This window comes from Brucella ciceri (assembly GCF_041930145.1).
Taxonomy (GTDB): domain Bacteria; phylum Pseudomonadota; class Alphaproteobacteria; order Rhizobiales; family Rhizobiaceae; genus Brucella; species Brucella intermedia.
This window is the reverse complement of sequence record NZ_JBHEEV010000005.1, coordinates 350,313-405,955: the sequence shown is the minus strand read 5'-3', so window position 1 is coordinate 405,955 and position 55,643 is coordinate 350,313. Positions and strand designations below refer to the sequence as shown.

The following is a 55,643-nucleotide window of genomic DNA, read 5'->3' as shown; positions in this document are numbered from 1 at the left end:
GATGAGTATCCTTCAGTCACAATATCTCTGTCGTCTACGACAACGATCATCGGCCCGCCTTCCGAATCAATATGTTAGCCCAAGCACGCTAGCAATAACTGGCGAGAGGAATCAGCAACAATGGCAATTAGTTGCCCGCAACAAATTGGGAGGCATTTTAGTAGATGCTAAAATAGAGGGAATCGCATTGATTGCAACGCGCCTCATCCTTTAGGCGCACAAACCTTAACCGAATATTAACGGCTCACGAACATTTACGATTCTTTACAAGGGCTTAAAATTTCGGTCGCTTTAACAGCACTTGCCGAAGACTGCAACCGGCAATTGAACAGGCGCAACATGGGTGCACCTGACACTCTGTTACAACCTGTTAAAATTGGCAGGAATCGGGTTTACCCGAAGCAGAAGTTTCGCGCCTGCGGCGTCCAGTTTCCGAAGCCGGTGGCGACCATATTCGTCATCACGCGGCAGACGTAACGCTTCTGGGCGGGGTCGTTGTTCGGCCCGGCGTGATAGCGCGCGACGGCCATCGTCCAGTTGCCTTCGCGCTGGCGGAGCTGCTTCAGGAATCGGGCCGCGTAATCGACATTGAGGCTCGGCATCAGCATCGCGGCAACCGACGGAAATTCTTTGCCGTGATAGTGAAAGTTGATCTGCATGCAGCCGAGGTCGATCAGCTTTGCGCCTTCGGCCCTGACCTCGTTGAAACGCCTCACCGCCGCCGTCTGCGACGGCATGAATTCGGCGCGCCCTTCGATGTTCATCGCATAGGGTTGCAGGGAGTTCTTGCGGCCGGTTTCCGTCAGCCCGACCGCGTAGAGAATGCCGAGCGGGACATCGTAGCGGGCCGATGCCCGGTGCATTTCGCGCTCACAGATATTCTCGGCTCTGGCCGGGCGGCTGTCAGACAACCAGGCCGCGATTGCGGTCGTTATTGCGAACAATACCGTTCCCGCCATCCTGCGCGCCCTGCATGTCCGAACGCTCGCGTCCTGCCTGACCGGATTCATCATTCCGCCTGCCCTCGCCGCCCATGAGACCCGCCTGGGTCTCGCTGCCGTTTCGCCCGTCAAAACCCTGCTGCATGCTGAAAGCCTGCTGCTGGCCCGATTGCTGGCCGCTGGCCTGCTGTTGCCCGGCATTATGCGATGCCTGCGCCTGCTGCACCGCGCCCGCCGCGTTGCGATCGGTGACGGTCACGGAAATTTTCGCATCGTCCGCGACGCCTGCCGCCTTCAGGGCTTTCTCGATCATGGAGCGGTCGGCGGCGAGCGTTTCTGCCGCATGGGTCTTTTCGGCGACGAGATGCACCTCGACCCCTTCCGATCCCACGCGGATGCGCGCCGTCACCGTCCCGAGTTCTGCCGGATCGAGCCTAATCTGCAAGGTCTTGACCGTGCCGAAGCTGCGTTCGGAAACCACCTGAATGTCGGCGATCCGCGCCGCGCCCTGCGACGGCGTGGTGGCTGCCTTGCTTTCTCCCGGCACACTGCTTTTGGGCGCCGGTTGCTGTGGCTGGAGATCGGCCCTGTCGGGCGTCTGGCCCGACTGCCGCGTCTGCCCCTTGTCCGCGTTCGCGGGGCTGGCGAGATCGTCCACAGCGTTCTCGCTCGGATTGCCGCCGGTCTCCTTCGATGCGTCAGGAGCGATAAACTGCTCCGCCCTGGCGCTGGCCGAAGGCGTCGCCGGGGCTTGCCCCTTCTTCGGATCGACATGCGCATCAGGCAGTTCGCCAACCTGCTTCTCTCCCCCTTCCGGACCTGCTTCCTTAATTAAGGCAGAGAGCGGATCAGAGGGGTTTTTGTCGTTTTTGGCGATATTTCCTGTGGCAAAATTGTGATTTGGTCCCTTCAAATCAGGCGAAGAAGTGGCCAAAGAGAGGAGATTTTGCGGCAGAACGAAAATTGCAGCCTGTTTCGCCCCGTCTTCATCCCTCGTTTCAGCCTCATCCATTTTGGCTGCGTCGTCCTTTTCATCCTTCCTTTCGACCTTGCCCTGCGGTCGTTCCAGAAGCGAACTGAACAATTTCGCCGGGTCGGCCTGCCCCTCGCTTTCCGCCTCCGCCTTTGCCTGCGACGGACCGGAATTTCGGGCGAGCGAAGCAAGTCGGCTGGTCGAATTCAGCAAAATATCAACGCTCATTGAACGGTCTTTCCTAGCAAGGCATCGATTTCGGCAAGCTTGCGCCGCGCATCTTCCATCGTTTTCTGCAAATCGTCTTCCGGCTGGTTTTTGACAGGCTTCAGGCTGACGGCCATCGGAGCTGCCGCAGGGTTCGCAACCGGCTTTTCCGCCCGGTTTTCCGGCGGATTCGCTGTTGCCATCGGCGGCACATCCCTTTCGGTCAGGGCCGGTTTTGCGGGCGGCGAGGCATCCGGCGTGCGGGTGACGACCGTGCCGACCGCTTCGGCGGCCTTCAGCAGCTTGCGATCCGGTTCCTGCAGCTTGTCGGGCGAAATCTGCGACAGTTCCCGCAGCGCGCTGCCTGCCGAATCCGAGGCAACATCGCTTGCCGCCGCATAGAGATTTGCACGGGTGGGGTCGGTTTTCAGTTTGTCGGCAAGCTTTTTCGCCTCTGCCGACATGAAACGCGCCCGCTCTGTCTGACCATCGACAAGCGCTCCGCGCGCGATTTGCAGATAGAGCGAATATTGCATCACCGGATCAGCCGAACCGATCAACCTTGCCAGTTCCGCATTGCCGATACGGTCGTTGAGCTTCACGGCCGCATCGACAAATTGCGCCATGAAATCACGCATATAGGGCGAACGGGGAAAGCGCTGGAGATAATTTCGCGCCAGAAGCCTGATCTTGTCGGCATCGCCAAGCCGGGCTGCAATCGGCATCGAACGGCGGATCGCCGCTTCCTCGAACAGGGTGCCCGGCGCATCGAGCCGCACCTGATCGAGCCGCATCAGGGCCGTCGCCGGATCGAAGGCCGTCATCTGGCTGGCGGTGACGAGCACGATGGAGGCCTTCAGTTCCGACGGGACATCGGGCGCCAGCGGAACAGAGAAAAGCTTCACCACTTCAATCGTCTGGCCGGAAGCATAGGCAAGCGCTCCCTTGACCAGTTCCGGCGGCACGGCATCCGTCTTGAGGTCGGCAAGTACCTTGCGCACCGCTTCCGGATTGCCGCCATTGAAGAGATAGATGATCGCCGCATAGACATTTTCCGGATTGTGCCAGACGTCGCCCGACGCCCGCCCCATATCCGTGCTGACGAAGCCCAGAAGCTTGTTGAGCATGACCACCGCTTCCGGCTTTCCGGCGACGATCTGGTCCTGCAACATGCGCAGCGAACGCACGAGCTTGTAGGGTTCCAGCACCGGCAGCGTGCGGGTCTCGGCCACCGCCTGCGCCTGGGCTTGAGCAAAGGCCGGAGAGGCCGCTCCCGCCAGGGAAAGGCCTGCCACACATGCCAGGAGTGAGCGCGTGGCGAACCGCTTCATGGCGCGGACTTGAGGAAAATATCGATGCGGCGGTTTTCAGCCGCATTCGGATCATTGGCGTTCTTCGGCTGGCGGTCGGCATAGCCTTCCACGCGCAGCACGCGCTTTTCATCAAGCCCGCCGCGAACCAGCATGTAATAGGCCATCTGCGCGCGCGCCGAAGAGAGACGCCAGTTGTCATAGGTCGCGCTCTTGAACGGACGCGCATCGGTATGCCCGCTGATGATGACTTCGCCCGGCTGGCGGGAAATCACCTGGGCGATGCGCTCCAGCATCTGCACCACGCGGGCGTCCGGCTTGGCGGAGCCGATGGTGAACATGCCGTAGTCTATCTTGTCGGTAAGCTGGATCATCACGCCGCCATCGACGGGAACGACCGTCACATCGGGCATCGGCTCGGCTTTCTTTGCGGCCGTACCTTCCTTCGCGGTTTCGCCCTCAGCCGCCTTTTTCAGATCGGCAATGAGCTGCTCCTGCTTTTCTGCTGGCGTGTCTGCTGGCGCTTCCGCAGGCTTTGCAGCTTCCTCCGGTTTCGGCTGGGCCGCTTCCGGCCTGGGCGGCGTGGCCGGTGCCGCATCCGGCGGGGTCAGGTCCTCGACAGCCTTGCTCGACCAGTAATCGGGGCTGAACGGATCACGATAGGCTTCGCCGCCATCGGCGCCTGTTGCGGGGCCGGATTTCGACGTGCCGCCATCGCCCTTGGCAGACTGGTTCTGCAGAACGCCGGTTTCGTGGGCCAGTTCCGACAGCACCGCATAGGGTTCGCGGAAAAGCTGGCGCTCTTCCTGTTCGCTTGGCGGCGCGACGGTCGTATCGTTGATGACCTTGGTGCTGTTTTCGATCTTCTGGTCGCTTTCATAGCGAACCTTGCCGTCTTTCTCCTCGACATCCTGCACGCCCTTCGGGCTTGAATGCCGGTCCATCAGCTTGACGGGATTGAAATAGCTGGCAACCGCCGCCTTGGTTTCCTCATTGGCGGCATTGATGAGCCACATGACGAGGAAGAAGGCCATCATGGCGGTCATGAAGTCGGCATAGGCGATCTTCCACACGCCGCCATGATGGCTGTCATGGTCGTCATGCCCGCCGCGGCGCACAATGATGATCTCGCGCTTGGTTTCGGGATCGATGTTCATTGCACCGCAGCCTTCAATTCTTCAAGAAGCGGCGCGATGCGCGTTTCAAGCACCCGGTCGCCAAAGGAAAAGGAAAGTTCGTCCGCGCCGGTTTCCGAGAACCTGCAGCCGGACGGCAGCAGGGCGGCGTGATCGCGGAGCGGCGCAACCAGCCGCGCCGGGCCGGAAATTTCCGGCGCTTCGCCGTCGAGCGCCAGCGCCGCAATGCGGCGCGCAAATTCCGCAACCGCCTCGCGCTCCATCTTTTGCGCCAGCAATGGCATCAGGATTTCCGCGATCTGGCCGGAAAAACTGCGCTCCAGCGCGGCCAGCGCTTCGGTGAGGCTTCCTGCCAGAAGCAGGGCCTGCTCACGCGAGAATGCAGCGCGCAACGTTTCGATTTCGGCCTCATGCTCCCGCAGAAGCCGCGTCTTCTCCGCCTCGTAGAGCGCCTCGGCTTCGCGGTGTCCATCTTCCCGCCCGGCTTCAAAGGCAGCGCGCCTTTCTTCCTCGCCGGCGATGATGGCCGCAACTTCCGCCTGCTCGGCGGCAGCGGATTTTTCGGCAGAAGCCGCACGCTTCGGCGCCTCGCTTCCAGCTTGCGGCGCGGGCGTTTCCTTCAGCGGTTTCGGCGGCAAAGGCGCGGCAATGATCTCGACCGCCTCATCCTCTATGTGATGGGTCGAGAAATCGGGAAGATAACGGCTGAGGGAAAGCGCGCTCATCGTCAGGCCGCCTCAAGCTCCGGCATGACCGAAGCCTTTGCGGTCGATTCCCTCAATGGCTGGCCCTCGCGGCTGGCGGCGGTTTCGTGAATCCACTGCTTGAGAACGGCTGCGACGCGCTCTTCGTCCATGTCGATCATCTGTTCCAGTCGCAGCTTTGCGGGCATGCGCATGCGCTGGCGAAGATCGCTGAGGCTTGTCTTCATCTGGTCGGCATAGGCTTCCGGCCCACCGATGACGGCCTGTACGCCCTGCGCCCCTTGTACGCCTTCGCCTGCCGCCTGACCGCCGACGAAATCGGGTGCAGCCACGTCGCTTGTCTCGCGGATGGCGACTTCCGTGCCGGCAGTCCTGGCATTCTGGTCACGCAGCAGCGGACGCAGGCCGAACCAGATCAGCAGACCGACAGCGGCAAGGATCGCAAGCGCATTGACATAGGAGCCGCTCTGGCGAAGCACCGTGTCGGTCCACGGCGTGGAGACCGGTTCCATATCGGCACCGGCAGGATCGAGGAAGTTGACGGCGGTCACGTTGATGACGTCGCCGCGATCCGCGTTGAGGCCGGCGGCGGTTGCCACGAGGTCGCGGATCTTGGCGATCTGCTGGTCGACGAAATTGGCGGGCGGCGGCGTGGTGCCTGCGGTTTCCAGAAGCCGCGCCTGATCGATGACCACGGCGATGGACAGGCGCTTGACGGTATAGCCGTCGCTGACGGTGGAAACCGTCTTGCTGTTCATTTCGTAATTGGTCAGTTCCTCGCGGCGGTCGGTCTTTTCCGACGAGCTTTCGCCGTTGCGATTCTGGATTTCTTCCTGCGGAATGTTCTGTTCGACGCCGGTTGCGTTGTCGTTGCGATTGTTGCGGGAATCGCCGCTTTCACGGACAACGCGCACCGAACGCTCGACACGGGATTCGGGATCGAAGATGGTTTCGTTGGTCTGGCGGCGGTCCGTATCGAGCACTGCCTGAACGCTCGTCTGGAAATGCCCCATGCCGAGATAGGGCGCCAGCGCCTTGCGGATGCTGTCGTCCACATTGCCTGCGACCTGCTGCTCCAGCGAGGCGGTCATCAGCGCTGCGCCATTGGCGGCTTCGCCAGCCGAGGCCAGGAGGCGGCCATTGGTGTCGAGGACGGTCACGGCGGAAGCATCGAGCGAGGGAACGGCGGCGGCGACCAGCTGGCGGATGGACTGGGCAGATTCGGCGGCAAAGCCGCCTTCGGCGCGGATGACGACCGAGGCCGACGGCTTCTGGTCGCCACGGCGGAACGAACCCTTTTCGGCGAGCACGATGTGGACGCGGGCGGCCTTCACGCCGCGAATGGCCTGAATGGTGCGGGCGATTTCGCCTTCCAGCGCGCGCACGCGGGTGATTTCCTGCATGAACGAGGTCAGGCCGAGCGAACCCATATTGTCGAAGAGTTCATAACCGGCATTGTTCGAGGTCGGCAGGCCCTTTTCGGCCAGATACATGCGGGCGTTTTCCGCCTTGCCGATGGGCACGAGGATGGACGAGCCATCGGCCTTCACATCGAAAGGAATGCCTGCCTCGCCAAGCGCCAGACCCATGCGGTTCACATCGTCACGCGAAAGACCGACATAGAGCGTCTCATAGGAGGGGCGGCTCAGATAGATGCTCGTATAGAGGATCGCGGCCATGAGCGCGGCGCCCACAAGTCCGAGCGCCACGAGTTTTCGCGCGCCAAGCTTGCCGAGCGTACCCTTGAGCTGTTCGATCAATTGCTGGAAATTCTGCTGCATCCACACCACCGCCATAATGATGGATGCAACCTAGCCCGCGAAGCTTGCGCGAAAGTGGCGGCTGATGAAGCAAGTGCTTCCGGAAACTGGAAATGAGCGCAAAGAATTGGGGCGCGGAATGAATCCCGCGCCCCGTTTTCCGCCCAAAGACATCCGATCCGATCAGGTCGGTTCGGATGCGAACCCCTGATTTGCCTGAGAACTCGCGAGCGCCGGCAACCCGGCGCCCGTTGCAGAAGCGCGTCTCATTTCGGGACGCGCTTCCATGCTGGCTCAGTTATGATTAGCCGCGGAACAGCGACAGGATCGACTGGCTCGACGAGTTGGCGATCGAGAGAGCCTGAACGCCGAGCTGCTGCTGAACCTGGAGAGCCGACAGACGAGCCGATTCCTTGTTCATGTCAGCGTCAACTAGCGTGCCGACGCCCTTTTCGATGGAGTCGGACAGACCGGACAGGAAGCTTTTCTGGCTGTCGATCTGCGACTTCGCAGCACCAAGCGATGCAGCGCCGGTGGTCAGGCTCTTCAAAGCCGTTTCAACCTTGACCATCGCAGCATTGATTTCGGTGTCGGTCAGAGATGCGTTAGCAGGAACCTGGAAGAAATCAGCGGCAACAACAGCGGCAGCAGCGCCCGTCGCATAATCAACGGTGCCATCTGCGGCTTTGCCAAATACCTGCGTTTCAGAGGCCTTAACATCAATGGTGTCGACCTTCACGGTCGTGTCGGTACGATTGTACGAAGCGACAACCTTAAGATCAGTCGTGCCGTCGTTAACAAGCAGATTCGAACCTGCATAATTAGCGTTGCTGGCAGCTGATTTGATGTTGTTTTGAATCGCAGTGATCTGCGTTGCGATCTTATCCTGGTCTTCCTTGCTGGCGCCTTGCGCGCTAACAAGGAGCTTCTTCATTTCGTCGACCTGATCCTTGATCTTGTTCATCGACGTGTAAGCGGTATCGACCTTGCCAGCGCCGAGGCCAAGAGCGTCCTGGACAGCCGAGTTGGCCTTGTTGTCGGACTTCATCGAGGTCGCGATGGACCAGTACGAAGCATTGTCCGAAGCTTCGGAAATACGAAGACCGGTCGAAATACGGTTCTGGGTAGCTTCCAGCGACTTGTTCGTCGAAGCAAGCGTCTGGAGAGCGGTCAGAGCCGAAGAGTTTGTAAGAATGCTAGCCATAGTTTTTTGCCCCTTGGGAAAAACAATCTGAGGGACAGGCCGGGTTTCAGATTACCGGCATGGTGGAGCGGCATCATGCCTGTTGCCGCGTAACGCGCGGAAACCCACCATGAGCCGACAGTTAGAACCCAAACATTAAAGAAAGGCTAATTTATTCCGTCAAAATTTAACCGATTCGCAAATTCCCATTCGGAATTTTGCTTGGTGCGGTTTGAAGCGTACCAAAACGGGTCAGGAGAACGAACGTATCAGGCTTCCGACCAGTATGTTCCAGCCGTCGATCAGCACGAAGAACAGAATCTTGAACGGCAGCGAGATCACCGTCGGCGGCAGCATCATCATGCCCATGGACATGGTGAGCGTGGCCACGACGAGATCGATCACCAGAAAGGGCAGCACGATCAGGAAGCCGATTTCAAACCCGCGCCGCAGTTCAGAAATCATGAAGGCGGGGACCAGAACGCGGAAATCGACGATGCCGTCATCGCCGGTGCGGAAGGATGGATCGGCGAGGTCTTCAAAGAGCCGCAGATCCTTGTCGCGCACCTGTCCCAGCATGAATTCGCGGAAAGGCTGGGAAATTTCGGTGAAAGCCGCCTGCTGGGTGATTTCATTGCGCATCAGCGGCTGCACGCCGTTGTTCCAGGCCCGGTCGAAGGCGGGTGCCATGACATAGAACGTCATGAACAGGGCGAGCGAAATCATCACCATGCTGGCGGGCGCGGTCTGGAGGCCGAGGCCCGAACGCAAAAGCGAAAAGGCGATGGCGAAGCGCGTGAAGCTCGTCACCATGATGAGAATGCCCGGCGCGATGGAAAGCACCGTCAGCAGCCCGAACAATTGCACGATCTGGCCGCTCGCCGCGCCGCTGCCTGCTGGAAGCAGGTTGTCGAGCGTCAGCGCCTGCTGCGCCTGAGCGGACACCGTGAGGGCGAGCGTCAGGATGACGCCGAGGCCAAGGAGCTTCTTCATTCTACCACCAGCGCCGAGATGAAGACGCGGTCGACCGCGCCTTCCGAACGCAGGCGAGCGCGTTCTTCCAGATCGGCGCGCAGATAGGCAAGCCCCGCCGCGCCCTGCAATTGCATGAGATTGACGCTGCGCAGGAAGCTCAGGAAATCGTCGCCGACGCTTGCCGCCAGCGCCGCCGGAATTTCATGTCCGGGCTTTGCCACCAGCGACGCTTCGAGGCGCACCCAAGTATCCTGCGGAATGCCGAGATTGGTCACGATCGGCTGCAAGGGCACGACCGTGCCGATGGAGCGCGATTCGACGTCGCCCTTTTTCGGCTTGTCTTCCTTGCCGGAGACCTTTGCCGACGCCAACTGATCGGCGGAAATCATGCCGCCCAGATACCAGCCGCCGCCACCGGCGATGACGGTCAGGACCGCGACAGCCGCAAGCAGCGTCGTCAGCGAGCTTTTCGCCTTGCCGTCCGTTTCCGTTGTCGTCGTGTCGCTCATATCCGGCATGCCTCAGAAGGGAGAAACCTGATCGAGAATCTGCTGGCCGTAAGGGGGCTGCTGAATCTCGCTCAGTCGTCCGCGCCCGCCATAGGAAATGCGGGCTTCGGCGATCTTGTCGTAGGAAATCGTGTTGTTGCCGGAAATATCGCGCGGGCGCACGACACCGGCGACGTTCAGCACGCGCAGTTCATTGTTGACGCGCACTTCCTGCGACCCGCGGATGATCATGTTTCCGTTCGGCAGCGTGTCGGTGACGATGGCCGCGACCTGCAGGCGGATGTCTTCGCTGCGCTCGATGGTGCCCTTGCCCTTCGACTTGCTGTCGGAATGGGTGTTGACCGAAGCGTCCATGTCGCCGCCGGCGCCAGCGCCTGTGCTGCTGCTGGTCGCAAAGGAACCGCCCGCGCCGTAAATGCCCTTCGACACGCGCTCGCGGTCGGTCTTGTTATCCAGATTGGCGCGGTCGTTGATGGAGATGATAACCGTCAACACATCGCCGGGCGTCGCCGCGCGCGGGTCCTTGAAGAAATTGGTCGAACGCTGGTCCCAGAGCGAATAGGACGCCTTGCTCGGGCGCGCCGGATAGCCGTTGAACTGCGGATTGTTCTGCATGCCGAGATTGGCCGCGACAGGGGACAGGTCGGGCGCGCGGCCGATTTCCTCCGGCTTGGTCGCGCAACCGGCAAGAAGGACCAGGGTTGCTGCTGCAAGGATGGCTTTGTTCATGCTGTTCTTCATTGCACCGTATTCCCGGTCTGCGCTGCGGCGCGCTGGTCGCTGACAGGCTGCGGCGCGGTCGAGGTGCGCTGCGAGCCGACGATGACGCGGGCGAGCTTGGCCGCCTTTTCCGGCGACATTTCATTGAGGATGATGCTGGAGACGCGTGGATTAAGCTTGAGGATCAGGGCTGCCGCCGCTTCATCGCCGATCAGCGTCATCTGCGCCGCCGCCGCCTCCGGCTTCATCTTCGAGATGATATCCACCAGCGAATCCTGCGCCTTGCTGACGAACTCGTCGCGGCGCTTCAGCCACATTTCATATTCCCGGCGCTTTTCCTCAAGCGCCCGCATCCGCTCCTCGACATCGGCCTTCAGCTCGGTCAATTGTCTGGCCTGAAGCGCATAGCGGGCATCCGCCGCCTGATCGTCGATATTGCCGCAGAACTTGCGGATTTCATCGAGATTGCCGAGTGATGGCGGATCGGCGAAAGCGGGAACGGACGCCGCCAGAAACAGCGCCACCGCCGAACCATACCGGATCATTCTACGAGCCTTGGTCATTGCACCACCAGTTCCGCATGAAGCGCGCCGGATGTCTTGATGGCCTGCAATATCGCGATGATGCCGGTCGGCTTCACGCCGATCTGGTTCAGGCCCTTCACCAGATTTTCAAGGTTGGCGCCGGTCAGGATGCCGATCTTGGCGTTCTGCTGATTGACGGCGATATCGGTATTCGGCTCAACCGCCGTCACGCCGTCGCTGAACGGCTCAGGCTGGACGACCATTGGCGTTTCCGTCACGCGGACCGTCAGGCTGCCGTGGCTGATCGCGACTTTGGAAATGCGCACCTTCTCACCGATGACAACGGTTCCCGTCCGCTCATCCACCACCACACGCGCCACTTCGTCGGTCGTGATCGGCAGACCCTCGAGTTCGGCCAGAAAACGCGCCGCAGGCACGTTCTTCGGACGCGACAGGCGGATCGTCTTGGCATCGCGCGCAATGGCCACGCCGCGACCATAACGGCGCTTGGCGAAGACATTGATCGTATCGGCAGCGCGCACGGCAGTGGTGAAATCGGGATCGCGCAGCTCGACGATCATTTCGCTTTCCTTGCCGAAATTGCCGGCCACTTCGCGCTCGACCAGCGCGCCGTTGGGAATGCGCCCGGAGGTCGGCACGCCCTGCGTCACGCTTGCAGCTTCACCTTCCGCTGAAAAGCCGGACACGATCATGTTGCCCTGCGCGACGGCATAGATCTGGTTGTCGGCACCCATGAGCTGGGTCATGACGAGTGTACCGCCTTGCAGCGAGGTCGCATCGCCGAGCGACGATACCGTGACGTCGATGCGCGAACCGGCACCGGCAAAGGCGGGCAGGTTGGCGGTCACGATGACCGCGGCCGTGTTCTTGGAACGGGTGGAATTGCGCGGCGCGCTGATGCCGAGATTATCCAGCATGGCGCGCATGGACTGTTCGGTGAAGGGCGAATTGCGCAGGCTGTCGCCCGTGCCCTTGAGGCCGATGACGAGACCATAACCCACGAGCTGGTTTTCGCGCACGCCCTGAATGGTGGCGATGTCCTTCAGGCGCGCAACCGCGCTGCCGCGACCAAGCTCCGCATAAGCCATTTTGGACGGATCGCCGCCGGAGCCGAGCCAATCGGCATCGGCATCCACTGCGGAACCGAATTCCCGCGCATTCTTGGACGACTCGTCCGCAAGGCTTGCGGCGGGCTGGGAAACAAGCGCCAGGACGGCGAGCAGGATGGCGAAAGTCTTTCTCACTGCATCCCCACCTGAATACGCCCATCTGCCAGCACCGTGCCGGACACGATGATGCCGCTATCGACGTTGCGAACCTTGATGAAATCGCCAGCCGCACCGGATTCGAGCGGCGTTCCCATGGCGGTGATTGTCAGCGTACCGGCGGTAAACACCAGCGGCGCCGGAACCCCGCGCGTGACCAGCGACGGCTCGCCCAGGGCCGAAACGAGGATCGGCTTGCCCGGAAGCAGCGTCTTGCGCGCCACCTTGCCCGCCGCCTGATCGAGCGACAGCACATATTGGCTTGCTGCGGGCGCATTGATGAAGAACTGCTTTTCCAGAAGGGCCGTGTCGCTCACGATCTGGCCGGGATAGACGGTGGCCGAAGGCACGACAAAAGCGATGCGATCGGCAGCATTCGCACCGGCTGTTGCCGCGAGCAGCAATCCGCCTGCAAGCGCCAGCCCTGTTTTCCGGAAGATTGCTTTCGCCAGCCCCATCGCCATCACCGTCAGCGCAGGTTCTTCGACACGGTTGCCGCCATTTCGTCGGCAGCCTGAATGACCTTGGAATTCATTTCATAGGCGCGCTGCGCCGTGATGAGATCGGTGATTTCCTTCACCGGATCGACATTGGACGCTTCGAGATAGCCTTGCTTGATCGAGCCGTAGCCGGGATCGCCCGGAACGCCGACCAATGGGCCGCCGGATGCTTCCGTTTCGCGGTAGAGATTGCCGCCGAGCGGCTCCAGACCCGCTTCATTGGTGAAGTTCGCAAGGGTGAGCTGGCCGAGATCGACCTGATTGATCTGGTCCTGCAATTTCGCGAAAACCTGGCCCGTATCGGTGATCGTCACTTCAATGGCATCCGGCGGAATGGTGATCGCCGGTTCGACCGGATTGCCGTCGAGCGTCACGAGCTGGCCGTCAGGGTTCTTGTTGAACGCACCGGCGCGCGTGTAAAGCGTCTCGCCGGTCGGGCTCTGGATCTGGAACCAGCCGCGCCCGGTCAGCGCCACGTCGTAGGGATTGCCGGTCTGGTTGAAACTGCCCTGAATGTGGAGGTTGCGCACCGCCGCCGTCTGCACGCCAAGGCCGACCAGCGCGCCCTCCGGCACGATGGACTGGTTTGCCTGATTGGGCACGCCTGCCGTCCGCTCGGACTGGTAGAGAAGATCGGAAAATTCCGCACGTGCGCGCTTGAAGCCGGTCGTGTTGATATTGGCGATGTTGTTGGCGATCACTTCCAGATTGAGCTGCTGGGCGTTCATGCCTGTTGCGGCAATCGTCAGGGCTTTCATGGCGCGTCCTTAATCTCTCGTCTGGACAGAAGTCTGAATCATAAGTCGCCATGCGGGTTGCAAACGGCGACTTCCGGATCAGACGCTAGATGGGCATGCGGCTGATTTCGAGATAGGCCTGCACGATCTTGTCGCGGATCGCGATGGCGGTCTGAAGCGACTGCTCGGCTTCCATGACGGAGCTGACCACGTCGCGCACCGGCGCATCGCCCTTGATACCCTGGATGGAGGTTGCTTCGGCGGCCTCCAGCTTCTGGCCGACGGAATCCGTCATCTGCGACAGGACCTCGCCGAAGGAAGCGCCCGGCGTCGCCGGAACGGCCTGCGGCGCGGAAGCCGAGCCCACGCCCTTTTCGACGACGGTTTCGGAAAGGCGCGACAGGGCATTGCGCGCCGAAATACTCATGATCGAGTCGTACATTATGTGCTCCTCAAGAGATCGATGGTCATGGAAATCAGCTCACGGGCTTGTTTCACGACCTGCAAATTGGCTTCGTAGGAACGATTGGCTTCGCGCATGTCCGCCATTTCAACGACCATGTTGACGTTGGGATAGCGGACATAGCCGCGCTCATCCGCTGCGGGATGGCTCGGCTCGTATTGTTCGATGAAGGGCGACGTGTCCTTGCCGACTTCAGCAATGCGGACTTCGGCGGCGCCGGTGCCCTGCTCCAGCTCGGTGCGGAAGGAAACCGTCTTGCGGCGATAGGGATCGGCATCGGCGGTCTTGGCAGTCGACTGCGCATTGGCGATGTTTTCGGAAACAATGCGCAGACGCGTCGATTGGGCCGAAAGGCCCGACGCTGCGATCTTCAATGTGCTCTGCAAGGCATCGGAAGACATGACTATCCCTTCGCTACCGACAGCATCATGCGGTGGAACGCCTTCACGATGCTTGTGTTGAGCGAATATTCGCGGGCGATCTCACCGGCCTTCATCATTTCCTGTTCGACATCGACCGTGTTGCCGGAATGGGTCTGCTCGGTGATGTCGTCGGGGCGCAGGCGCGCGCCGGCGATCCCGTCGGCTTCGGCTTCCAGGTGCAAAGGGCTGGTGGCAGCCATGGTGAGCTGCGTCTTGTCCAGCACATCCGCAAAGGGCTGCACGTCACGCGCGCGAAAATCCGGCGTATTCGCATTGGCGACATTGCCCGCAACCGTGGCCTGCCTTACCGACAGCCACTGCGCCTGCCTTGCGGCCAGATCGAAGAGATGAATCGGCCCCATATCTATTACCCGCCATCCTTATTCACTGTTCGTTAACCTACAGGGCGAATCTTGTGCGAGACTTGCGTGATGCTGGGAAACCGGCTAACTGCCAGCCATCGTCAACGCGAACCGGGAGGTGCGACATGCTGAACAAGACAGAATTTGCCGCGCTCGCTGGTTTCGGATCGCGCGGAGGCGCGACCGTTTAAGGCGTTTCCGACGTTTCCTGTCGGCCAGCGGGCATTCTTCATCGAAACCCGGAGCGTCGTGCATCCACCGGATGCATGAAATCGCTTCATGGCGCGCACATGCGCCTTACAGGAACCCACTGTCATGAAACAGAATGGACAGCCTCGCGCTGCAGACGATACCGCCGTGACCCTCGAACCGGTCAGGCAGACGGACTACCAGCAGGTGATTGCCCTCAATCCCCATCCGCATCAGCAGGGCTTCGTGGCCAGCAATGAGGAATCGCTTGAAGATGCCGGGGAGAATCCGGCCTGTGTTCCGCTCCTTGTCAGGGCTGGAGGCGAGCCGGTCGGCTTTGCCATGTATGCCCTTGATGAGGACGATGGAAACTACTGGATTTATCGCCTCGTGATCGATGCGCGCCATCAGGGCAAGGGCTATGGGCGCGCAGCCCTCAGGCAATTGCTGGGCCTGCTGTCGGAACTGCCGGATTGCCCTTTCGTCATCCTCGGCCTTCAGCCGGGAAACGATGGTGCCCGGAGGCTCTATGAGCAGACAGGCTTCCGGATGACGGGAGAGGTCATCGGCGGCGAACTCATCATGAAATATGAGTTCTGACCAGAGCGGTTCCTGTTCTGACAGAAAGCCGGAACCGCTCTAACTATTTGTTTTGTCGCATTATCCAGCGCATCGAAGCGGGATAGAAATCAGTCCAGTGAACTGATTTCCCCGCCTAGACGTTTCACACTTTTGCTGGAAATGCTTTAGCTGCCCCGCCCTCTGGGGGCGGGGACCTGAAAAATGGCTTACGGCGCCTTCTGGATCACATCGCCCGATGACGTCGTAAGCTGCCATGTTCCTGCACCGCGACCGATGGAAACGAGGCGGCTGCCATCAGGCAGCAGCGAGCCTTTTTCAACGAACCAGTAGCCGGACGTATCCTCGATCATCGCCATGCCGCCGACAACCTCGCGCAATGCGAAAACCGGCTTGGGCATGGCCTGCCCGTCGCCGCCATTGCCGTCGCCGCCGCCAGCCCCCGTTCCCGGAAGACCCTTGCCGTTCGACATGACGGAACCCGTCATCGTATCGTCCACATCCGCATTCGGCGCGACCTGTTCGGAAGGGCGGAAGGACGGGAAGCGGCGCACCGTCTTCTGTTCGGAACGGTCGAGCGGATCGATGATCTTGCGCTCGGCCTTTTCCGGCGCGCCCAGATCGGCCCGCTGCAAATAGGTGATGAAGGGCAGCATCGCACTTCCGGCAGCAAGCGTGATTGCCGCGATCTTCAGATAGCGGTCCACCTTGCTCTGCGGCTTCTTCATGCCCTCGAGCCGTGCGGCGGCTTCCACCTCCGCCGTAAGCTGGGCAAGGTTCTTGTCTTCTTTCGACTTTTGAAAGCCCGTCATCATGCGTGTTGCGCCTGTCTGTCGCCGCGCAGTGCCGCGGCAAGGTCGTTATAGGGATCGTCCGATAGGCCGGTTTCCGGCGATTGCTGCAAGGCGTCATATATGCGCGGCACGAGATCGACCGCCTGGTCCAGAAGGCCGTCATGGCCTTTCTGATAGGCGCCGATGGCCCTCAGATCGCGCGTTTCCTCGAAACGGGCAACCATGCCGCGCAGCTGGCTGACGAGCTTGCGCTGCTCCGGCGTCCAGTTGTGCTTTGCAAGGCGCGAAACCGAGCCCGGAATATCGACCGCCGGAAAGCGCCCCTGCGCCGCAATTGCGCGGTCGAGCACGATGTGGCCATCCAGCGTGCCGCGAATGGTGTCGGAAACCGGATCGTTATGATCATCGCCATCGACCAGCACGGAATAAATCCCTGTGATGCTGCCGCCGGCTTCTGTAATGCCCGGTCCCGCCCGCTCCAGAAGGCGCGGAAGCTGGCTGAAGACGCTCGGCGGATAGCCGCGCGAAACCGGCGGCTCTTCCGCCGCTATCGCCACCTCGCGCGCGGCATGGGCAAAGCGCGTGACGGAATCGACGATCAGCAGCACATTATGGCCAAGGTCCCGGAAATATTCGGCAATCGCCGTCGCGGTGTTGGGCGCGAGGCGGCGCATCATCGGGCTTTCGTCGCCCGTCGCGACGATGGTGATGGTCTTGTCGAGATGGCCAGCCATGGTTTCTTCCAGCATCTCGCGCACTTCGCGTCCGCGTTCGCCCGTCAAGGCCAGCACCACCGTGTCGAAATCCGCCGCACGCGTCATCATGGCAAGCAGGGTCGACTTGCCGACACCCGAACCCGCAAAGATGCCGATACGCTGGCCGAAGCAGAGCGGCGTGAAAATATCGATGACATTGACGCCAGTGCGCAAACCCCGATCCACCCGCGCACGGCGCAAGGCGGCGGGTGCAAGGCTCTCGGACGCCATGGGCCGGGTCCCGGGCTGCAATGCGCCCTTGCCGTCAATCGCCTGTCCCAGCGCATTGATGACCCGGCCGCGCCATTCCGGCGCGGGGCGGATCTGCAGCGGGCCTTCCTCGAAAACCGCAGCGCCGAGCGAGGGAATGATGCGGTCGTCAAAGGGTTTCACCAGCACCTGTGCGTCCGCTACCCGGATGATCTCGGCAAGGCATTGGCTGCCCTGCGCGTGGATCGCCACCGCATCGCCCAGCCGCGCATCCCGCGAAAGCCCGCGCACCGCAATCGCCGAACGCGACACGTCGCTCACCGTTCCGCCGATACCGGTGAGCGACTTCGGCGCTACCGATTGCCGGCGGGCAAAGGCGGCCACGCGGGAGAGCGGCAGATCAGGCGTCATCCGTTTCTGGAGCCCAGGATCTTGATGGCTTCGGAGACGGTCGTCTCCTGCTGCGCCAGCAGGTTGTTGACCTGCTCGAAGGCGCGGCTGACGCTGATGAGGCGCGTCATCTCCGTCATGGCATCGACATTCGATCCCTCGATCATGCCCTGCACGACGCCCACGCTGTTGTCATCGGCCACTGGCTGGGCGGGCTTGTTGGGGATTACGCCGGATGTACCGGCATAGGTCAGCTCCGCATCGGCGGGGATGGTGAAAAGACCGATCGCGCCGATCTGCGCGCCGTTCTGGTAGATCGCGCCATCGCTTGAAATCTTCGGTGCGCCGCCTGCCGGGTTGAGCACGATCGGCGCGCCGCCGACATCCAGCACCGGATGACCGGTGACGGTGACGAGATCGCCCGTCGGCAGCATGTTCATGCGCCCGTCACGCGTATAGATCTGGCCCTGCGGCGTGGAGACAGACATCCACACATCGCCCTTGACCGCAACATCCAGCGGATTGTCGGTCTTGATCATCGGGCCCGCCTCGGTGCGGATGAAGCTCTTGCCCGCGGTCGCGAAGCTCACATCGTCGCTGGCCTTGTCCGAAACAATCGAGCTGAACTTGGTACCCTCGCCCCGGAAGCCGACCGTGGAGACATTGGCCACATTATGGGCAATGGCATCCATCCGCCGTTCCAGCGTGATGAGCGAGGAAAGCCCGACATAGATAGAATTGTTCTGCATCGCTTAGCGCCCGCCCGGCTTGAAGTTCTGCAAGGTGCTCAGAATATCCATCGAAATGCCGACGGAAGAAGTGCCGCCCAGAAGCAGGGACGCAATCGACGCCGGGCTGCTCGCGGTCGGGTTGTTCATCTCATACATAGCGGTAAAGCGCGAAATGAGCTTCGAGACGTAATCGGGGTCCGACATTTTGGTGAAGTCGATCTTGTCCTCGATCATCTTCGCCTGCTTGTCGATATCGGCATTGGATATGGTGGATGGCCAGCCGAAGGTCGTCTGGATCATCGACACCAGCGCCTTGTCGCCCAGAATTTCATAGGCATTGGTCAGCGTCGGGGCCTTGCGCTGGAAATAGAGCGCCAGCCGCACGCCTTCATTCTGGCTTCCGGCTTCCGTCTCCAGTGTTTGGCGGAGATATTTGTCGACCACGCCCTGCTGCGCCGCCGTGCTCTGGGTCGCCTCCGCGCCCTTGCCCTCGAAATCGAAGACCGTCGCAAATTCCTTGTATCGCTTGTCGGTCAGCTTGTTGGCCATGGCATCATCGCTTTTGATGCCTTCGGTCAATATCTTGCGCACGAACGCCTTGGCGAAGGCCATGTCTTCCAGACCGAACGCCTTCAGCGCATAATTATAAAGGCGGCTGTCGGCCATGAAATCATCGACGGATTTCACCTTGCCGATATTCTCCTTGTAGTAGGCGGTTTCCCGCTCCACCATCGGTTCCTTCGAAACACGCTGCAACGACCGCGCCATATCCGACGCGATCAGGCGATAGCTCGTCATCGTATCGACCATGCGCATGACCCCCTGACTCTATTTCGATCCTTATGCAGGACCAAGCTTGTCCGAAGCTGATTTTATCTGCGCGCTGCAGACAAGGTTCGCGCAAGGCGCAGCACTTAGGTTCCCGGCAAACAGAATGTAGGCGGGAGTCTCGAGCTTTGGGCATTATTGTCGGTCTTGTCATCACACTGGGCTGTATGCTGGGCGGCTTTATCGCCATGGGCGGACATGTGAGCGTGCTTATCCAGCCCTGGGAGTTCGTCATCATTCTGGGTGCCGCACTCGGCACCTTCTTCATCGCCAACCCCTTTTCGCTCGTGAAGGACACGGGCCGCGCCTGCATGGAGGCATTCAGCAATGCCGTCCCAAAGCAGCGCGATTATCTGGACGTTCTGGGCGTGCTCTACAGCCTGATGCGCGAACTGCGCGCCAAGTCGCGCAATGAAGTTGAAGTGCATATCGACAATCCGAAGGAATCGCCGATCTTTCAGGCCTATCCAAGCGTATTGAAGAAAGAGGACCTCACCAATTTCATCTGCGACTATTGCCGCCTCATCATCGTCGGCAATGTGCGCTCGCATGAGATCGAGGCGCTGATGGACGAGGAAATCCACACCATCGCCCGCGACAAGCTCAAGCCCTACCATGCCATGGTCAGCATTTCCGAAGCGCTTCCGGCGCTCGGCATCGTTGCCGCCGTCCTCGGCGTGATCAAGGCCATGGGCGCGCTGGATCAGTCGCCGGAAGTGCTGGGCCACCTGATCGGCGCGGCCCTCGTCGGCACCTTTGCCGGTATCTTCTTCTCCTATGGCGTGGTCGGCCCGATCGCAGCCAAGATCAAATCGACCCGCGAAAAGAACAATCGCCTCTATATCGTCGTGAAGCAGACGCTCCTCGCCTATATGAACGGCTCCCTGCCGCAGATCGCCGTGGAATATGGCCGCAAGACCATCTCCGCCTATGATCGCCCGACCATCGATGTGGTCGAGCAGGAAACCATGGCGAGCGCGCCGACACAGCAGGCCGCATAAGATGACCACCGCCGAAACCGCCACATTGGGACAAAACCGCAAAACCGATGTTCTGGCCGAGAATGTGCTGCGCGCAGCCGGTCTTTCGGGCGACGACCTGAAATCGCTTGCCCATGTGTTCAAGGATGCCTCGACGCATTTCTGCGACCGGCTGAAACATGGCTGCGCCGCCGCGTTCGACATTGATGCGGGTCAGGTGGAAAGCACCGACGAAGCCGCCTTTGCCGACATTCTCGACAAGGCTGCGATCATCGCGCCGCTGAAGGCCGAGCGCTGGGGCTGCACGCTTTATCTGACCGCCGATGCAACCCTCGTCTTCTCCGTGATCGAGGCGATGTTCGGTGCGCAAGGCAATATCGGGGGCAATGTCGGTTCCGTCGATGAGGACCGTCCCTTCGGCATGCTGGAGCAGAAGATTTCCGCACTTCTGGCCGGTCATCTTGCCAAATCGCTCGATCAGGTGTTCGCCGGAAACGGCCAGACGCTTTTTGCTGCCGGTGAATGCATCGATACCGCCGAATTCGATCGGGAGAATTTCGAGCGCTCGCGCCTTTTCGCCTGCCGCATCGATGTTACCGCCGCAGGCAAGACCGGTCGGGTGCACCTGCTGCTGCCGCGCAGCACGCACAAGCCGATGCAGGATGCCGTGGCCGCCTTTTTACGCCGCCCGATGAATCAGGCCGATCCGAGCTGGGCGAAGAAGATGCGGCACGAGGTCAGTCGCGCGCGCATCGAGCTTGAGGCATTCATCCAGCAGGGATCGATGACGCTGGACGCATTGTCGATGCTGGAAATCGGCCAGGTTCTGAAACTGCCCGCCGACGCCATGGAGCAGGTGCGCCTGCGCGCCGGCGATCAGCAGCTTTTCAAGTGCACGCTCGGCAAATCGGGCATTCATTTCACAGTCAAGGTCGGCGACCCGGTCAATCAGGAAGAGGATTTCATCGATGAGCTTGTTGCTGGCTAACGTGCTTTCCACATTGATGGCTCTCGCCTCGCTTGCGGCCCTGATCGTGGTTGGCCGCAAGGCTAATGAGACGATCAAGCTCGGCAAGCTGCTGGCGCTGCGCGTCGCAGCCGCCTCCAACGGGCTGGAGCGCGCCGTCAAGGCCATCCAGAGCGAGCGCACCGATCTTGGCACTGCCCTGGCTGACGAAAACACCAGGCTTGAAGCCCGCCTTGCCGAAACGCAGCGCGTGCGCCGCGAAATGGAAGAGGCGATCGAGGAGTTGAACCGGCTGCGCAAGGCGCTGACCCGCGACATCCGCCATGCGCGCAATGTCGCCGACAGCGCACGGCGCACCGACGACCGGACCGCCGCCGCCGAACAATCGCTCCCGAAGGAAAAGAACGCACTGCCGGTCTTCGTGCGCCGCACGGTCAGGAAGGCAACGGTCGAACTCGCAGGCCAGGCATGAGCAAGGAAACCGAGGACAAGAACATGCAGCAGGAACTGGACGAAGCCATTGAGGAACTGCGCGAGGAAAAGCCGCGCAGCGCGCAGAAGGGGCCATCCAAGCCGAATCTCGAACTCATCATGGGCATTCCCGTCGATGTGCAGGTTGTCCTTGGCGGCACGACCATGCCGGTTGCCAATCTGATGAAGCTCGGTCGCGGTGCGGTCATCACGCTCGACAAGCAGATCGGCGATCCGGTCGATATCGTGGTCAATGGCCGCGTCATCGCCCGTGGCGAAGTGATCGTCCTTGAAGACGATTCCTCGCGTTTCGGTGTCAGCCTCACCGAAATCATCGGCAAGTAACGGACGTGACCATGGCCGACAATGAACAGCAAGCCCTCGCGGAAGACCTTGAAGGGACCGCCAGCGGCCTCGTCGATACGCTGACCGGCCCGCAAAAGGCGGCGGCGATCCTCGTTGCCATCGGTCGCCCTGCGGCCGCGCGTCTTCTCAAGCATTTCAATGCCGAGGACCTGCGCAAGCTTGCCGGTCATGCCCGCACGCTGGAGCCGATTTCACCGCTCGATTTCGAACATCTGGTCAAGCAGTTCGAGGATTCCTTTGCCGAAGGCGCGCCGGTTTCGGAAGCTGCCCAGCGGTTCGAGGGCCTGCTGCGCGAAACGCTGCCGCAGGAAGAGGTCGATGCGGTTCTGGAAGAGCGCGTCCAGCCGCAACTCGTTCAGGAATCCGTCTGGGTGCAGCTCGGCCGCCTGCCGGTGGAAAGCCTGCAGGCCTATCTGACGGACCAGCATCCGCAGATCATCGCCTATATCGTGTCGAAGCTGCCGTCCGACCTCGCGGCCCGGCTGTTCGTGGTATTGCCGCCGCAGTTGCGCAACGCCGTCGTGCAGCGCTCGCTCCATATCGGCAATGTCGCACCGGCTGCGGCGGAACTTCTCGAAGACGTGCTGCGGCGCGATCTTCTGGGCCGCAGCGATTCCGGACCGGTAAAGGCGCATCACGGCCAGATCGCCAATATCTTCAACCAGCTCGACAGAAGCGAGATGGAAGAACTGATGGCGAGCCTTGAAGACCTCAACCGCGACGATCTCAACCGCATCAAGGCCAAGCTCTTCACCTTTGAAGACATCGAGCGCCTGTCGCAGCGCGCGCGCCTGCTGCTCTTCGATGAAGTGCAGACGGAACAGATCGCAACGGCGCTGCGCGGAGCGGACACAAGGCTTCAGGAACTCGTTCTCTCCTCGCTCTCGACCCGTGGCCGCCGCATGGTGGAAACCGAGCTTGGCGCCGAGCAGGGCAACATAACCGCGCAGAACATTGCCGATGCGCGCCGCACGATAGCCCGTATCGCCATCGATCTTTCCGAACGCGGCATCATCACCCTCGACGCTGGCGAAGCTTCGTCCTGATTGCGGTGACCCATGGCAGATGATGCTGACAAGGAAAGCAAAACAGAAGAAGCCACCGAACAGAAGATCCGCGACGCCTTGGAAAAGGGCAACATGCCCTTTTCCCGCGAAACGCCGATCCTCGCTGGCATCGCTTCCTTTCTGATCATCGCAGTCTTTGTCGCTGGACCTGCCACAACGAAGCTTGCCGTCTTCCTGCGGGAACTGATCGACCGTCCCGAAGACTGGCTCCTCAACAGCGCCGAGGATGCGAGCCGTCTGTTCGGCGTTCTGGCGCTCGCCGTCGGCGCGGCCCTCGTGCCGGTATTCATCATCATTCCGCTTGCCGGCATTGCGGCCTCCGCGTTCCAGAATGCGCCGCGTTTCGTTGGCGAGCGCATCCGCCCGCAGGCCTCGCGCATATCGCCTCTCAAGGGGTGGCAGCGTATTTTCGGGCGCAGCGGTCAGGTCGAGTTTCTCAAGTCGCTGGCCAAATTTCTGGCGGCGAGCGTCATCGTCTTCGTCGTCTTTTTCAGCGGCAACAGCCTTTTCACCGATGCGGTCGCCTCGGACCCCAGCGCCTTGCCCGAATTCCTGCGTGAGAACATGGTGCGCCTGCTGGTCGCCAATGTTCTGGCCATCACGGCAATTGCCGGTTTCGACCTTGCCTGGTCGCGCATTCACTGGCGGCAGGAACTGCGCATGACCCGGCAGGAGGTGAAGGACGAACTGAAGCAGTCGGAAGGCGACCCGCTGGTCAAGTCTCGCCTGCGATCGCTCGGTCGCGACCGTGCGCGCCGCCGCATGATCAACACCGTTCCGACGGCAACGCTCATCGTCGCAAATCCGACTCATTTTTCCGTAGCACTGCGCTACAAGCCCGATCAGGATGCGGCCCCGGTCGTCGTGGCAAAGGGGCAGGATCTGATCGCTCTCAAGATAAGAGAGATCGCCGCGCAGCATTCCATCCCGATATTCGAGGACGTTCCGCTGGCGCGCGCGCTCTATAAACAGGTCAATGTCGACCAGATGATCGCACCGGAATTCTACAAGGCCGTGGCCGAGCTGATCCGGGTCATCAATACGCGGCATGCATTACATTAGAGCATGTCTCAAAGGTGGGAACTGGGAGTGAGACATGCATAAGAACAATTGGATAATCATGATATTTATATGTTCCGGAACAGTGACGGCCTGTTCCCCAGATTGGCGGTGAAACCATGAAGAGCCTGCAATTCTCCAACGAGCGCGAGGCGATCATTGCCGGGAACCTGCGCGAAGTCGCAACCGATCTTCGTCTGGTCGATCCGGCCGACTACATCGCCTTCATACGCTGCGAGCTTTTTGCCAATATCGCCGATATCGTCAGTTCGGCGACCGAGCTTTATTTCTTTCCCGGCACGCTGGAACTCGGACATGGCGGGGAATATCGCTGCGACTGGCAGTCGCCACCGGCCATCGTGCTCGACATGGAGTTTCGCAATCAGGGCGTCTACGCCTATTTTCGGCTGACGCTGACCGACAAGACGGCGGGGATTGAGCTGAACCACATCGCCTTCGAGGACGCTAACGAAGACCCGGCCAGGAACACGGCGCGGCTTGCCAACGCCTTCGACGCCGCCCGCCTGCCGCTCAGAAAAAGGGCCTGAAAGCACAAAACACCGGATGCCTGAAACATCCGGTGTTCTTGTCTCTGCAAGTCCGCTGGCATCAGTTCAGATGATGGACTTCCGGCATTTCGATGATGCCGAGCGACAGCGCCGTCGCCACGGCTGAAGTGCGGTTGGAGCAGTTGAGCTTGATCTTGGCGTTCTGGAGATAAGTCACCACCGTCCAACGCGCGATGTTCAGGATTTCCGCGATCTCGCCATCCGTCTTGCCATTTGCGGCCCAGCGCAGGCAGTCGACTTCGCGCGGGGTCAGAAGACTGGACACCGTCGCCACATCCTTGCAGCCGCACAGCGCCGAATGGATGATGCCCGACAGGCTCAACAGGCGCGGGCGAAGCTTCGCCACGAACTGTTCACGGTCCTCGTCCGGGCTGATCTCGAAGCTGAACAGCGAACAGCCGACCGCACCTTTCTGGCCGCGGGCCGAGACGGCGATGAAAATATTGCCCAGCCCGTGCTTTTCCGCATCCTGCAGCATGTCGGCGACAGCCGGACACTGGTCTGCGTCTTCCTGGAGATTGCGAACGATGCCGCTTACATCGTCTTTGAAATAGGGCGCATCTTCCTGAAAGATCGGGTCGACAACGAAATAGTTCTTGGTGGAGTAGCGGGCGGCCCAGTTGGCGGGCACAGTCATCACGACCGTCAGGTCGGAAGAACTGGTTTTCGAGCAATCGCCCATCCGTCCACGATAAGTGTGCAAGATGTGACGACAACCGATCTCGTCGCGAATTCGTGTCAGCAGAGCAAGCGTATCGCTCTGGAAGGAAGTGCCAAAAAATGTCTTCTTAAAATTCGGAAAATGAATCAGATCGAGTGTCATTAATATAATGTCCTTAATGCTGGCAGGCGATTATTACCGTGTCCAAAAAGGGGGCCGAATCGGGGCCTGAAGCCATTCAATCTTTTGTATAAGTGACAAAAAAAACAGGGGGTCTGACAACCTTCAATTAATCGATAGCAAAGAATTGCACACAAAAGCGGTGCCGAAATAAGGCCTAAATGAGAAGTTAATTGGTGTGGCGGTAAACTTTTTTTGAGAATCAAGCAATGCCATGCTCAACTTGTTCTATTTCAGAACAGTTTCATTCTCATTTCCGTAAGCTCTGTAGAAGAAATCCACTGCCAGCTCGACATTGCTGCGAATCGTTTCCGCTGATGGCGGCTCCGACAAGGCCCCGAAAAGCCGCGGCCTGTAGAGGCCCGACAGGAAAAGATCGGAAAGCTGATAGGCCATCCGGTCGGCATCGAAAGGCTTGAGCTTGCCGCTTTCGATCATCCGCCTGAGATAGTCGGCCATCACCACGAGGCTGCGCTTCGGGCCACGCTCATAGAACCGCGCGGCAAGCTCCGGCTTGCGCTCGCTCACGCCCAGCACGATCCGCTGGGCGCGGATGGCGGTGGAGGAAGTGATGAGCGTCACCAGCGCCACGCCGAAATCGGTCAACTCCTGACGGTTCCCGAAACCGCTGTCTAGAGTGGCGATCAATTCGCTGAACATCGTGTGGCGATAGTGTTCGCACAATGCGACGAACAGGTCTTCCTTGCTGTTGAAGTAGACGTAGATCGTGCCCTTCGACACGCCAGCTTCACGCGTGATGTCGTTCATGCTGGCTGCATCGAAACCCATGCGCAGGAACACGTCCTGAGCGCCTTCGAGAATCTGGCGGCGTTTTGCAGGGTCCTGACCGGCACCCAGCCGCGTGCGACCGCATTCCGTTTCGGAGCAGGACGACTTGCTTTGACCCATAATGCCGACATCTTTCCCATCATGCCGGTTCCGGTCATGCATCATCGTATCCGTTGTTCCTTTGGTCTTGCGATCAGGCTTCATTTTAGAGACTCTTGAATTTTTTCGAACCAAGCGGTTCGATATGCTCTTGATATGCGCATCTTATTGATCTATGTCAACATCGAACCGAGCGGTTCAATCCCAAGGATGTCCAGAGAGTTTCCCTATGTCCGCCCCGAAGTCCGTTGATAAGGCCGATATTCATCCGTTTCCCAACGCCAAGAACTTCGCCTCGGCAACCCAGCCGGCGACGAATGAGGCGCCGCTGAGCGAGAGATCGCAGCCCCATACCGCGCCGAACCCGCAGGAAGCCGCACCCAGGGAAACCGGGGAAACCGCCAAGGGCGGCAAGAAGAAGGGCTTCGGCAAACGCGTACTTTTGCCCGGCATTCTGACGGTCGCGGTCGCAGGCGGCCTCTGGTTCGCCTATGACTGGTGGACGGTCGGACGGTTCATGGTTTCGACCGACGACGCCTATGTGCAGGGCGACATTGCGTCCATCGCGCCGAAAGTTACCGGCTATATCGAAAACATCCCCGTGGCCGCCAACCAGCAGGTCAAGGCTGGCGATGTGATCTTCCAGCTCGATGCAGGCGACTACCAGATCGCGCTCGATGAAGCCGAAGCCAAGCTCGCGACCCAGAAACAGACCCTCGTTCGCATCAAGGCCCAGACCGACGCCGCGCAGGCAACCCTGCAACAGGCCGATGCCGACAAGCAGGCCGCAACGGCTGTTCTGACCAATGCGCAGAACACGATCGCGCGCGTGCAGAAGCTGCACGACACGCGTTTCGTCGCGCAGGCCGAACTCGACACGGCCCAGTCCTCGCTGGACCAGGCGCGCGCCAAGGTTGCCGGCAGCGATGCGCAGATCGCTTCTGCCAAGGCCAATATCGAAGTGCTCAACGCCCAATATAGCGAAGCCGAAAGCACGGTAAAATCGCTGGAACTTGCCCGCGACAAAGCCGCACGCGACCTGTCCTTCACGACGCTGCGCGCGCCCTTCGACGGGGTGGTGGGCAATCTTTCCGGCAAGAAGGGCGATCTCGTTTCGCCGGGCCAGAAGATTGCGGCGCTTGTCCCGGTCAATGAGCTTTATATCGACGCGAACTTCAAGGAAACGCAGCTCGCAAAGATCAAGACCGGCGAAACCGCGCATATCTATGTCGACGCTATCGACGGCACGAAGTTCGACGGCAAGGTCGCGTCCATCGCTCCGGCTTCGGGCGCCGTGTTCTCGCTGCTGCCGCCGGAAAACGCGACCGGCAACTTCACCAAGATCGTGCAGCGCGTTCCCGTGCGCATCATGATCCCGAAGGAAGCGCTGGAATCCGGCAAGATCCGCGCGGGCCTCAGCGTCGTGGTCGATATCGACACGCGCACGGCCCCCGAGCAAAAGGCCGACTGATCGAGCCCTTTGGCTCACTTGAAATAACAGATGGCGGCGCGGCGAAACGGATTTCGCGCCGCCTTTCTCTTCCATTCCGGAGTGCGCCGTCATGGCCGCAGACACGACAATGGGGCCGATAGCCCCGGCAGAAGACCGCATCGACCCCAAGAAGGCCATCGGCTTTCTGGCCATGGTGTTCGGCATGTTCATGGCGATCCTGGACATTCAGATCGTCTCGGCTTCGCTGGCTGAAATCCAGGCGGGTCTCAGCGCCAGTTCCGACGAAATCTCCTGGGTCCAGACGTCCTACCTGATTGCGGAAGTCATCATGATTCCGCTGTCGGGCTTCCTTGGACGCCTTTTGTCGACGCGCGTGCTCTTCACCGTTTCTGCGGCAGGCTTCACGCTGGCCAGCATGCTTTGCGCGACGGCGACGAACATCGAGCAGATGATCGTCTACCGCGCAATTCAGGGCTTCATCGGCGGCGGCATGATCCCGAGCGTGTTCGCAGCCGCCTTCACCATCTTCCCGCCTTCCAAGCGTTCCATCGTTTCGCCGATGATCGGTCTGGTCGCAACGCTTGCGCCAACCATCGGCCCGACGATCGGCGGCTATCTGAGCCACGCCTTCTCATGGCACTGGCTGTTTCTGGTCAATGTCGGCCCCGGCATCCTCGTTACCATCGCCGCATGGAACCTCATCGACTTCGACGAAGGCGACAGCTCCCTTCTGAGCAAGTTCGACTGGTGGGGCCTTCTCGGCATGGCCGCATTCCTCGGCTCGATGGAATATGTTCTGGAAGAAGGCCCGCGCAATGACTGGCTTCAGGATGAAGCCATCTTCGTCCTGACCGGCGTTATGATCGTCGGCGGCATTCTCTTCTTCTTCAGGGCCTTTACCGCAGAAGAGCCTATCGTGGACTTGCGAGCCTTCAGGAATGTCAATTTCGCATTCGGCTCGGTGTTCTCCTTCGTGATGGGCGTCGGTCTTTATGGCCTCACATATCTATATCCGCTCTATCTGAGCACTGTTCGCGGCTATGATGCCCTGATGATCGGCGAAGCGCTGTTCGTCAGCGGTCTCGCCATGTTCTTCACCGCGCCGGTGGCGGGTTTCCTTTCCAACAGGATGGACCCGCGCCTGATGATGATGATCGGCTTCCTCGGCTTTGCGGCAGGCACATGGATGGTGACGGGTCTGACGGCCGACTGGGATTTCCACGAATTGCTGTTGCCGCAGATTCTGCGTGGCTGCTCGCTGATGCTGTGCATGGTGCCGATCAACAATCTGGCGCTCGGCACGCTTCCGCCTTCCCTGCTGAAAAACGCATCGGGCCTCTTCAACCTGACGCGCAACCTGGGCGGCGCCGTCGGCCTTGCCGTCATCAATACGATCCTCACCCGGCGCGGCGACATGCATTATGAGCGGCTGGCCGAACATGTTCGCTGGGGCAATGCCGAAGCGGAAAGGATGATCGCCAACCTGACCGCCAAATATAATGCGGCAGGCATGGACGGCGCGACGATTGCCATCGCCAAGCTTTCCGGCATGGTGCGCCAGCAGGCCACTCTTCTGTCCTTCATCGACGTGTTTTTCATCCTCACGATGATGTTCTGCTCGCTTGCCGTCTGCGCCATCATGCTGCGCAAACCCAAGCAGGTCGGCGGTGGCGGTGGAGGGCATTAGCTCTCCGCCTCCCAATTTCATACGAAACCTATTAGGGTTCGATCATCTTTCAGAAATTTTCGTTTATCGCAGAAATTCGACCGTGATGCCGCGCGGAGACAAACCCCTGTCGCGCAGGGAAAAGCCTCTTGCAGAATTATGACAACGACGAATTTACTGTCACATTTCCTGTCATAAAAATGCTGCTCCCGCAAACGGATGAATTGCTAAGTCTCTGAAAACGTGTTTCACTTTCCACCGCTGGCAGTTTGTGACAAGCCACAAACTGTCATCCAACCGTCATATAGGGCGGGTATCGGGAATGCGCGAGCACCGGAATCGACCGGGGGCGTTCGCCGGACCTTAAACAGGGGAGTCAAACAATGCTTGCTTACACAGCGCGTCTGCTGTCGCTTTCGACGGCAATCGCCGTTGCCGGGGTTTCCATCGCCGCTGCCGAACCGTCAGCCGAACTGATCGCCGCTGCCAAGGCGGAAGGCGAACTGACCACCATCGCACTCCCGCATGACTGGTGCGGCTATGGCGAAATCATCAAGAGCTTCAAGGACAAGTACGGCCTCAAGGTCAACGAACTGAACCCGGACGCCGGTTCGGGCGATGAAATCGAAGCCATCAAGGCCAACAAGGACAACAAGGGCCCACAGGCTCCTGACGTCATCGACGTCGGCTTCGCCTTCGGCGCTTCGGCCAAGAAGGACGGCCTGATCCAGCCTTACAAGGTCGCGACCTGGGACGAAATACCAGACAGCGCCAAGGACCCTGAAGGCCACTGGTATGGCGACTATTACGGCGTGCTCGCCTTCGAAGTGAACAAGGACATCGTCAAGGACATCCCGCAGGATTGGGAAGACCTGCTCAAGAGCGACTACGCAAATTCCGTTGCGCTTGCAGGCGATCCGCGCGTTTCCGCACAGGCCATTCTCGGCGTTCATGCCGCCGGCATCGCCCGTGGCGGCGAGCCGGGCGAAGCCGCAGGCAAGAAGGGCCTCGAGTTCTACAAGGAACTGAACGCCAACGGCAATTTCGTTCCGGTCATCGGCAAGGCCGCTTCGCTGGCGCAGGGCTCGACCCCTATCGTCATCCGCTGGGACTATAACGCGCTCGCCGACCGCGACACGCTCAAGGGCAATCCGGAAATCGAAACCGTCATCCCGAAGACGGGTGTCATCGCCGGTGTCTACGTGCAGGCGATCAGCGCCTACGCTCCGCATCCGAACGCTGCGAAGCTGTGGATGGAGCACATCTATTCGGATGAAGGCCAGCTCGGCTACCTGAAGGGCTACTGTCATCCGATCCGCTTCAACGCGATGGCGAAGGCTGGCAAGATCCCGCAGGAACTGCTCGACAAGCTGCCGCCAGCAGCAGCCTATGAAAAGGCTATCTTCCCGACCCTGGAACAGATCGAGGCAGCACAGGCCACGATCACCAAGGAATGGGACAGCGTCGTGGGCGCAAACGTCCAGTAAGCGCTTCTGTCGCATCGAACACATGTCGCGTCGGCCCCAAACGGTCGGCGCGACATCAAACTGGTTTCATTTGCCCTCCCGTCCTCTTTTCCAAACAGCGCCGCGCTCTTTGGCAAACAGGATGGGCAGACTGCAAAGATGCAATGTAATTGCCCCAGGGGCGAATGACCGCCCTGCCGATCGCAAGATATAAACAAGAAGTCGGAACGGTTCTGTCAGTTTCCGTTCTGCCGGGAACCGGTCCAAAGAAAGAACCTATGAGTTCAATTGCCGAAACATCAGCCCCCAGCGGAGTGCGCAAGCGCCGGCTTCCGTTGTCCTGGCTTGGCGTGACGCCGTTTTTCATCTTCGCCATCCTGTTTCTGATCTGGCCGACGATGTACCTCATCATCGGCGCCTTTCAGGACCCGGCTGGAAACTTCACGCTCCAGAACATCCATGATCTCTTTCAGCCGCAGATCATGAGCGCCTACTGGATTTCCATCAAGGTCAGTCTGGCCTCGGCCATCGGCGGCGCGATCATCGGCTTCTTTCTGGCCTGGGCGGTTGTCCTCGGCAACCTGCCCTCCTGGCTGCGGCCGACGGTGCTGACCTTTTCGGGCGTTGCCTCGAACTTCGCAGGCGTGCCGCTTGCCTTCGCCTTTCTTGCGACGCTGGGGCGAACCGGCTTCGTGACGATCCTTCTCAAGGAATGGTTCGGCTTCAACCTCTATGCGACAGGTTTCAACCTGCTCTCCTTCTTCGGCCTGACGCTGACCTATCTGTTCTTCCAGATACCGCTGATGGTGCTGATCCTGACGCCCGCCCTCGACGGACTGAAAAAAGAGTGGCGCGAGGCATCTTCCATTCTGGGTGCGACCACCGCGCAATATTGGCGCATGGTGGCCTTTCCGATCCTGTGGCCGAGCCTGCTCGGCACGACGCTTCTCCTGTTCGCCAACGCCTTCGGCGCCATCGCCACCGCCTACGCCTTGACGGGTTCCTCGCTCAACATCGTGCCGATCCTGCTCTTTGCCCAGATCCGTGGCGACGTTCTGCATAACCAGAACCTCGGCTATGCGTTGGCCCTTGGCATGATCGTCATCACAGGTATCTCCAACCTCATCTATATCTGGCTGCGCATTCGCGCCGAGAGGTGGCAGCGATGAAAAAGAAAGGCATAAATGCCCAGAAAATCGGTGCCTGGATCGCCTTCCTGATTGGCGCGATCTATTTCCTCGTGCCGCTCATCGGCACGTTCGAATTCTCGCTGCGCATGCGGCGCGGCGAATATTCCTTCGATGCCTATCGCGTCGTGTTCTCCGACCCGAATTTCCAGGCGACCTTCGGCTATTCCATCCTGCTTGGCCTGTTGACCATCATCTTCGGCGTGCTTCTGGTCGTGCCGACCGCCTACTGGGTGCGCCTGCGCCTGCCGCAATTGCGCCCGGTGATGGAATTCATCACGCTGTTGCCGCTGGTCATTCCGGCCATCGTCATCGTGTTCGGATATCTGCGCATCTACAACTCGTCATCCTGGCTGCCGTTCACCGCATCGACACGAGCGACCGACCTCCTGTTGATGTTCGGCTATATGACGCTTTCGCTGCCCTATATGTATCGTGCCGTCGATACGGCAATGCGCACTATCGACGTCAATACGCTAACCGAAGCCGCGCAAAGCCTCGGCGCTGGCTGGGGCCGCATCATGTTCAAGGTGATTTTTCCGAATGTGATTTCCGGCGTGATGAGCGGTGCCTTCATCACATTCGCCATCGTCATTGGCGAGTTCACGCTGGCCTCGCTTTTGAACCGCCCTGCCTTCGGTCCCTATCTGCAGCTGGTCGGCGCAAACCGCGCCTACGAACCGTCAGCGCTGGCGATCATTTCGTTTGGCATAACGTGGCTCAGCATCATCATGCTGCAGCTCGTCTCGCGCCTCAATAAATTCAAGACAACCGCCGGGTAAGATTCATGGCTTTTCTGAATATCAAAAACCTGAAAAAGAGCTTCGGCGCCAATACCGTCGTCCACGATTTCAACCTTGCCGTGGAAAAGGGCGAATTCGTCTCCTTCCTCGGCCCGTCAGGCTGCGGCAAGACGACCGTTCTGCGCATGATCGCCGGTTTCGAGATGCCCGACAGCGGCGCCATCGAAATCAACGGCAAGGATGTGGTGGACCTCAAGCCCAACCAGCGCAATATCGGCATGGTGTTTCAGGCCTATGCGCTTTTCCCTAATATGACGGTGGCGCAGAATGTTTCGTTCGGCCTGCGCGTTGCCGGAAAGTCGAAGGCAGAAATCGACGCCACGGTGAAGGAAATGCTGGGCCTCATCCGCCTCGACCATCTGGCGGATCGCTATCCCTACCAGATGTCCGGCGGCCAGCAGCAGCGCGTCGCGCTGGCGCGCGCGCTTGCCACCAAGCCGCAGGTTCTTCTGCTCGACGAGCCGCTATCGGCACTCGATGCCAAAATCCGCATATCCTTGCGCGAAGAAATCCGCGCCATCCAGCAGAAGCTCGGCATTACGACCGTCTTCGTCACCCACGATCAGGAGGAAGCGCTGTCGATCTCCGACCGCATCGTGGTCATGCATGAAGGCCGCGCCGACCAGATCGGATCGCCTTTCGACATCTATAACCGCCCTGCCTCGCGCTTCGTGGCGTCGTTCGTCGGCACGCTCAACATGCTGGAAGCCTCGGTCAGCGAACCCGGCCGGAACAGCATCGAGCTCGACGGCCGCACCATCACGGTGCAGGAAACGCTCGACCATCATCCGAAGGGCAAGCCGCTGACGCTGGCCTTGCGCCCGGAAGCTGTCAGCCTCGAAGCGCGCAAGAGCCACGATACAGCGCTGGAAGCAACGATCGACGATGTTCATTTCCTCGGTTCCGTCATTCGCACGCGTGTGACGCTCGGCAAGAACCGCCTTTCGTTCGACACGTTCAACGATCCGACTCATCCGCCGCCGCAGCGCGGCGACAAGGTGACCGTGCATTTCGCCTCACGCGATCTGCTCGTGCTGGCAGATTAAAACAAAAAAGCCGCCCAGTGGGCGGCTTTTTCAATTACAGCGAATTTTATTCGCCCCAGGGACCGTGGAAATCCCCGTCCTTGTCGATCCGCTTGAAGCCGTGCGAACCGAAGAAATCGCGCTGGCCCTGGAGGAGATTGGCGGTGCCAAGCGCCTGCGTAAAACTGTCGAAATAGCTGAGCGCCGAGCCCAGTGCAGGCAAAGGCAGGCCAGCGAGCGCCGCCTTGGCGACGATCTGGCGAAGGCCGTTGGAAGCCTTGCTCATGCGTTCGACAAAGGCGGGCGCCAGCAGCAGGTTGCGGCTTTCGCTGTCCTCGAAGGCGTGGGCGATATCGTCCAGCAGCTGCGAACGAATGATGCAGCCCGCGCGCCAGATGCGGGCGGTTTCTGCAAGCGGGATGTTCCAGCCGTGCTCCTGCGATGCGGCTTCCATCACCGCGAACCCTTGAGCGTAAGCGGCGATCTTGCCCGCCAGCAGACCCTGCTCCAGATCGGCGAGGAATTTTGCCTGATCGGAAATCTCGAGGCTGCGCTGGCCGGGATTATAGGCCTTTGCGGCAAGCGCGCGCGCCGCCTTCAGCGAGGACAGGGAGCGGGCAGCGACCGCAGCTTCAATCGCGGTTGCCGGAACACCCAGCATCTGCGCCTCGATGGCCGCCCAGCGGCCCGTGCCCTTCTGGCCGGCTTCATCGAGGATCATGTCGACCATCGCCTTGCCGGTTTCCGGATCGGTCGCCTTCAGCACCTTGGCGGTGATCTCGATCAGATAGGAGTTGAGCGGACCCTGGTTCCACTTCTCGAACACATCGCCGATGGCAGGGGCGGAAAGCCCGAGACCGTCACGCAGGATGCCGTAGATTTCGGCAATCATCTGCATGTCGGCATATTCGATGCCGTTATGGATCGTCTTGACGAAATGACCGGCGCCATCGGGGCCCACCAGCGCACAGCAAGGTTCGTCCTTGTATTTGGCGGCAGCGGCAAGCAGGATCGGCGCGATGCGCTCATAGGCTTCCTCGGTGCCGCCGACCATCATCGACGGACCGTGGCGCGCACCTTCCGCACCGCCGGAAACGCCCATGCCGACAAAGGTCGGATCATTGGGGCCGAGCGCCTTCAGACGGCGCACCGTGTCGCGATAATCGGAATTGCCAGCGTCGATCATGATGTCGCCCTTCTCAAGATAGGCCTTGAGGCGGGTGGTCTCAGCATCGACGGGAGCGCCTGCCTTGATGAGGAAGATGATCGGGCGCGGCTTGCGGATATTCGCCGCGAGGTCCTCGAAAGTAGGGCAAGCAATGATCTTGTCGCGCAGCGGGCCAGCCTTTTCGAGGAAGGCTTTCAGCACAGGCTCATCACGGTCATAGACGGCTACCGTATAGCCCTTCTCGGCTATGTTCAGCGCCAGGTTGGAGCCCATGACGCCAAGGCCGACCATTCCGATATCTGCTTTTTCCATTTTGTGCCCTTCGCAAATGCAACCGACCGGCCGTCGTCTAGACACATGCAGAACATCGAACGCCGACAAGCCGAACCGATAAGAATAGGCCGCCGCCGGATTTCGGCAGCAGCGCATGTCAATCTGTATCCTATTGTGGGATGATCTAGGGCATATGACGCAAAGTTGATAGACCTCCCGTCACGAAAATCACCGGTTTTGCCCGCATAACCGCCTTGTTAAATCGGTTAGCTGGCCTGAAAACCCGTGTTTCGCGATTTTCACACCCGTTCCAGCTTGTGATGCGGCAGCGGCGGCAATTCGATAGTGATCGCGTCGTCCGCCTTTACCATGCCACCTGCAAGAACGATGGTCATGATGTCCGACTTGCGGACCAGTTCGCCATCGGGGGTGCGGTCCAGCACAGCATTCAGAAGCCCGGCCTGGAAATTCTCTATCTGGGCGCAGGGGTTGCGCAGGCCGGTCGCTTCCAGAACGACTTCATCGCCGATCCTGATCAGCGCGCCCTGGGGCAGACCCAGCAGATCGACACCGCGCGTGGTGATGTTCTCGCCAAGGTCGGCGGGCGCAACATCGAACCCCTTTTCGGCCAGCTCGTCGAAAAGCTCGGCATGGATGAGATGCACCTGCCGCAGATTGGGTTGTGTCGGGTCGGCCCGCACGCGGGAACGGTGCTTTACCGTCACGCCCTGATGCGCATCGCCTTCGACGCCATGCCCCGTGATGATGCGGATTTCCGGCACGACCTGTTTGGAAAAACGATGCTCACCATCCCGCGCTACAGCCACGACAAATCCGCTCATCAAACCCACCTTGTGAAAGACATCCTGACAGGACAAAGAAACTTCGTTAGCCGCATTACATGAGCTATATAGCACCTGTATGAAGTTGCGGGGCAAGCACGTGAATCAGGACAGGCAGGCAAAGACAGACTTTCGCTGGGGCATATGGGGCACGGGCACGATAGCCAACGCCTTTGCGGACGATATTCAGGCAAGCACGGGGATGCGTGTCACCGCTGTTTGCTCGCGCGCGGCGGAGACCGCCGAAGCTTTCCGCCGGCGGATCGGCGCTGACAAGGCATTCAGCGATTCAGGCGCGTTTCTCGCCCATCCGGATATCGATGCCATCTATATCGCCACTCCGAGCGCGATGCATGTGCTGCAGGCCATGCAGTCAATCGCGGCCGGCAAGCCATGCCTGATCGAAAAGCCGCTGTCGCTGGATGCGGCGGGCGCACGGCAGATCGAAGCCGCTGCGAAAGCAAAAAACGTCTTCGCCATGGAGGCGATGTGGAGCCGCTTTCTGCCAGCGATCCGCGCCGCCAGGAAGCATATCGACAGCGGTCGCATCGGCGCGGTGACGCGCATTGAAGCCGATCTGTCCTATATCCGCGCCTATGACCCGCAAAGCCGCTTCTTCAGTCCGGAACTTGGCGGCGGCGCTGCATTCGATCTCGGTGTTTATCCGGTTTCGCTGGCACTGTATTTCCTTGGCTTGCCGGATCATGCGGACGGCCGCTGGCAGCGCGCCAGAAGCGGCGTCGACATGCGTACCGATTTCCAGCTCGGCTGGCGGGGCGCTACAGCCAGCCTTTCCTGCGGCTTCGACCGCGACGGCGAGAACAGCATGCTGATCGAGGGGACCAAAGGCACGATCCTGATCCATTCGCCATTTCTGAAAGCCCAGAGGCTGACGCTGTTTTCTGCCTTTGCCGCGCGGTCATCGCTCGGCCCGAATGGCGGCAAGGGGTTTGTAGGCAAGGTCATGAACCGCCTGCCCCTGCCGGGCCGCACCATCGAAACCTATGCTTTTTCCGGCAACGGATTGCAGTTTCAGGCCGAAGCGGTCCGCGATGCGGTGCGAAGCGGCCGGATATCCGATGCGATCATGCCGCTCGACCATAGTGCAGCCGTTGCCGACATCATCCGCAAGGTGCTGTCGAAGGGTTGAAAAGCGTATCCCGAAAAGTGTGAAACGGTTCTCGGATAAGATGCGCGCCAGGACAAATTTTCAGAAAGACGAGCTGAGATCGGCTCTCTAGAAACTGCTTCTCATCCTGTAAGGCTGCGCATTTTCACCGGCATTGTTCAGGGCAAGCGCGATTTCGGTGATATGCAGCGCCACATCGCCAGAGAAGAACGCCTTGTCGCCCGTCTGGATTGCGCGGGCCTGATCGGCGATGCCCCGCACGAAATCGATCTGTGAGGGATACATGGGCAGCGACCGCTTGTCGGCCTTCGGATAGGACAGCTTTGTGCCGACGGTCGGTTTCCAGGACAGAAACTTGCCGACGCGCATTTCGATGATGCCGAACAGGCGCGCGAGAAAACGGCGCTTTTCCTCCGTGCGTTCAAGACGGACGACCGAACGATTATCCCAGAGATCATCCACCACTATCGAGCCCTTGTCGGCAACGATTGTCAGGCTGCGATCCTTCGGCATGGCAAGCCCCGATGTGAGACGCGCCACCAGCCCCGACTTGAAAACGAGACAGCCGACCGAAAAATCAGGCGCCATATGCAGATGCTCGGTTCCCGGCCCCTTGTCCGGAAAGGTTATCGCGGAAAATGCCGAGACACTTTCGACCGGACCGAACAGCGACACCAGCCATGACAGCGCATAGCCCGCATGTTCCAGCGTGCAGCCGATCTCAAATTCGTGCAGGCCGGGCCACGGCGCTCCCGACTGCGAACGCCAGCTTGACCATTTGTCACGAAATACCGGCCCGTCTTCCATTTCCGCATAGACAAGACGCGGCACGCCGATGCCATTCATTACGCTTGCTACCAGACGATAGGCATCGCTGAGGCCATTGGCCGGAGCTGCCGCGAGCGTGAGCCCTGCCTTCCGCGCAAAAGCGACCAGCGCTTCCGCATCGTCATAATTCATCGCCAGCGGCTTTTCGGAATAGACGTGCTTTCCCGCCGAAAGCGCTGCATGGGAGATTTCAAAATGACTTTCAGGCGTGGTCAGGTTGACGACGATCTCTACGTCCGGATCGGCGAGGACTGCCTCGAAACTCTCATAAGCACTGACCGAGTAATGCGCGCAGAACGCCTTCAGCCGCTCGGGAGAGCGGTCATAGGCGCCGCGCAGCGTCAGTTCGGGATAATTGCGCAGCGTGGTCATGTAGTAGTCGGCAACAAATCCGGTCCCGACAATTGCGATATTCATGAAGTGGCTCCGGCTAAAAGCATTTCCAGCAAAAGTGCGAAACGGTCCTGCGTTGGATAATGCGTGTAAACAAAGAGATAGAGCGGTTCCACGATTCTGTTTTCACTGGAACCGCTCTATCGTTTCGGGATGATGATTTTCGCGGTCAGCCTGAGGCCGAAGATCGCAAAGACGAGCGTGAGCCAGACCGGGTCCATGCGGCGGAAGAAGAAGCTTTCCAGCATGGCGTTCAACGTTCCGAAGAACACGACCATCAGGAAGAAATCGGCCAGCAGCAGGTTTTCCCGCACCGGGCGGCAGCGCGCGTAATTGACCAGCGGCATGACGATGATGACGAAAATAGCACAGATGAGCGCCGGAACCCCCATCGACAGCGCGATATCGAGATAACCATTGTGCCCATGCACGATGCCGCGCACATCCCAGTCGAGATAATACGGATTGGCGGCTTGCTTCGCGATCGGTGTGCCCCAGAAGCTTTCATAGCCGAAGCCGGTCCACGGGCGCTGGGACAGCGCTTCCACCGCAAAGGCCCAGATGGAGGTGCGCCCGGTAAAGGTGGGATCGACGTCGAGTTGCAGAACGAGCTGATGCATCGGCTCGAACAGGACCGTGCCGAAGGTAAACAGCGCAAGCAGAAACTGGATCGTGAAGACTGCCACCGGCGCGAGGAAACGGAGGCCGAAAAGACCGGGGGTGATCACGAGCAGCATGGCCAGCGGCACCAGCGCCGCCGTCGTCTTCGATCCGGTCTGCGAAACGAAGACCAATGCGGAGACGGCAATCAGGAAACCGCTCACCCGCCAGCCGCGCCGCCACAGATAGACACCGGCGAAGGAAAAGGCGGCCATGACCGGACCGGCAATGTTCTTGTGCGTGAAGACACCGCGCCAGAGATAGGCGTTCTGCGGTTCCAGCGCGTCGGCGCCGTGGGTGCCGAGATTTGGCAGAAGCACGACGCCCGCATAGGAAACGACGATGACGATCGAAGCCACAGTGACCAGCATGGCCGAATAGGCGTCGCCATCCTGCGGCAGGCTGAGGACGGCAATGACCGTCAGAATGCCGATCATCGTCAACAATACGCCGCGTATCGCGGTTGCCGGATCGGGGCTTGCGAAAACCGACGCCAACAGGAAGGCAAACATCAGCAGCCAGCCGGGGCTGACGATTTTGGCCACCTTCTTCGGATCGGCGAACATGGCAAGCGACAGCAGGGATACGGCTCCGAGACAGCCGAAACCGAGCTGGTTGATGGCATCGCCGCCGCCCGACGCATCCCCGCTCGCCGCGGCGCTGAGCGGATTGAAGGGATGGAAGGAAATCAGCAGAATGCAGAATGTTATCGTGGCGATAACGAGCGCAATCGTGCGGACTGTCGCCCGCACGTTGGCTTGCGCCGCAACATCGGAACGCGCGTCAGTTCTTGTCCGGGTTGCGATATTGCTCATTCAGATATCCAAAATGGGCCATGACGCGGCCCAGCCCGATATGGATGAAGTAAGTCCCGACCGGCACGAAGCGCGCCGCGATGCCGCGCCGCAGGGCCTTGATCGGAGAATAAGCCAAAAGAGCGAGACTTTTCAAAAAAACACGCACCTGACCCAAAGGCTCGTCCTTGCGCTGGCGTTGCTCGATCAGCGTTGACAGGACGCCGTTGCGCAGGCCCCGCGCCGTGATCCAGTCGCTCTCCAGCCGCCGTGCCGGAATAGTCTCCCGCACGATGCCTTCGTTGCACCAGGCAATCGTGAAGCCTTTGGCGCGGGAGCGGTTGATGAAATCGGAATCGCCGCCGCCGGTGAAATTGAACTTCAGGTCCATGAACGGATAGCCGATGGCTTCCAGAACCGGGCGGGCGATCAACAGGTTGCCGGATGAATAGATGATTGGAACCGGCCCGGTCTTGCTGTAATGCGGCAGGAAAACCGGATGCCTTGCCCATTTTTCCGAACCCGGCTTCTCAAAAATCGGATATTGGGGACCGCCGACGAGGCTGGCATTATAGCGCTCGGCGGTTGCCACCATGTTTTCGATCCAGGCCGGATCGGCGAGTTCGTCATCATCGATGACGATGACATATTTGAAATTCGGGAAATAGGTCGTCGCCGTCAGCCAGCCTGCATTATAGGCATTGCAGTTGCCGCGATGGGATTCCACGATCAGCATGCCGTTATATTTTCCGGCCTCGAACTGTGGTGCCGCAACCTTGGCGCCTTCCCGGTCCTCCGCCTCGTTTTCGATCACCACGACCGCGAAGCGGCGGCTGGTGACTTGGGCATTGAGCGTATCCAGCGTGCGGATGACATGCTCCGGACGGCGAAATGTCGGCAAGGTCACCACCACCTCTACTTCATCGAAACGAAGTTTAGGTGTTTTAGCAATTACTTGTATATGATCCGGTAATACAGACATTACGCCACCCAATATTTAACGACCCATGTTTTCACCGGGCCTATTCAAAAACAATTAAAGAAAAGTTCACCGCGTGGTTGTAAGCACAGCCTGAAACTATCATAGAGAACGCTGATCCGTAATATGCAGGAGCTGACTTGCCGTCCCCTCACCTTGTTTTCGTAACATCGATTGTTCCGCATGGAATCCCGACTACCGGTTATGAAGTGGCGAATTCGGCTGTGGTCGATGGCCTGCGGCGTTCGGGTGCAAAGGTGACCGTGCTTGGTTTCACATGGCCGGGCGTGAAAGCCGATGCTGCGGTTACGGTCGTGCTGGGCGAGGTGGAAGTGCGAACCGAAGGCGCTGGCATCAGGCGCAAGATCGGCTGGGTGGTGAAATCCTTCCTGACCGGCCTGACTGTCTCCTCGGCGAAGTTGCGGGTGATTCCAGCGCAGAAACTGCGCGAGGCCATCGGACGGATCGGCCCTTTCGATGCCTATGTGCTGAACGGGGTGACCCTGCCCGGCGCGTTTGAAGATATTTTCAAGGACAAGCCGTCGCTCTTCGTGGCGCATAATGTGGAATATCGCTCGGCGGAGGAAAACGCCGCCGACGCCCGAAGCTTCATTCAGAAATTCCTGTTCGCCCGCGAGGCGCGCATTCTCAAAGGGCTGGAAAGCCGCCTCAGCGGAACGGCGCGTTTCGTCTTCACCTTTGCCGAAGATGACGGCCCGGCGCTCGGACTTGCTCCCGACCGGTTTGCGACGATGCCGCTCGTCACGCCGGGCGGAATGCAGGCGGCTCAGCCACGCCCGGCAAGGTACGACCTTGCCCTCATCGGCACATGGACATGGCACCCGAACCGCATCGGGCTGGAATGGTTCCTGCGCGAGGTAAAGCCGCATCTCCCCGGCGATATTTCCATCACGATTGCAGGCAACACGCCCGCTGATCTCGTCTCTGCCTGGTCTGGCGTCAACTTCGTCGGCAAGGTGCCGGATGCGACGGAATTCGTGGAAAGCGGGGCGGTTGTTCCGCTCATCAGCCGGGCGGGAACCGGGGTGCAGCTGAAAACCATTGAAACATTCGAGCTGGGCATGCCAAGCGTCGCCACGACGCATTCCGTGCGCGGTATCGACAATATCCCGGCCAATTGCACCATTGCCGATGACCCGCGAGCCTTCGCGGCGGCAATCATCGAGCGGATCGGGAAGGCAAGATCGGGGGACAGCCAGAGACTGGACGGCAAGGCCTTCACCCGGTCACAAATCGAAGGCATGGACCGTGCGGTTGCCCGCGGTCTGCAAGCACTTCGCAGCGAAAATAGAATGACGGACTAGGCATGATGCATACCGAAAATGTAACCTACCGGAACATCCTTGGCGTGAAGGTCGCCTGTTTTGATTGGGACGGCGCCTTCGCCTTCTTCGAGAACCGTATCAATGAGGGCCGGTTCATGAAGCAAGGCTGGCTCAACGCCAACAATTCCAACATTGCGGATGAAACCCCGGATTATCGCGCTGCGTTGCAGGATTTCCTGATCCTGCCCGACGGGGTGGGTGTCGATATTGCCAGCAAGGTTGCCTATGGCAGCAAATTCCCTGCCAATCTCAACGGAACGGACTTCATTCCGGGGCTCTTGCAGCATATGAAACGCCCGCTGAAGGTTGCACTTCTCGGCGGCGGTCCGGGCGTCGCTGCCGACGCCGCACAGCTTTTCAGGCAGCAGATACCCCGCCATGAATATCGCGTCATTTCCGACGGCTTCTTCAAGCCCGCCGATCTCGACGGCATTCTGGCGCAATTGAAGGAATTCCACGCCGACCTATTGCTCGTCGCGATGGGCGTCCCGCGCCAGGAACTCTTCATCGACAAGCATATCACCGCGGAGCACTGCACGATAGCGAGCGCGGTCGGCGCGCTGTTCGACCTGCATACAGGCCGCGTGCAGCGCGCGCCGCACTGGATGCGCAAGATCCAGATGGAATGGGCGCACCGGCTGTTGCAGGAACCGCGAAGGCTCGCGAAACGCTATCTCATCGGCAATCCCGTATTTCTGTGGCGCGTCGCCAAAGGCTGGATGAAGGGAGAACCCCGGTGAGAACCGCAATCGTCACGGCCAGCTGGGATCAGGATTTCGAGCGCTGCAAGCTGCTTTGCGAAACCGTGGACAAATATGTCAGCGGTTTCACGAAGCACTACATCCTCGTAGACAGCAAGGATGTTGCCCTGTTTCGCAAGCTCGAAAGCGCGCACCGGGTCATCATCGATGAGCGCGATCTTCTCCCCTCCTGGCTGCACGCCTTCTGGGATCCGACCTATCTTTGGCGCAGACGGGTCTGGCTTTCGCTCCGGACCAAGCCGCTGCGTGGCTGGCATGTGCAGCAGTTGCGCCGGATCGCGCTTGCCGCTGCCGTGGAGGAAGACGGTTTTCTCTACACGGATTCCGACACGGCCTTTCTGCGCCCCTTCGATTGCGGCACACTCTGGCATGGTGAACAGCTTCGGCTTTTCGTCCGCCCCAATGCGCTCGCCAATCCCGAATGGCCGGAGCATCCGGTCTGGGCGGCCAATGCAGCGAAACTGCTCGGCATCGAAAACGGCAAAAGCGGGCTTAACGACTATATCGGCCAGCTTGTTTCATGGCGGCGCGACAGCGTGATTTCGATGTGCGAGCGGATCGAAGCTCATACCGGACAGCATTGGGTGGCGGCCCTTGGCAATATAAGACGCTTTTCCGAATGCTTCATCTATGGCCGCTATGTCGATGACGTGCTGCAAGGCTCGGGCCATTTCAGCGACACGCATGATCTCTGCCGGATGCAATGGTTCGCCCCGCCACCGAGCGAAGAGGAATTCCGCACCTTCATCGCCGAAATGGAACCCCATCAGGTCGCTATCGGCATGCAATCCTTTCTCGGCCTTTCGGTCGACGATATCCGGCGCATTATCGGAGCCTGAACCTTAAATTCGTTTAGCTGGCAAACGAATGCTGGAATAGGTGAAAACCAGCGACAGCAGATAGAGGCCGCCAAACACGATATTGAGTCCCAGAATCCAGTCGTGACTGTCGGCATAGTTCACCAGCAACAGCCAGACGAAGAATGCCTTGGCCGCAGTCATCAGCACCATGCTCAAGGTCCTGAGACCGGACTGACCGCGCGCATACAGAATTTCGGTCTGGTATTCGATCAGGTTGCGGAAACCGGGTACGAGCAGCACCAGCGGCAACAGGCCGACGATGGGCGCAACGCTTGAACCGAGTGCGTTCGGGAAGATTTGCAGGAACACGACCATCGCGCCGAGACCTGCCACCGAGACGGAGAAGACCGCAAGCTCCAGTCCGGCGCGGATGCGCAAAGAAGACAGCATGTCCGGCGCGCGCATGAGCTTTTGCACCAGCATCATGTTGAAGGAGCGAACCGGCAGGGCAGTAAGGTCCACAAGGCGCATGATGATCGCGTAAAGCCCCGCCGTCGCAGGCCCGCCGACAGTCAGCACGAGAAGCTTGTCCAGCTCGGCCTGGATATAGAACAGCAGTTCGGCGCCCATCACGGCAATCGCATCGGAAAGCCGCCGCATATAAAGCGACGGTCTGAAGCGAAGCCGGATCGACGGGTAAAATCGCAGCGCGGCAAGCAGCGCGACCCCGTTTGCAGCCGCATACCACCATGCCCAATGCGCAATATCGTGGGCGCTTGCCAGCCACATGAACAGTAGGGCTGCGACGGCTCGCGTGGCCGTGCCGAAAATCACCAGTCCCGCCGATATGCCGAAGCGGCGCAGGCCGTTATTGACGATGATGACGATTTCCGTCGACCGCCAGAACAGGGCCTCGGCAAACACCACAACGGCAAAGGGCAGGAAGGAAATATCGCGGCTGAAAAAGACGAAGTAAACCAGCCAGGACGCCAGCGCGAACAGCGGCAGCGACACCAGAATGGCGACGAGAAAACCCGCCGTATAGATGCCGAGCAGGCGCGGCTTTACTGTCGATATGCGGTAAAGCGGCGAACTGAACCCGAGGGAAACGATGCGCGACAGCACCACGCCCGTGCCCGATGCAGTGGCGAATATCCCGAAATCGCCCGTGGGCAGCGTGTTTGCAAGCGCGATGAAATAGACGAGTGAAACCACCAGCCTGCCAGCGGAGCCGGAAAACAGGGACAGGTAATCGCGCACTATTCCGGCATTATTGCCTGACAGTTTCCGCAGCGCTTTCGCTATCAACAGGGAGCCTCATCCATCGTGGTCTCGTGGTGCGTTCGACCCATTGGAGCGGGACGAGATAAAGAGATTTAGCTAAAAAGACTTAAACTCTTCTTTGCAAGCTCAAAGAGCAGACAAGCAAAAGCTAAAATAAGAGGGCCGAGCATTTCGCGGTTCAGGCCGACATTATTTTAACTTTTTGTTTTCTATAAAAAATTACATTCGGCCATCAGGTTTGGGGCGAGCGGATTCCGGTTTGGCATGTGCAAGCCCTGTTTAATGGATTTCATGGCGGCAGCGGGCACCTGAAACGGCCGCAGCGGCTACAGATGCGGACGAATTCGACAATGAGCGATCATGAGGGGCGCAGAAAGGCGGGAGTTGAGAAACCTCTTCTCGCATTTTCCGACGTGCGCCCGACGGATCGCCCCACCGGTCGCCCGCCTGCTCCACGTGATAGCGAAGCCGCGCCGCCATGGACACCACCCGCCACATCGGATGAACGCGCTGCGTTCTTTCATGAACACGACCATGATGCGCAAGAAACGCCAGAACCCGTTATCGAGGAAGAACTGGACGATGCGGACGTGGCCGAGTTGCAAAAACGCGTGGCGCTCATCGAAGCGGAACTGGAGCGCAAGATTCAGGAACGCGAACGTCGCAAAATCGCAATCGAGGCTGACGCTCCACCCCCGGAGCCAGCCCGCGAACCCGTCATGCGCGAGCATCCTGTTGCCGACCGCCCGGCACCGGATGCCGAATGGAAACCGCTGATCGATCCGCGCATCGCCATCGATGTAGTGCGGGGATCGCGCAGGCTCCTGCTGGTCAGCACGATATTGGGCGGTGTGGTCGCCGCGCTCTATGCATTGTCGCTGCCGCAGATGTACGTCGCTTCGACCGATATTCTGGTCGATCCGCGCAACATCAAGACGGTTGGAGACGAACTGACCCCGGGGCAACTCCCGACCGACGCATCGCTTGCCGTCGCCGAAAGCCAGGCCCGCATCATCGATTCCAGCAGTGTTCTGCTGAAAGTGATCGACAGGACGGACCTGACAAAAGACCCCGAATTCAACGGCACGCTGGTTCCGACCGGCATTGCCGGACTGTTTGCGCAGATCAAGGATATCTTGTCCCCCCAAAAGGCGAGCGACAGCCAGACGCTGCAAACCCGCGTTCTCTATAACCTGCACAAGAGTATCGCCATCGGGCGCGACGCCAAGACCTTCATCTATTCGATCTCGGTGAAAACCCGCGATCCGCAGAAATCGGCCTCGCTTGCGAACACCATCAGCACCGTTTTCCAGAGCGAGCTTGCATCGCTGCAATCCGATGCCGCACGGCGCACTTCGGACGAACTGTCGAACCGGCTTGCAGACATGCGCGCCAATGTCGAACAGGCGGAGCGCGCAGCGGCTGATTTCCGCGCATCGCACGATCTCGTCAATGTGGATGGCAAGCTGATCAGCGATAACGACCTGACGCGGCTCAACGATCAACTGACCAACCAGCGCGCCGAAACCATGCGGCTTCAGGCCCGTGTACAGGTACTGAGCAACGCCACTTCCGACAGTGTGGTGACCGGGACTTTGCCGGAGGATTTGCGATCCAACACGCTGACGGCTCTGCGGGCGCAATATGCGCAGGCGCGCCAGACGGCAAGCGGCTTATCCACCCAGCTTGGCCCCCGTCACCCGGCGCTCATTCAGGCACAGTCGCAGGCGGGCACGGTGCTGAGCGACATCGACGCTGAATTGCGGCGCATCCGCTCCTCGCTGCAAGTCGAGGTCTCGCGGTCCGTGCAGCAGGAAAAAGACCTGACCACGCGTCTGGCGCAGCTCAAGTCACAGCAGGCAAACAATAGCGGCGATCTGGTGAAATTGCGCGAGCTTGAGCGCGAGGCGACCGCGCGCCGCTCCGTCTACGAAGCCTTCCTCCTGCGCTCGCGCGAGACGAACGAACAGGAAGGGCTGAATACCGCCAATGTCAGGGTGTTGTCGGAAGCCCGCCCGCCGCTCGATCCGGCCAGCACATCGCGCAAGCTGATCGTCATCGCCGGGCTGATTGCCGGCTTCCTCGCAGGGCTTGCGATCACAGCCGTCCGCAATTTCGGACGGCTGCTGCGCCTCTAAGCGGTTCCTGTTCCAACAGGAACGCCGGAACCGCTCTAACTATTTGTTTTATCGCATTATCCAACGCATCGAAGCGGGATAGGAAATCAGTCCAGTGAACTGATTTCCCCCCGTAGACGTTTCACACTTTTGGTGGAAATGCGCTAATCTCTTCCATTTGAAGTATAATCTTATCGATCAACTCATGCCGACCGGCGTGCAAGCACCTCGGCGCGAGGCACCTTGCGCCCGCTGGCGCGCAAGACACCATGTGCGCCGTCCAGATGGCCCGGCTTCAATTCGAGCGCCAGAAAACGGCGCTTTTCATATGGGCCTGGCATGGCAAGCTCGCCGGTCTTTTCAGCGGTAAAGCCGAAGCGCCCGTAATATTCCGGATCGCCGACGAGCAGGATCGCGCCATGGCCAAGGCGCATGGCCTCGTCGATGGCATGACGCATCAAGGCCGAACCGATGCCGCAACCGGCGGCGGAAGGTTCGACGGCCAGCGGACCGAGCAGCAAGGCGGACACGGGAAAACCGAAGGCGTCGAGCCCGGCATGGACATCCCACAGCCGCACGGTGCCTGCGAGCGCTCTGTCTTCGCCAAGTGCGGCAAAGGCCAGCCCCTCTGCGGGCAGGCGACCACGACGCAGTTTTTCCGATGACTTGCGGCGGCGGCCTTCACCCATCGCGCGGTCCAGCAAGGCTTCGCGCGCCAGCACATGCTCCAGCGCCTCGCCCGCGATCGAAAAAGCCGGGGCAACGAGGGTTACGGTGTTTTCCTGAATTTCAAGAGTTGCGTTCATCACATCTATCCCCGCAAAGCGGCAGCAGCACACCCCGCCCGACGCCTTGCAGCACCGGGCGGATTGAGAGGATCTTTCAGACTTTCAAAGGTATGATCGAGGTCGGAAAGCGTTCGCGCTTTCCGGGATCATATCCCGGCCTCAAAGATCAGATGACGTAGGATCGGAGCGGTTCGAAGCCGTTGAACGCCACCGCCGAGTAGGTGGTGGTGTATGCGCCCGTGCCTTCGATGAGGATTTCATCACCGATGGTCAGCGAGACCGGCAGCGGATACGGCGTCTTTTCGTAAAGAACGTCCGCACTGTCGCAGGTCGGGCCGGCCAGCACGCATGGTTCGGTTTCGCTGCCGTCATGCGGGGTCACGATCTGGTAGCGGATCGCCTCGTCCATGGTTTCGGCGAGACCGCCGAACTTGCCGATGTCGAGATAGACCCAGCGCACATTGTCGTTGTCCGCCTTGCGCGAGACCAGAACCACTTCGGTCTTGATCACGCCTGCATTGCCGACCATGCCGCGGCCCGGCTCAATGATAGTTTCCGGGATGCGGTTGCCGAAATGCTTGGAGAGCGCGTCGAAGATCACCATGCCATAGGCCTGCGCGGTCGGTACGTCCTTGAGGTAACGGGTCGGGAAACCGCCGCCCATATTGACCATGCGCAGCACGATGCCTTCATCGGCAAGGGTGCGGAACACCTTGGCCGCATCGCCGAGCGCACGGTCCCATGCGGTGAGGTCCGTCTGCTGAGAGCCGACGTGGAACGACACACCGTAGGAATCGAGACCCAGCGACTTTGCATGGCGCAGAACGTCGATAGCCATCGCAGGCACGCAACCGAACTTGCGCGACAGCGGCCATTCGGCGCCTTCACCGTCCGTCAGCACGCGGCAGAACACGCGGCTGCCGGGGGCGGCGCGCGCAACCTTCTCCACTTCTTCCACGCAATCGACCGCATAAAGGCGAATCCCCAGCTCGAAAGCGCGCGCAATATCGCGCTCCTTCTTGATGGTGTTGCCATAGGAAATGCGGTTCGCCGTCGCGCCGGCTTCCAGCGCCATTTCGATTTCGGCGACCGAAGCGGTATCGAAGCACGAGCCGAGCGAAGCGAGCAGGCGCAGGATTTCCGGCGCAGGATTTGCCTTCACCGCATAGAAGATGCGCGAATAGGGCAAAGCCTTCTCGAAGCTCAGATAGTTGTCGCGCACGACGTCGGTATCGACGACGAGGCAAGGACCGTCCGGACGGCGGGTGTTGAGGAAGTCGATAATACGCTGCGTTGCCATGGTCGTTCTCCCGCGCGGTTGTCTTCACCGCTTTCAAAGGGACAAAGTGTGCATGAACGCATCCGCCGTGAAGCCAGCCTTTGGAGGTGCTGATGTCACGCGAAAACTCATGCGGCGATGGAACAACGCTAAACCCGCGTTACTCCGCTTTGTCTGCCTTGGATTGGAATTGGAGAACCGCATCCGCACTTCTGGCAATGAAGGTGTGCCTCTTCAGTAATTTCGGCTTTTGGACAGCCGAAAGACACTAGAAAGGCCCGCACCGTCGTTGCTTCAAGATGTCCTCGATCTGGCGGTTGGCCATCAGATCGACTGGAGCGGTTAGGTCCAGGTACCGTACCGAATTCCTCACCATTCGAGGATCGGCGGACACCCACAGGCACGTGCGACTTTGGGCAAGCGCGATATAAGCGCAAAGTCGTGTCCATTCAATGACAAAAAATTGGTTGAGCGAATTTATTTTTGGCAGGATCGCAGTGCGCTGTACGCTTGCCATTGTTCAATATTAGTGAAACATTCAACAGGCAAATCCGTCTCGAAAGAGCGTAAATATCCCGTTAATTGTTGCATGTTGTGAACAATGGCCAGTTTCGATCCCTTCAACGCCATCATTGCAAAAGCTGAAAAGCCGCCCGTTCACGCATTGGAAGGGCCGCTTGAAGGCGAACGGCTCGCCGTAAAAGACATTTATGACGTTGCCGGAATGGTGACGGGATGCGGCAATCCGCAGATCGAGGCCGAATCACCGCGCGCCGAAAGATCGGCTCCGGTGGTGGAAAGGCTGCTCGCCGCCGGGGCGGAATTTGTCGGCAAGGCACAGACCGACGAACTTGCCTTTTCCCTGATGGGGCAGAATTCGCATTTCCCCTATCCGATCAATCCGGCAGCGCCGGACCGCGTTACCGGCGGTTCGTCCTCCGGCTCGGCGGCGGCCGTTGCAGGCAAGCTCGCCGACATTGCGCTCGGTTCGGATACGGGCGGCTCCATTCGCGCTCCAGCAAGCTTCTGCGGCCTCGTGGGCTTGCGCAGCACCCATGGCCGCATTCCGCTTCAGGGCATCATGCCGCTTGCGCCCTCGCTCGATACAATCGGATGGTTTGCGCGCGACATAGAGCTTTATGACCGGGTTGGCGCCATCCTGCTTGGCGACGACGCCCGAGAATTCAATCTGACGAAGCTTCTTTATATGCCGGTTCTCGAACAGCTTCTGCTGGGCGAGGCCGAAACGGATGCCTATCGCGCCATGTTTGCCGAAGTGCGCCCGCACTTCGCGAACCTCCAGGCGGCAAGCCAGCCGACACTTTCGATAGATGAACTCTATCTGGTCTTCCGCCACATTCAGGGTGCGGAAGCCTGGGTAACGCATGGTGGCTGGATTTCCTCGGGTGATCGCAAGCTCGGGCCCGGCGTCGCGGACCGTTTTGCCTTCGGCGCGGAAATCGCCCCAAATCTCGTTGCCAGCCAGCGCGTGCGCCGGGCGCAATTCACGCAGGAACTTGAGAAGATCATCGGGGACGACGCCGTGCTGGCGCTGCCGACCGTACCGGGTGCGGCTCCGCTCGCAAAGGAACCTTTCGAGACCTTGCAGGCCTATCGCGAGCAGGCATTGCGCCTGCTCTGCCTTTCGGTGCTTTCCGGTCTGCCACAAATCACATTACCCCTGGGGCAGGTGCAGGGCGCACCTTTCGGCATTTCTTTCATAGGACCACGCGGCAGCGACCGGGCGCTGATCGGGCTGGCCAGAAACATCATCGGGAAGCGGGGCTAGACCATGGACACCCTCACACGTATGCGCGCCTTCATCGACGTGGTCGAGGCGGAAGGCTTTTCCGCCGCAGCGCGAAAAATCGGGCGTTCCAAGGCACTCCTTTCCAAATATGTGCGCGAACTGGAAGACGAGCTTGGAGCGCGTCTTCTCAACCGCACCACGCGGCAATTCTCGCTGACCGAAGCGGGTCACACCTATTATCACCGCGCGGTCGAAATCATCCGCGAGATCGACGCGCTGCAGGATGCCGTCAGCGAAACCAGTTCCGATGCGCGCGGACGCATCAAGCTGTCGGCCCCGCGCACCTTCGCCGATGCCGTCATCGGCCAGTCCCTGATCGATTTCTGCCTCGCCCATCCCGAAATCGTGCTCGACGTGCGGCTGGACGACCGGTTTGTCGATCTGGTGGAAGAAGGCTTCGACCTTGCGATCCGCATCACGCGCTTGCAGGACTCTTCCCTCATCGCAAAGCGATTGTCGCCCTTCCACTCCGTCCTGTGCGGCGCGCCGGAACTGATTGCCCGTGTCGGCAAACCGGAGCGCCCCGAAGACCTGGCCGACCGGCCCTGCATCATCGACACCAATGCGCGCTCGCGCAACAACTGGCATTTCCGCAATACGGATGGATCGATGATGACGGTTCCCGTCAACGGCCCGATTGAAGTGAACAGCCCCGTCGCCACAAAGAACGCCGCACTCGCCGGTCTGGGCTTTTCCATGCTGCCCGCCTTCATCGCCGAAGAAGAAATCGAGCGCGGCAGGCTGGTCTCCTGTCTGGACGAATTTATCGTGAAGGATGGCGGCATCTATGCTGTCTATCCGCATCGGCGCTATCTGCCGGCAAAAATCCGGGCGCTGGTCGATTTTCTGACCCAATGGTTCAAGGACAGGGAAAACAACTCCAGGGAAATGCAGTAAAGCATTCCTGTCTGCCTTCTCCCGAACCGGGTCAAACTTTCGGGAAACATGCTCTGGATTTTCCAGAGACGTCGCACTTTCGCCGCCTTCGGGCATAAGCGTGTTCTAATGGATTTTTCGATGGTGGTTTCATCCTTGTTCAAGCGCGGTTTCATCCGGCCTGCAGCAATCGCGTTGCTGGGGGGCTGTTTGCCCACGGTTGCACTTGCCCACCCGCATGTCTTCGCCGAGGCGCGGCTGGAACTCTCCGTATCGCCCGACGGCACGGTGCAGCAGCTTGCGCATGTCTGGCGCTTTGACGACGTTTTTTCCTCCACCGTCCTCATGGAATTCGACAAGAATGGCGATCTCAAGCTCGACAAACAGGAGTTGATCGACCTTGGCCATGTCATCAATGGCTCCATTGCCGAATTCAAATATTTCCAGACCGTTCTGGACAATGGCAAGGATGTGAAAATGGCAAGGCCGACCGATCTTGCCGCCGATTTCACGGACAATCGCCTGCTCATCATCTTCACCAGCAAGCCCGACAAACCATTGAAGCTTGCCGCGGGTCACAAGATCAGCTTCGGCGTCTATGACCCGACCTTCTATACCGCCATCGATTACATGAATGACAGCGACCTGGTCGTGAAGGGCCTGCCCGCAGGCTGCACATCCAAGGTTGTTCGTCCTGATCCGGACGAGGCGCTTGCCCAGAACCAGGCGACACTGACCGATGCCTTTTTCAACGATCCGACAGGCACGGACATGTCGAAGATATTTGCAACCCGTCTCGAGATAGACTGCGAACCGAAAGGAAAGACTGGCTGATGAGAAAAGCGGCAGCCTTCGTTCTGGCCCTCTGCCTTACGATGATCGTTGCGCAAGCCTATGCGCAGTCCTCGCTCGGTATCGGCGCGAATGAGGTGGCGATGAAGCCGACCGGGCCTTTCGCGCATGTCATCCTCTGGATGAACGAACAGCAGCGCTCTTTCTATCTCGCCATGACCAACGCTCTGAAAGCCATGCGCGAAGACCCATGGCAGGCTTCGGTTCTCGTTGGACTTTCCTTCGTTTATGGCATTTTTCATGCGGCAGGGCCGGGCCACGGCAAGGCGGTGATCTCGTCCTATATGATCGCCAATGAAACGGCGCTGCGGCGCGGTATCTTCCTTTCGTTCATTTCGTCGCTTTTGCAGGCACTCATGGCGATTGCCGTCGTCGGCCTCGCATGGTTCCTGCTGCGCGGCACCGGCATCTCGATGAACCAGACAGCGCGCTACATGGAGATCGCCAGTTTTGCGCTTGTGCTGTTTTTTGGCCTGTGGCTGCTGGCGCGCAAGCTGCCGCTGCTTTTCAGGAAGCGCGAGGATGCAGGCCCTGGCCCGACCGCATCGCTCTTTGCCGCCGCGCCCGAGCCGGCAATGGCTTCCGGCCCGGCATGGCAGGGCACGATTTCGCAAGCCACACGCGCGGCTGCGACCGGCAGCGCGGTCAAGCTCAATTACAAGCCCGCAACCACTGCTGCATCGGATCATATCTTCATCGGCGACGGGGACGTGTGCGCCGCATGCGGCAATGCCCATATTGCCGATCCTTCGGCGCTCGGCGACGATTTCAACTGGAAAACGGCATGGTCGGCGATTTTTTCGGTGGGCCTGCGCCCATGCTCGGGCGCGCTGATCGTGCTGACATTTGCGCTTTTGAATGGCTTGATGGTTGGCGGTCTGCTTTCGGTCTTCGCGATGGCCTTCGGCACGTTCATCACGGTGGCTGTTCTTGCCACGCTGGCCGTCACCGCCAAGAACACGGCGCTGCGCTTTGCGGGCAGCAAGGCCATGTCGGGTCGGCTGAAGGCGGCAATCGAGGTGGCCGCCGCCCTGTTCATCGCCCTGACCGGTGCGCTGTTGTTGAGCGCTTCGCTGGTGAGTTAGAGCGCGTTTCGATCTGAGTGAATCAGATCGGCGCTCTATCTCTTTGTTTTTGACGCGCATCTTTTCCGAAAACCGTTTCACACTTTTCGGGATGCGCTCTAATCTTTATTTTGCCGCTTCGAGCGCAGCCAGAAAATTGCGAAGAAGCCCAGAACGAAGACAATCGGGAAGATGATCGCCGCGATTTGTGAGCGCTCGCCCAGCGCCAGCATGATGCTGGGTACGAAATAGGCAAGCACCCCGAAGCCGATCAGGATGACGGCGGCGGCAATTGCCGGATTGCTCTTCTTGCGCTCAGCCACGGTCACGAAACTCCTCCAGCTTCTTCTTCTGCTGGCCGTCACTATCAAAGTTTTCGGGTGCAAGCCATGCCTGATAGGCTTTCTTCAAGGCAGGCCATTCGCTGTCGAGAATGGAAAACCATGCCGTATCGCGGTTTCGGCCCTTGGCCACCATATGCTGGCGGAATACACCCTCGAACTGAAACCCGAAACGCTCGGCGGCACGTTTGGAAGGCCCATTTTCATTGTGGCACTTCCATTCGTAGCGGCGATAGCCAAGCTCATCGAAAATATACTGCATGAACAGGAACTGCGCTTCCGTGGCGGCGGGTGTGCGCGAAATCTGCGGCCCCCAATAGATACTGCCTATCTCGATGACGCCATGGACGGGATCTATGCGCATCAGCGCCTGTCGCCCCGCCACCTTGCCGCTCGCCTTGTCGATGACGGCGAAAAACAGCGGATCGTCGCTTTTGGACGCTTTTTCCAGCCAAGGCTCGAATTCTTCGCGCGTTGCAGGCGGAAACTCGAACAGCCAGGTAAAGCGCCGGTCCGCATCCTCCACCGAGGAAGCGGCAAACAGTTCGTCACCATGCTTCCCGGGGTTCAGCGGTTCCAGCCGCACATAGCGGCCTTCAAGCACTTTGCGTTCCGGCTGTGGACGCGGCGTCCAGTTCTGCAAATCAGTCATGCCAATTCTCCCATTCGACCGGACAGGAGCATAAAAGAAGCGGGACGAAAACCGGATTATTGTGTCCGTGTCATTTTTCCCGAATGGCCGCGCGATCAACCGAAACTGCTTTCACCAGCGCCACCACTTCATCACCGGCGCGCAATGCCAGTTCGTCGACCGAGCGTCGCGTCAGCCGCGCAACCAGATGACGCCCCCGGAAGTCGAGCGTGACATAGGCGTTGGGACCGCCATCCATCGTGATGGCCGTGACCCTCACCGGCAGCACGTTGCGGATGCTGATCGCTTCCGGCGCCTTGCGGGCAATGGAAACATCGCGCGCACGCACGCGCAGCCGCACATGCATATCCTGTTTCAGCCCCGCATCGCTGAGCTGAAACGATGCGCCGCCAAGATCGATCTCCGCCAGCTTGTAATGCTCGTCATAGGACGAAACCGTCCCTTCCAGCAGCACGCCGCCGCCCTCGCCCTCGGCGTCGATCAGCGGAAAGACATCTGCCGCCGCACCGCTTGCCGTCACCCGGCCAGCGGACAGGAGCACGATCTGGTCGGCAAGCCGCGCCACCTCATCGATCTCATGGCTTACATAGACGATCGGCACATGGCTTTCA

Annotated in this window: 58 protein-coding genes (2 of these 58 cut by a window edge); 23 read left to right on the top strand and 35 right to left on the bottom strand. The window is 59.9% G+C overall.

The genetic code is table 11. The features are described from left to right. The 18 genes from ftcR to flgB form a co-directional block, all read right to left on the bottom strand. On the bottom strand, positions 1-50 hold the 5' end (the start) of the coding sequence (gene ftcR / locus JNC63_RS12905; protein ID WP_006469399.1) for a flagellar transcriptional regulator FtcR. The gene continues 634 nt to the left of window position 1, outside the view; 50 of the gene's 684 nt are visible here — the first part of the coding sequence; its start codon is at positions 48-50; its stop codon lies beyond the left edge, outside the window. Between the two features lie 342 nt (positions 51-392). Beyond that, on the bottom strand, positions 393-959 hold the full coding sequence (locus JNC63_RS12900) for a transglycosylase SLT domain-containing protein (protein WP_031346090.1): 567 nt from the start codon (positions 957-959) through the stop codon (positions 393-395). Continuing rightward, positions 904-2,142 (bottom strand): flagellar hook-length control protein FliK, encoded by a 1,239-nt coding sequence (locus tag JNC63_RS12895; protein ID WP_006471441.1) that lies wholly within the window; start codon positions 2,140-2,142, stop codon positions 904-906. The genes JNC63_RS12900 and JNC63_RS12895 overlap by 56 nt, the downstream gene beginning before the upstream one ends. Beyond that, complete coding sequence (locus tag JNC63_RS12890; RefSeq protein WP_006469402.1) at positions 2,139-3,452, bottom strand: chemotaxis protein; 1,314 nt, start codon at positions 3,450-3,452, stop codon at positions 2,139-2,141. The genes JNC63_RS12895 and JNC63_RS12890 overlap by 4 nt, the downstream gene beginning before the upstream one ends. Next, on the bottom strand, positions 3,449-4,588 hold the full coding sequence (locus JNC63_RS12885; RefSeq protein ID WP_006469403.1) for a flagellar motor protein MotB: 1,140 nt from the start codon (positions 4,586-4,588) through the stop codon (positions 3,449-3,451). The genes JNC63_RS12890 and JNC63_RS12885 overlap by 4 nt, the downstream gene beginning before the upstream one ends. Further along, positions 4,585-5,292 carry a hypothetical protein gene (locus tag JNC63_RS12880; protein ID WP_063621285.1) on the bottom strand — a complete coding sequence of 236 codons (708 nt, stop codon included), beginning with the start codon at positions 5,290-5,292 and terminating at the stop codon, positions 4,585-4,587. The genes JNC63_RS12885 and JNC63_RS12880 overlap by 4 nt, the downstream gene beginning before the upstream one ends. A gap of 2 nt (positions 5,293-5,294) precedes the next feature. Further along, positions 5,295-7,067: a flagellar basal-body MS-ring/collar protein FliF gene (gene fliF / locus JNC63_RS12875; RefSeq protein WP_006469405.1), complete on the bottom strand. Its 1,773-nt coding sequence runs from the start codon at positions 7,065-7,067 to the stop codon at positions 5,295-5,297. A 268-nt stretch (positions 7,068-7,335) separates the two neighbouring features. After that, on the bottom strand, positions 7,336-8,235 hold the full coding sequence (locus JNC63_RS12870) for a flagellin N-terminal helical domain-containing protein (RefSeq protein WP_006469407.1): 900 nt from the start codon (positions 8,233-8,235) through the stop codon (positions 7,336-7,338). A gap of 231 nt (positions 8,236-8,466) precedes the next feature. Continuing rightward, complete coding sequence (fliP, locus tag JNC63_RS12865; protein WP_006469408.1) at positions 8,467-9,207, bottom strand: flagellar type III secretion system pore protein FliP; 741 nt, start codon at positions 9,205-9,207, stop codon at positions 8,467-8,469. After that, complete coding sequence (locus JNC63_RS12860; protein WP_374846387.1) at positions 9,204-9,698, bottom strand: flagellar basal body-associated FliL family protein; 495 nt, start codon at positions 9,696-9,698, stop codon at positions 9,204-9,206. The genes fliP and JNC63_RS12860 overlap by 4 nt, the downstream gene beginning before the upstream one ends. Before the next feature lie 12 nt (positions 9,699-9,710). Beyond that, positions 9,711-10,439, bottom strand: coding sequence for a flagellar basal body L-ring protein FlgH (gene flgH, locus JNC63_RS12855; protein WP_021585286.1), 729 nt, complete (start codon positions 10,437-10,439; stop codon positions 9,711-9,713). After that, positions 10,436-10,981 (bottom strand): MotE family protein, encoded by a 546-nt coding sequence (locus JNC63_RS12850; RefSeq protein ID WP_006469411.1) that lies wholly within the window; start codon positions 10,979-10,981, stop codon positions 10,436-10,438. Before JNC63_RS12850 ends, flgH begins: the two co-directional genes overlap by 4 nt. Next, the gene (locus JNC63_RS12845) at positions 10,978-12,207 is read right to left on the bottom strand and encodes a flagellar basal body P-ring protein FlgI (protein WP_006469412.1); all 1,230 of its coding nucleotides are present in this window, start codon (positions 12,205-12,207) and stop codon (positions 10,978-10,980) included. Before JNC63_RS12845 ends, JNC63_RS12850 begins: the two co-directional genes overlap by 4 nt. Next, a complete protein-coding gene (gene flgA, locus JNC63_RS12840) occupies positions 12,204-12,686 on the bottom strand; it encodes a flagellar basal body P-ring formation chaperone FlgA (protein WP_006471438.1) in 483 nt (160 codons plus the stop codon). The genes JNC63_RS12845 and flgA overlap by 4 nt, the downstream gene beginning before the upstream one ends. 11 nt (positions 12,687-12,697) lie before the next feature. Further along, entirely contained in the window at positions 12,698-13,486 is a 789-nt protein-coding gene (gene flgG / locus JNC63_RS12835) for a flagellar basal-body rod protein FlgG (RefSeq protein ID WP_006471437.1), read from the bottom strand. Positions 13,487-13,571: 85 nt separating this feature from the next. Further along, on the bottom strand, positions 13,572-13,907 hold the full coding sequence (gene fliE, locus JNC63_RS12830) for a flagellar hook-basal body complex protein FliE (RefSeq protein ID WP_006469415.1): 336 nt from the start codon (positions 13,905-13,907) through the stop codon (positions 13,572-13,574). Then, positions 13,907-14,329: a flagellar basal body rod protein FlgC gene (gene flgC / locus JNC63_RS12825; RefSeq protein ID WP_006469416.1), complete on the bottom strand. Its 423-nt coding sequence runs from the start codon at positions 14,327-14,329 to the stop codon at positions 13,907-13,909. The genes fliE and flgC overlap by 1 nt, the downstream gene beginning before the upstream one ends. A gap of 2 nt (positions 14,330-14,331) precedes the next feature. Next, positions 14,332-14,712 carry a flagellar basal body rod protein FlgB gene (gene flgB, locus JNC63_RS12820; RefSeq protein ID WP_006469417.1) on the bottom strand — a complete coding sequence of 127 codons (381 nt, stop codon included), beginning with the start codon at positions 14,710-14,712 and terminating at the stop codon, positions 14,332-14,334. A 315-nt stretch (positions 14,713-15,027) separates the two neighbouring features. On the opposite strand from flgB, the gene JNC63_RS12815 reads away from it, so the two are divergent. Further along, the gene (locus JNC63_RS12815) at positions 15,028-15,501 is read left to right on the top strand and encodes a GNAT family N-acetyltransferase (protein ID WP_006471436.1); all 474 of its coding nucleotides are present in this window, start codon (positions 15,028-15,030) and stop codon (positions 15,499-15,501) included. Positions 15,502-15,689: 188 nt separating this feature from the next. On the opposite strand, the gene JNC63_RS12810 is transcribed toward JNC63_RS12815, so the two are convergent. Genes JNC63_RS12810 through JNC63_RS12795 form a run of 4 tightly spaced genes read right to left on the bottom strand, consistent with a single transcriptional unit; the run spans position 15,690 to position 19,170 of the window. After that, entirely contained in the window at positions 15,690-16,295 is a 606-nt protein-coding gene (locus tag JNC63_RS12810; protein WP_006469419.1) for a hypothetical protein, read from the bottom strand. Beyond that, the gene (gene fliI, locus JNC63_RS12805; protein ID WP_006471434.1) at positions 16,292-17,650 is read right to left on the bottom strand and encodes a flagellar protein export ATPase FliI; all 1,359 of its coding nucleotides are present in this window, start codon (positions 17,648-17,650) and stop codon (positions 16,292-16,294) included. The genes JNC63_RS12810 and fliI overlap by 4 nt, the downstream gene beginning before the upstream one ends. After that, entirely contained in the window at positions 17,647-18,378 is a 732-nt protein-coding gene (gene flgF, locus JNC63_RS12800) for a flagellar basal-body rod protein FlgF (protein ID WP_006469420.1), read from the bottom strand. The genes fliI and flgF overlap by 4 nt, the downstream gene beginning before the upstream one ends. Before the next feature lie 3 nt (positions 18,379-18,381). Next, positions 18,382-19,170 (bottom strand): DUF1217 domain-containing protein, encoded by a 789-nt coding sequence (locus JNC63_RS12795; RefSeq protein WP_006471433.1) that lies wholly within the window; start codon positions 19,168-19,170, stop codon positions 18,382-18,384. 146 nt (positions 19,171-19,316) lie between these two features. On the opposite strand from JNC63_RS12795, the gene motA reads away from it, so the two are divergent. From motA to JNC63_RS12760, 7 genes are all read left to right on the top strand, one after another. Continuing rightward, positions 19,317-20,189, top strand: a complete 873-nt coding sequence (gene motA, locus JNC63_RS12790) for a flagellar motor stator protein MotA (protein ID WP_021585290.1) — start codon at positions 19,317-19,319, stop codon at positions 20,187-20,189. Position 20,190: 1 nt separating this feature from the next. Further along, the gene (locus JNC63_RS12785) at positions 20,191-21,156 is read left to right on the top strand and encodes a FliM/FliN family flagellar motor switch protein (protein WP_006469423.1); all 966 of its coding nucleotides are present in this window, start codon (positions 20,191-20,193) and stop codon (positions 21,154-21,156) included. Continuing rightward, complete coding sequence (locus JNC63_RS12780; protein ID WP_006469424.1) at positions 21,137-21,607, top strand: BAB2_0123 family type IV secretion system effector; 471 nt, start codon at positions 21,137-21,139, stop codon at positions 21,605-21,607. Before JNC63_RS12785 ends, JNC63_RS12780 begins: the two co-directional genes overlap by 20 nt. After that, complete coding sequence (gene fliN / locus JNC63_RS12775) at positions 21,604-21,951, top strand: flagellar motor switch protein FliN (RefSeq protein ID WP_006469425.1); 348 nt, start codon at positions 21,604-21,606, stop codon at positions 21,949-21,951. Before JNC63_RS12780 ends, fliN begins: the two co-directional genes overlap by 4 nt. An 11-nt stretch (positions 21,952-21,962) precedes the next feature. After that, the gene (locus tag JNC63_RS12770; protein ID WP_006471430.1) at positions 21,963-23,018 is read left to right on the top strand and encodes a flagellar motor switch protein FliG; all 1,056 of its coding nucleotides are present in this window, start codon (positions 21,963-21,965) and stop codon (positions 23,016-23,018) included. Positions 23,019-23,030: 12 nt separating this feature from the next. After that, the gene (flhB, locus tag JNC63_RS12765; RefSeq protein ID WP_006469427.1) at positions 23,031-24,101 is read left to right on the top strand and encodes a flagellar biosynthesis protein FlhB; all 1,071 of its coding nucleotides are present in this window, start codon (positions 23,031-23,033) and stop codon (positions 24,099-24,101) included. Between the two features lie 116 nt (positions 24,102-24,217). After that, positions 24,218-24,646 carry a BspJ family T4SS effector nucleomodulin gene (locus JNC63_RS12760; protein WP_374846385.1) on the top strand — a complete coding sequence of 143 codons (429 nt, stop codon included), beginning with the start codon at positions 24,218-24,220 and terminating at the stop codon, positions 24,644-24,646. A 61-nt stretch (positions 24,647-24,707) separates the two neighbouring features. Here JNC63_RS12760 and JNC63_RS12755 read toward each other — a convergent pair whose 3' ends face one another. Together JNC63_RS12755 and JNC63_RS12750 are read right to left on the bottom strand one after the other, a co-directional pair. Continuing rightward, the gene (locus JNC63_RS12755) at positions 24,708-25,490 is read right to left on the bottom strand and encodes a helix-turn-helix transcriptional regulator (protein ID WP_006471428.1); all 783 of its coding nucleotides are present in this window, start codon (positions 25,488-25,490) and stop codon (positions 24,708-24,710) included. 246 nt (positions 25,491-25,736) lie between these two features. Further along, the gene (locus JNC63_RS12750; RefSeq protein ID WP_006471427.1) at positions 25,737-26,501 is read right to left on the bottom strand and encodes a TetR/AcrR family transcriptional regulator; all 765 of its coding nucleotides are present in this window, start codon (positions 26,499-26,501) and stop codon (positions 25,737-25,739) included. Between the two features lie 124 nt (positions 26,502-26,625). Here JNC63_RS12750 and JNC63_RS12745 point away from each other — a divergent pair, with 124 nt between their 5' ends. From JNC63_RS12745 to JNC63_RS12720, 6 genes are all read left to right on the top strand, one after another. Further along, positions 26,626-27,867 (top strand): HlyD family secretion protein, encoded by a 1,242-nt coding sequence (locus tag JNC63_RS12745; protein WP_006471426.1) that lies wholly within the window; start codon positions 26,626-26,628, stop codon positions 27,865-27,867. Positions 27,868-27,958: 91 nt separating this feature from the next. Next, the gene (locus tag JNC63_RS12740) at positions 27,959-29,536 is read left to right on the top strand and encodes a DHA2 family efflux MFS transporter permease subunit (protein WP_006469431.1); all 1,578 of its coding nucleotides are present in this window, start codon (positions 27,959-27,961) and stop codon (positions 29,534-29,536) included. Between the two features lie 362 nt (positions 29,537-29,898). Then, on the top strand, positions 29,899-31,002 hold the full coding sequence (locus JNC63_RS12735) for an ABC transporter substrate-binding protein (protein ID WP_006469432.1): 1,104 nt from the start codon (positions 29,899-29,901) through the stop codon (positions 31,000-31,002). A gap of 257 nt (positions 31,003-31,259) precedes the next feature. Continuing rightward, the gene (locus tag JNC63_RS12730) at positions 31,260-32,150 is read left to right on the top strand and encodes an ABC transporter permease (RefSeq protein ID WP_006471425.1); all 891 of its coding nucleotides are present in this window, start codon (positions 31,260-31,262) and stop codon (positions 32,148-32,150) included. Then, positions 32,147-32,950 (top strand): ABC transporter permease, encoded by an 804-nt coding sequence (locus JNC63_RS12725; RefSeq protein WP_006471424.1) that lies wholly within the window; start codon positions 32,147-32,149, stop codon positions 32,948-32,950. The genes JNC63_RS12730 and JNC63_RS12725 overlap by 4 nt, the downstream gene beginning before the upstream one ends. Before the next feature lie 5 nt (positions 32,951-32,955). Further along, positions 32,956-34,017: an ABC transporter ATP-binding protein gene (locus JNC63_RS12720; protein WP_006469435.1), complete on the top strand. Its 1,062-nt coding sequence runs from the start codon at positions 32,956-32,958 to the stop codon at positions 34,015-34,017. Positions 34,018-34,063: 46 nt separating this feature from the next. Here the strand turns inward: JNC63_RS12720 and gnd are convergent, their stop codons facing one another. Beyond that, complete coding sequence (gnd, locus tag JNC63_RS12715) at positions 34,064-35,476, bottom strand: NADP-dependent phosphogluconate dehydrogenase (protein ID WP_006471423.1); 1,413 nt, start codon at positions 35,474-35,476, stop codon at positions 34,064-34,066. Positions 35,477-35,736: 260 nt separating this feature from the next. Beyond that, positions 35,737-36,279 carry an MOSC domain-containing protein gene (locus JNC63_RS12710; protein ID WP_374846382.1) on the bottom strand — a complete coding sequence of 181 codons (543 nt, stop codon included), beginning with the start codon at positions 36,277-36,279 and terminating at the stop codon, positions 35,737-35,739. Between the two features lie 100 nt (positions 36,280-36,379). On the opposite strand from JNC63_RS12710, the gene JNC63_RS12705 reads away from it, so the two are divergent. Then, the gene (locus JNC63_RS12705; protein ID WP_031346095.1) at positions 36,380-37,429 is read left to right on the top strand and encodes a Gfo/Idh/MocA family protein; all 1,050 of its coding nucleotides are present in this window, start codon (positions 36,380-36,382) and stop codon (positions 37,427-37,429) included. 87 nt (positions 37,430-37,516) lie between these two features. Here the strand turns inward: JNC63_RS12705 and JNC63_RS12700 are convergent, their stop codons facing one another. From JNC63_RS12700 to JNC63_RS12690, 3 genes are all read right to left on the bottom strand, one after another. Next, positions 37,517-38,653, bottom strand: coding sequence for a Gfo/Idh/MocA family protein (locus tag JNC63_RS12700; protein WP_006471420.1), 1,137 nt, complete (start codon positions 38,651-38,653; stop codon positions 37,517-37,519). Between the two features lie 116 nt (positions 38,654-38,769). Beyond that, a complete protein-coding gene (locus JNC63_RS12695; protein WP_374846380.1) occupies positions 38,770-40,104 on the bottom strand; it encodes an O-antigen ligase family protein in 1,335 nt (444 codons plus the stop codon). Continuing rightward, a complete protein-coding gene (locus JNC63_RS12690; RefSeq protein ID WP_006471419.1) occupies positions 40,073-41,065 on the bottom strand; it encodes a glycosyltransferase family 2 protein in 993 nt (330 codons plus the stop codon). Before JNC63_RS12690 ends, JNC63_RS12695 begins: the two co-directional genes overlap by 32 nt. A gap of 137 nt (positions 41,066-41,202) precedes the next feature. Here JNC63_RS12690 and JNC63_RS12685 point away from each other — a divergent pair, with 137 nt between their 5' ends. The 3 genes from JNC63_RS12685 to JNC63_RS12675 are packed head-to-tail and all read left to right on the top strand — an operon-like array spanning position 41,203 to position 44,008. After that, positions 41,203-42,387: a glycosyltransferase gene (locus JNC63_RS12685; protein WP_006469441.1), complete on the top strand. Its 1,185-nt coding sequence runs from the start codon at positions 41,203-41,205 to the stop codon at positions 42,385-42,387. A 2-nt stretch (positions 42,388-42,389) separates the two neighbouring features. Continuing rightward, a complete protein-coding gene (locus JNC63_RS12680; RefSeq protein ID WP_006469442.1) occupies positions 42,390-43,148 on the top strand; it encodes a WecB/TagA/CpsF family glycosyltransferase in 759 nt (252 codons plus the stop codon). Further along, complete coding sequence (locus JNC63_RS12675; protein WP_021585297.1) at positions 43,145-44,008, top strand: DUF6492 family protein; 864 nt, start codon at positions 43,145-43,147, stop codon at positions 44,006-44,008. The genes JNC63_RS12680 and JNC63_RS12675 overlap by 4 nt, the downstream gene beginning before the upstream one ends. 3 nt (positions 44,009-44,011) lie before the next feature. Here JNC63_RS12675 and JNC63_RS12670 read toward each other — a convergent pair whose 3' ends face one another. Further along, positions 44,012-45,277, bottom strand: coding sequence for a lipopolysaccharide biosynthesis protein (locus JNC63_RS12670; protein ID WP_006469444.1), 1,266 nt, complete (start codon positions 45,275-45,277; stop codon positions 44,012-44,014). A 326-nt stretch (positions 45,278-45,603) separates the two neighbouring features. Between JNC63_RS12670 and JNC63_RS12665 the strand changes: the two genes are divergently transcribed. Continuing rightward, complete coding sequence (locus tag JNC63_RS12665; protein ID WP_006471418.1) at positions 45,604-47,391, top strand: GumC family protein; 1,788 nt, start codon at positions 45,604-45,606, stop codon at positions 47,389-47,391. Between the two features lie 182 nt (positions 47,392-47,573). Here the strand turns inward: JNC63_RS12665 and JNC63_RS12660 are convergent, their stop codons facing one another. Both JNC63_RS12660 and odc2 read right to left on the bottom strand, forming a co-directional pair. Continuing rightward, positions 47,574-48,176, bottom strand: coding sequence for a GNAT family N-acetyltransferase (locus JNC63_RS12660; protein WP_006471417.1), 603 nt, complete (start codon positions 48,174-48,176; stop codon positions 47,574-47,576). A gap of 148 nt (positions 48,177-48,324) precedes the next feature. After that, positions 48,325-49,458 (bottom strand): ornithine/lysine decarboxylase, encoded by a 1,134-nt coding sequence (odc2, locus tag JNC63_RS12655; protein WP_006469447.1) that lies wholly within the window; start codon positions 49,456-49,458, stop codon positions 48,325-48,327. Positions 49,459-50,038: 580 nt separating this feature from the next. Here odc2 and JNC63_RS12650 point away from each other — a divergent pair. The 4 genes from JNC63_RS12650 (at position 50,039) to JNC63_RS12635 (ending at position 54,060) form a co-directional block, all read left to right on the top strand. Next, a complete protein-coding gene (locus JNC63_RS12650; protein WP_021585299.1) occupies positions 50,039-51,226 on the top strand; it encodes an amidase in 1,188 nt (395 codons plus the stop codon). A 3-nt stretch (positions 51,227-51,229) separates the two neighbouring features. Further along, positions 51,230-52,144, top strand: coding sequence for a LysR family transcriptional regulator (locus JNC63_RS12645; protein WP_006469450.1), 915 nt, complete (start codon positions 51,230-51,232; stop codon positions 52,142-52,144). Positions 52,145-52,252: 108 nt separating this feature from the next. Beyond that, a complete protein-coding gene (locus tag JNC63_RS12640; RefSeq protein WP_031346097.1) occupies positions 52,253-52,957 on the top strand; it encodes a DUF1007 family protein in 705 nt (234 codons plus the stop codon). Further along, the gene (locus JNC63_RS12635) at positions 52,957-54,060 is read left to right on the top strand and encodes a nickel/cobalt transporter (protein ID WP_021585302.1); all 1,104 of its coding nucleotides are present in this window, start codon (positions 52,957-52,959) and stop codon (positions 54,058-54,060) included. Before JNC63_RS12640 ends, JNC63_RS12635 begins: the two co-directional genes overlap by 1 nt. A 98-nt stretch (positions 54,061-54,158) precedes the next feature. Here JNC63_RS12635 and JNC63_RS12630 read toward each other — a convergent pair whose 3' ends face one another. From JNC63_RS12630 to modC, 3 genes are all read right to left on the bottom strand, one after another. Further along, positions 54,159-54,368 (bottom strand): hypothetical protein, encoded by a 210-nt coding sequence (locus JNC63_RS12630; RefSeq protein WP_006469453.1) that lies wholly within the window; start codon positions 54,366-54,368, stop codon positions 54,159-54,161. Then, the gene (locus JNC63_RS12625) at positions 54,355-55,032 is read right to left on the bottom strand and encodes a GNAT family N-acetyltransferase (protein WP_021585303.1); all 678 of its coding nucleotides are present in this window, start codon (positions 55,030-55,032) and stop codon (positions 54,355-54,357) included. The genes JNC63_RS12630 and JNC63_RS12625 overlap by 14 nt, the downstream gene beginning before the upstream one ends. Before the next feature lie 70 nt (positions 55,033-55,102). Further along, a protein-coding gene (gene modC / locus JNC63_RS12620; RefSeq protein ID WP_021585304.1) for a molybdenum ABC transporter ATP-binding protein crosses the window boundary here: on the bottom strand, positions 55,103-55,643 show its 3' portion. Its footprint extends 539 nt past the window's final position; 541 of the gene's 1,080 nt are visible here — the last part of the coding sequence; the start codon falls outside the window, past its right edge; its stop codon occupies positions 55,103-55,105.

What these genes read in the sequence shown, in the direction of transcription:
- JNC63_RS12900 (WP_031346090.1), bottom strand. Translation starts at nt 959, where the DNA reads ATGGCGGGAACGGTATTGTTCGCAATAACGACCGCAATCGCGGCCTGG.
- JNC63_RS12895 (WP_006471441.1), bottom strand. Translation starts at nt 2,142, where the DNA reads ATGAGCGTTGATATTTTGCTGAATTCGACCAGCCGACTTGCTTCGCTC.
- JNC63_RS12890 (WP_006469402.1), bottom strand. Translation starts at nt 3,452, where the DNA reads ATGAAGCGGTTCGCCACGCGCTCACTCCTGGCATGTGTGGCAGGCCTT.
- JNC63_RS12885 (WP_006469403.1), bottom strand. Translation starts at nt 4,588, where the DNA reads ATGAACATCGATCCCGAAACCAAGCGCGAGATCATCATTGTGCGCCGC.
- JNC63_RS12880 (WP_063621285.1), bottom strand. Translation starts at nt 5,292, where the DNA reads ATGAGCGCGCTTTCCCTCAGCCGTTATCTTCCCGATTTCTCGACCCAT.
- fliF (WP_006469405.1), bottom strand. Translation starts at nt 7,067, where the DNA reads ATGGCGGTGGTGTGGATGCAGCAGAATTTCCAGCAATTGATCGAACAG.
- JNC63_RS12870 (WP_006469407.1), bottom strand. Translation starts at nt 8,235, where the DNA reads ATGGCTAGCATTCTTACAAACTCTTCGGCTCTGACCGCTCTCCAGACG.
- fliP (WP_006469408.1), bottom strand. Translation starts at nt 9,207, where the DNA reads ATGAAGAAGCTCCTTGGCCTCGGCGTCATCCTGACGCTCGCCCTCACG.
- JNC63_RS12860 (WP_374846387.1), bottom strand. Translation starts at nt 9,698, where the DNA reads ATGAGCGACACGACGACAACGGAAACGGACGGCAAGGCGAAAAGCTCG.
- flgH (WP_021585286.1), bottom strand. Translation starts at nt 10,439, where the DNA reads ATGAAGAACAGCATGAACAAAGCCATCCTTGCAGCAGCAACCCTGGTC.
- JNC63_RS12850 (WP_006469411.1), bottom strand. Translation starts at nt 10,981, where the DNA reads ATGACCAAGGCTCGTAGAATGATCCGGTATGGTTCGGCGGTGGCGCTG.
- flgA (WP_006471438.1), bottom strand. Translation starts at nt 12,686, where the DNA reads ATGGGGCTGGCGAAAGCAATCTTCCGGAAAACAGGGCTGGCGCTTGCA.
- flgG (WP_006471437.1), bottom strand. Translation starts at nt 13,486, where the DNA reads ATGAAAGCCCTGACGATTGCCGCAACAGGCATGAACGCCCAGCAGCTC.
- fliE (WP_006469415.1), bottom strand. Translation starts at nt 13,907, where the DNA reads ATGTACGACTCGATCATGAGTATTTCGGCGCGCAATGCCCTGTCGCGC.
- flgC (WP_006469416.1), bottom strand. Translation starts at nt 14,329, where the DNA reads ATGTCTTCCGATGCCTTGCAGAGCACATTGAAGATCGCAGCGTCGGGC.
- flgB (WP_006469417.1), bottom strand. Translation starts at nt 14,712, where the DNA reads ATGGGGCCGATTCATCTCTTCGATCTGGCCGCAAGGCAGGCGCAGTGG.
- JNC63_RS12815 (WP_006471436.1), top strand. Translation starts at nt 15,028, where the DNA reads ATGAAACAGAATGGACAGCCTCGCGCTGCAGACGATACCGCCGTGACC.
- JNC63_RS12810 (WP_006469419.1), bottom strand. Translation starts at nt 16,295, where the DNA reads ATGATGACGGGCTTTCAAAAGTCGAAAGAAGACAAGAACCTTGCCCAG.
- fliI (WP_006471434.1), bottom strand. Translation starts at nt 17,650, where the DNA reads ATGACGCCTGATCTGCCGCTCTCCCGCGTGGCCGCCTTTGCCCGCCGG.
- flgF (WP_006469420.1), bottom strand. Translation starts at nt 18,378, where the DNA reads ATGCAGAACAATTCTATCTATGTCGGGCTTTCCTCGCTCATCACGCTG.
- JNC63_RS12795 (WP_006471433.1), bottom strand. Translation starts at nt 19,170, where the DNA reads ATGGTCGATACGATGACGAGCTATCGCCTGATCGCGTCGGATATGGCG.
- JNC63_RS12785 (WP_006469423.1), top strand. Translation starts at nt 20,191, where the DNA reads ATGACCACCGCCGAAACCGCCACATTGGGACAAAACCGCAAAACCGAT.
- JNC63_RS12780 (WP_006469424.1), top strand. Translation starts at nt 21,137, where the DNA reads ATGAGCTTGTTGCTGGCTAACGTGCTTTCCACATTGATGGCTCTCGCC.
- fliN (WP_006469425.1), top strand. Translation starts at nt 21,604, where the DNA reads ATGAGCAAGGAAACCGAGGACAAGAACATGCAGCAGGAACTGGACGAA.
- JNC63_RS12770 (WP_006471430.1), top strand. Translation starts at nt 21,963, where the DNA reads ATGGCCGACAATGAACAGCAAGCCCTCGCGGAAGACCTTGAAGGGACC.
- flhB (WP_006469427.1), top strand. Translation starts at nt 23,031, where the DNA reads ATGGCAGATGATGCTGACAAGGAAAGCAAAACAGAAGAAGCCACCGAA.
- JNC63_RS12760 (WP_374846385.1), top strand. Translation starts at nt 24,218, where the DNA reads ATGAAGAGCCTGCAATTCTCCAACGAGCGCGAGGCGATCATTGCCGGG.
- JNC63_RS12755 (WP_006471428.1), bottom strand. Translation starts at nt 25,490, where the DNA reads ATGACACTCGATCTGATTCATTTTCCGAATTTTAAGAAGACATTTTTT.
- JNC63_RS12750 (WP_006471427.1), bottom strand. Translation starts at nt 26,501, where the DNA reads ATGAAGCCTGATCGCAAGACCAAAGGAACAACGGATACGATGATGCAT.
- JNC63_RS12745 (WP_006471426.1), top strand. Translation starts at nt 26,626, where the DNA reads ATGTCCGCCCCGAAGTCCGTTGATAAGGCCGATATTCATCCGTTTCCC.
- JNC63_RS12740 (WP_006469431.1), top strand. Translation starts at nt 27,959, where the DNA reads ATGGCCGCAGACACGACAATGGGGCCGATAGCCCCGGCAGAAGACCGC.
- JNC63_RS12735 (WP_006469432.1), top strand. Translation starts at nt 29,899, where the DNA reads ATGCTTGCTTACACAGCGCGTCTGCTGTCGCTTTCGACGGCAATCGCC.
- JNC63_RS12730 (WP_006471425.1), top strand. Translation starts at nt 31,260, where the DNA reads ATGAGTTCAATTGCCGAAACATCAGCCCCCAGCGGAGTGCGCAAGCGC.
- JNC63_RS12725 (WP_006471424.1), top strand. Translation starts at nt 32,147, where the DNA reads ATGAAAAAGAAAGGCATAAATGCCCAGAAAATCGGTGCCTGGATCGCC.
- JNC63_RS12720 (WP_006469435.1), top strand. Translation starts at nt 32,956, where the DNA reads ATGGCTTTTCTGAATATCAAAAACCTGAAAAAGAGCTTCGGCGCCAAT.
- gnd (WP_006471423.1), bottom strand. Translation starts at nt 35,476, where the DNA reads ATGGAAAAAGCAGATATCGGAATGGTCGGCCTTGGCGTCATGGGCTCC.
- JNC63_RS12710 (WP_374846382.1), bottom strand. Translation starts at nt 36,279, where the DNA reads ATGAGCGGATTTGTCGTGGCTGTAGCGCGGGATGGTGAGCATCGTTTT.
- JNC63_RS12700 (WP_006471420.1), bottom strand. Translation starts at nt 38,653, where the DNA reads ATGAATATCGCAATTGTCGGGACCGGATTTGTTGCCGACTACTACATG.
- JNC63_RS12695 (WP_374846380.1), bottom strand. Translation starts at nt 40,104, where the DNA reads ATGAGCAATATCGCAACCCGGACAAGAACTGACGCGCGTTCCGATGTT.
- JNC63_RS12690 (WP_006471419.1), bottom strand. Translation starts at nt 41,065, where the DNA reads ATGTCTGTATTACCGGATCATATACAAGTAATTGCTAAAACACCTAAA.
- JNC63_RS12680 (WP_006469442.1), top strand. Translation starts at nt 42,390, where the DNA reads ATGATGCATACCGAAAATGTAACCTACCGGAACATCCTTGGCGTGAAG.
- JNC63_RS12665 (WP_006471418.1), top strand. Translation starts at nt 45,604, where the DNA reads ATGAGCGATCATGAGGGGCGCAGAAAGGCGGGAGTTGAGAAACCTCTT.
- JNC63_RS12660 (WP_006471417.1), bottom strand. Translation starts at nt 48,176, where the DNA reads ATGAACGCAACTCTTGAAATTCAGGAAAACACCGTAACCCTCGTTGCC.
- odc2 (WP_006469447.1), bottom strand. Translation starts at nt 49,458, where the DNA reads ATGGCAACGCAGCGTATTATCGACTTCCTCAACACCCGCCGTCCGGAC.
- JNC63_RS12650 (WP_021585299.1), top strand. Translation starts at nt 50,039, where the DNA reads ATGGCCAGTTTCGATCCCTTCAACGCCATCATTGCAAAAGCTGAAAAG.
- JNC63_RS12645 (WP_006469450.1), top strand. Translation starts at nt 51,230, where the DNA reads ATGGACACCCTCACACGTATGCGCGCCTTCATCGACGTGGTCGAGGCG.
- JNC63_RS12640 (WP_031346097.1), top strand. Translation starts at nt 52,253, where the DNA reads ATGGATTTTTCGATGGTGGTTTCATCCTTGTTCAAGCGCGGTTTCATC.
- JNC63_RS12635 (WP_021585302.1), top strand. Translation starts at nt 52,957, where the DNA reads ATGAGAAAAGCGGCAGCCTTCGTTCTGGCCCTCTGCCTTACGATGATC.
- JNC63_RS12625 (WP_021585303.1), bottom strand. Translation starts at nt 55,032, where the DNA reads ATGACTGATTTGCAGAACTGGACGCCGCGTCCACAGCCGGAACGCAAA.